Consider the following 46,906-nt stretch of genomic DNA (forward strand, 5'->3'; position numbering starts at 1 on the left):
CTGGGTTAACGCAGCGGAACAGGCGGGTCGCGACCAAGTCCGTCTTGTGCGGTCCGAGCAAGTAGGCCAAGTGCAAGCACGCCGTCATCCTCGCGGCTGGGACTCCCGGGCCATGCCATCGGCCGGCCGTTCGCCCAGCACAGGGGCGACCGCTTCCGCATACGTGTCGGAGATGTGGCTCTTGTCGCGGTAGACGACCGTGTTTCCGACCAGGAGGGCAGTTGCCTTGGCGGCGCACAGCCAGAGGGTGGGGTCGATCAGTGTGGCGCCGGACGACTTCGCCAGGCGAAGTGCACCGTGGAGCGGCCTTTGCACATCGGCGCGGTCCTCGCCGGAGCGGACCGCGGCCTGCTGGACGTCTGCACCGCCTACGCCCTGCCGATCGGCGAGGCCTTCCAGCTGCGCGACGACCTGCTCGGCGTCTTCGCGGACCCGGCGAAGACCGGCAAGTCGACACTGGACGACTTGGGGAGGGCACGGCCACCGCGCTGATGGCCCACGCGCTCAGCGATGCCGACCCCGAGCAGGCTCGGGTGCTGACCTCGGAAGCCGTTGTCTTTCCGGGCGTGATCGTTGAGTTTCCGCTGATCAGGCATGGTGTTGGTGTTGCCGAGGGAGGGTTCGGACGTTCAGTTCGTTCTCGGTGATGGGGAGGTAGCCGGTGGCGTCGGTGATGGGCTTGCTGGAGGAACGGGAGACCGCTGCCCGGGCGGCCGTGGAGGAGCTCCAGGCGGAAGCGGACCGGATCCTGACCGACCTCGGTGTGTCGGAGGCGGTGTCGGAGCGCCGGGTGATCGCTCGGGTGGAGCTGGCCGAGGCCCTGGCCGCTGGTGACGATGCGGCGGATCCGCCCCGCTTGGAGGTGCAGGTTCCGGCACCGCCGACGCACGTGGACAGGGTGCCGGGGCCGGTTCATGCCACGAGCGTCGGCTGCGCCTGCCGCGGGGAGCTGAGCGGTCTGCTCACGGCGGTGGTGCGGGCCAGGCGGCGGGCCATGAGCATGCTCGCCGAGATAGAGATGAACGCCTCGCTGGAAGCGGGCAGCGCCTCGAAGTCGCGCACCAGGCGGCGCGAGCGCATCAGCCACCCCAGACTGCGCTCCACCACCCAACGTCTCGGCAGCACCACGAACCCGGTCATGTCGTCACTGCGCTTGACGATCTGCAGGATGGGCTGGAGTTTTTCCTTCACTCAGGTCACGATGCGGCCGGTGTAGCCGCCGTCGGCCCACACCAGAGTGATCTTCCTGAACCGTGTCCGCAGCACGGGCAGCATGGCGCGGGCGGCCTCGCGGTCGGTGACATTCGCGGCGGTCACCCAGACCATCAGCAGCAGGCCGAGGCTGTCCGTGATGACGTGCCGGCGCCTTCCGTTGATCTTCTTCCCGCCGTCGTAGCCCCGTGACACGGCGGGCACCGAGGCTGCTGCCTTCACCGACTGCGAGTCGATGATTCCCGCGCTCGGCTCACGGTCGCGGCCCTCCGCGGTGCGAACTCTCCCGCGAAGCCGGTCGTGCAGTTCCCCGGCCAGGCCCTGCTTCCGCCACCTGCGGAAGAAGGCGTAGACACGGTCCCACGCCGGAAAATCGACGGGCATCGCACGCCACTTGATGCCGTTGTCGTCATCCGCGGCTGCTGGGGCAGCGACATCAGGCACCTGTACCGGGCGGTCCAGGTCATGGCCCGCTACGGGCGGATCTTCCCGTGGGCCGACCTCATCACCAGGGAGTACGGCCTCGACGAGGCGCAGGCCGCGCTGGAGGACGTCGCCGCCCAGCGTGTGGTGAAGGCGCTCATCGTGCCGTGAGCCCGTGGCAGGCGATCACCTGGGCCGGGCAGAGGCCGATCACTCTATGAGCAGTGAGTGAGCAGCATTTGACGCGTATCCACCGCAACAATCGAAAGGATCGGGAAAGCACCTAGAAATTGAATACGAGTTGACAAGCACCGGGAATGACAACGCCATTGGCCCCATGCCGCCCACCGTCCCGCCCGTGATGCCGCTGACCCAGATGCTGGCCGGGTTTCAGATCTCCCAAGCCCTGTACGTCATCGCGAAGCTGGACGTGGCGACCAGGCTCGCCGACGGTCCCAGGGACCTGGCGAGCCTGGCGAGTGAGACCGGTGCGCACGAGGAGGCCCTGGGCCGTCTCATCCGTACGCTGGCTCCGTTCGGGCTGTTCCAGGACGCCGGTGCGGGCAGGGTCGCGGTGACGCCGCTCGGCGCGTTCCTCTCCGCCACGCACCCCATGTCGCTGCGGCCGGCGGCCCTTTTCTGGATGGAGACGCACTACCTTCCGTTCGGGGGACTCCTCGACACGGTCAGAACGGGAATGCCCGCCGCCGAGACGTACTACGGGAAGCCCTTCTTCGACTGGGTGGTCGAGGAACCGGAACGCGTCGCCCTGACGAACAGCGCGATGGCCGGTGTGGTGGCCAGCGTGCGGGCCGGCATGTTCGACGACTACGTCCTGCCGGGCGGCGGTACCGTCGCGGACCTCGGCGGCGCCGACGGCACTGTCATCGCGGAACTGCTCAGCCGGAACCCGGACCAGGCCGGGATCGTCTTCGACCTGCCGGAGGTCGTGTCGGCGGCGCACGGCGTGCTCGCGGCGCGAGGCCTGACCGACCGCGTCGAGGTCCTCGGTGGCAGCTTCTTCGAGGAGGTACCGGCCGCGGACGTCTATGTGCTGGCCTACGTCCTCCACGACTGGAACGACGAGGAGAGCGGACGCATCCTCGCGGCCATCAGGAAGGCGGCTCGGCCCGGCGCCCGGCTGCTGGTGATCGAGGCCATCGTGCCGGAGGGCGACGAGCCGCACCTGGCGAAGGTGGTCGACCTGACGATGCTGGGCATGCTCAGCGGCAGGGAACGTACGGAAGCGGAGTACGAACGGCTGCTGGGTGGCGCCGGGTTCACGCTCGACCGCGTGGTGGCGACCCCTTCGCCCCTGTCCATTCTGGAGACGACTCTGCTCTGATCCGCCCCGCTCATCGAGGTCGGTATCTCTGCAGAGGCACAAGCGCGATTGCTTGTGCCTCTGGTGCGTGAGCGCGCCGTGGGCGTCGTAGGGGGAGTGCGCTTCCTGGGTGTGGGACAGCCAGGGAATCCCGGCGCGAGCGGCTTATGGTCGCCGAAACAGCGTCCACGCAACGGGAGTTGCGCCATGTCGACTGTTCTGTCCCTCGACGACTACCGCCTTCTGGGCCGCTCCGGGCTGCGCGTCTCGCCCTGGGCACCATGACCTTCGGTGAGGGAATGGGGCTGGGGGCTCCGGGCCCGACGAAGCAGCGAAGTTCTTCGACCTCTGCCTCGACCGCGGCGGCAAGTTCGTGGACACGTCGGTCAATTACACGGACGGTGCGTCGGAGAGAGCCGGGCAACCCCGACTCCGGCGGCAACCACCGGCTCAACATGATCCGGTCGGTGGAGACCACCGGTCGCCCTTCGTCGCCCTCCAGATCGAGTACAGCCTCATCCAGCGCACCGTCGAGCACGAGTTGATTTGGCCGGCCGCGAGCAAGGGGATGGGTGTGGTGCCGTGGTCGGCGCTGGGCGGCGGTGTGCTGACCGGCAAGTACAGGAGGGAAGACCTGGTCGGCGGCGATGGCGGGCGACCGCCTCCGGTTCCCGCAAGGGGGGATCGAAGCCTCCGGAAACCTGACGGAACACTTGCTCGCCGTCGCCGATGTGGTGGCCGAGATGGCCGCCGAGCTGGGCGCCGAGCTGGGCGCCGAGCCCGCTCAGGTGGCGCTCGCCCGGACGCTCACCAACCCCGCGGTCGCCTCGCCCGTCATCGGCGCCCGTACGCTCGCCCAGGCCGAGCGGAACCTCATCTGCTGGGTCGGGTCCGGGGCGTGCCCGTCGGGCGGATGCTCCAGGCGATGAACTCCCTGGTGTACCTGGACCGGGGCCTCGGTCACCTTGCCGACACCCTCGTGTGGGACCCCGACAGGGCGGTGCGGGCCATGCCCTGTGCGCCCGTCGACGAGGGCCGTGTCATGGAGCTGGTGCGGGAGACGGAGGGCGCCGAGTCCGCTGCCATCGCCCGCTTCTGGCTGGACCGGCAGCCCGAAGCGTTCACTGTCTATCGCTCGATCCGCTCCGACGACATCACCGCTTTCTCGGCATTCCTGCGTCTCAGCGGGCCGGAGGGGGAGGACGTCGATCCGGTGGTGGCCGCCGCCTGGGCTCATGCGCGCGCCGACAGCCCACTGCGAGCGGGCGAGCACATGGCCATTTCACGGTTCATGGTGGACCCGCAGGCGTACCAGCGGCCCTCGCCCTCTCTGAACCTGGTCACGTGGCGCGTGACGGCGGAAATCATCCGGGCCGACCGGCTGGCGTGGTTGTTCGTCGTGATGCGGGACGACGGATTCTGGAACGCTCACCTCGAGCCCAACATGATGGCGACGGATGCCGGACCCGTGGTCGGCGACCACGGCTACCGCCTGTTCGCCCAGGACTGGCGTACCCGGTCCGCCATGGCGTGGGTGGCGGAGCGGCACGAAGCCATGCAGGAGGGCGCGGTCGCCGTCACCTCCGCGGTCGCGCCACCGCAGGAGCGGAGGGACCAAGTCGTGCTGTCCCGAGCGGAGTTCGACACCGCCGTACGGGACGCGCTGCGTGTGCTGTGGTGGCCGGCCGAGCTGGCGGCCAACCCCCTGAGCCGCAGCCGCCTGGTCGTGGAGCACGGCCGGAGTCTCCACGCTGTTCTGCTGCTGGCCATCGACACCCTGCGGGAGGAACGCGGCGGCGAGACACGTCACCGGGTCCTCACGACCACGTACAGCAAGGCCGCCCCCACGCAGGAGGCGGCGGCCCGGCGCCTCGGGATGTCCTTCAGCACCTACCGCCGCCAGCTGACGGCCGGGGTGCGGCACGTCAAGGACGTGTTGTGGAGCATGAACTGAGCGGAGCACCGATCCGCCCCGCCCCGGGTCGTGCGTAGGCGGAAGTGGGCGCGAGTGAGCACTTGTTGAGCACTTCTTGGCGTGTTGCCGGGACATTCACCGTTGTCAGACTCCGTGCGCGGTGGGCAGCTCTGCATGGTGGGCGGCCCCGTCAACTTCCCATGACACGAAGGAATACGTGTGTCCCTGCACATTCCCCCTGTACAGGTTCCGCCGGACGGTGGTGAGCCTGTCTTCCTCGTCGGCGACACGTACACCACCCTGCTGAAGGCGGCGCAGACCGACGGCGAACTCTCCCTCGTGGAGGCGATCATGCCCGCCGACGCCGGGCCGCCTCCGCACACACACCACGGGGAGTCGGAGACGTTCATCGTCATGGACGGACAACTCGTCATCACCGCCAGGGACGAGGAGTACGAGGTCGGAGCGGGCGGCGTGGTCTACGTGCCCAAGGGCGTCCGGCACTCTTTCAGGAACCTGAGCCGGACCAAGCCCGCGCGCATCTACTTCCTGTACGCCCCGGGCGGCATGGACGCGATGTTCACCGAGATAGGCACTCCGGGTGTACGCGGACAGGCGGGCCCTCCGCTCGACGAGGTCGATGTGAAGGCCATGGCCGCTGTCGCCGACAAGTACGGATTCACCTTCGACTGACGCGGACGCGGTGATTCGTGGGCCGGTACCCCTCGGCGCCGGAGAGGCGGCGCCGAGGGGTACCGGTGTGTCATCGGACGGCTCAGCCGGTCACCGGCTGCAGTTTGGCGCGGAAGTGCCGCAGAATCGGGGACTGCTCCACGATCCGGTAGCCGTGCGCGGAGTCCGCTTCCTTGGCGATCCGTTCCAGGGTGCGGCCGACATGGTCGTAGTGACTGCGCGTGTAGACCCGGCGGGGGAGCGCCAGCCGGACCAGTTCGTACGGCGCGCTCTTGATGGGGTTGCCGTCCTCGTCCTCCTCACCGAGATAGAGGGAGCCGAGCTCGGCCGACCGTATGCCGCCCTCCAGATAGAGCCGGCAGGCGAGGGCGTGGCCCGGGTAGTGGTGGGCCGGTATGTGGGGGAACAGGCGTCCGGCGTTGAGGTACAGGGCGTGCAGCCCCGGGGGTTCGAGGATGTCGACGCCCGCCGCGCGGACGCGGTCGGCGAGATGGGAGGCGACGTCGGCCCGCTCGGCGAGGTACGCGGGCTCGGTCACCTCCAGCAGGCCGGTGGCCATCATGTCGAGGTCGCGTCCCGCGAGACCGCCGTAGGTGGCGAAGCCCTCGGTGGCGATGAGGAGCCGTTCGCACTTCTCGGCGAGTTCCGGGTCGTTGAGCCCGATGAACCCGCCGATGTGGACGATGCCGTCCTTCTTGGCGCTCATGACGCAGCCGTCGGCCAGGCGGAACGCCTCTTCGGCGACCTGGCGCGGGGTGTGGCCGCTGTAGGCGGCTTCGTGGCGGGTCACCAGCCAGGCGTTCTCGGCGAACCTGGCGGCGTCCAGGATCATCGGGACACCGTGGCTGCGGCAGAGTTCGGAGGTCTGCCGCAGGTTCTCCATGGAGACGGGCTGGCCGCCGCCGCCGTTGTTGGTGATCGTCATGACCACCACACGGACGCGGGAGCCGTCCGGTCCTTCGAGGGTGCGCCGCAGCGCGTCCAGGTCGATGTTCCCCTTGAAGGGCAGCTTGCTGTCCAGGTCCCGGGCCTCGGCACAGGGAAGGTCATGTGCCTGACATCCGGAGAGTTCCACGTTCGCCCGGGTGGTGTCGAAGTGGGTGTTGGCCAGGACGATGCCGCCGGGTTCGAGGAGCGTCGTGAACAGGATGCGTTCCGCTGCCCTGCCCTGATGGGCCGGCAGGATGTGCGCGTAGCCGGTCAGCTCCGTCACCGTCTCGTGGAAACGGTAGAAGGAGCGCGAGCCGGCGTAGGACTCGTCGCCCTCCATGCCCGCGGCGAGCTGCGCGGCGGAGATGGCGCCGGTGCCCGAATCGCTCAGCAGATCGATGGTCACCTCCTCGGCGCGCAGGTCGAAGAGGTTGTAGTGCACCCGTCGCAGCGCTGCTTCACGCTGCTCCCGAGTGGTGAGGGCGATGGGCTCGACGACTTTGATGCGGTAGGGCTCCACGCTGATCCTTGCTCCTGACGTTCTGTGTGCTTAGTTCATGGCTGTTGCGTCGACGACTGGTTCGGGCTGTCCGGTGGCGGACACCCCCTGCGGCGACAGCGGGACGGCCGGCAGCCGGACCTCGTAGGCCTCCGACGAGATGTACGCGGTCACCCGGGGCGAGCGGCCCTGTTCGTGGGCCAGTGCCAGGTACGCGATGAGCCCCACGCCGTCCTCCGGCCGGCGCGAGGTGACGGCGGCGAACGACCGGTCGAGGACGGCGGCGTCCAGGCCGTGGCCGCCGAGGACGGCTCTCGCCCGCCCGAGCGCCTCGCCGTCGTCCCGGGCGTAGTCCCTGACCGGGACGTGCAGGGTGAAGCCGGTGGGTCCGCCGGTCGTCCGGGTGAAGGAGTGACAGGAGAGGACGGGCCGCCGGTCGAACCTCGCCGCCGGCGGGGCCCCGAGGTCTCCCGTCCCGTCGTCGAATCCGCCCACCGTGCGGAGGAACTCCTCCAACGTCTCGCCGTCCGGGCCGGATTCCATCCGGCACAGACCGCCCGCGGCTGTCGCGGGCAGCCCGTGATGAGTGGCGTAGATCTTCACCCGGGGTGCTTCCCAGTCGCCCAGGTCGAGCGCGAGGAACGGGTATCCGTCGGCCGGCGGCAGGGTGTCGAAGGCGTGCCGGTGGCCGAGCCGGTCCAGCGCCTCCCGTACCGTCTCGGCGGCACGCGCGGGGCCGGACGCCGACGGATTCAAGTACACCTTGGCCTTGGGAACGCCGCCGGGGAGTAACTCCAGCGCGATCCACAACGCCAGCGGACCCTCGGGCTCGGAAGGGAAGAACAGGTCCTCCAGAGCGTCGAGCCGATCCATGGCGAAGCCCCAGCGCCGCGCCATCGACCGGACCACGCCCAGCCCGGCACGGCCGTTCTCCCGCAGACCGCCGGCACCGCACCCCGGGTCCAGCAGCACCCGCGTCGTCGGCGGGGCGCCCGGCCTGAAGGAGAGCGAGTACTCCACCGGCGTGGAGTCGTCGGACAGGAAACTTCGATAGGGGGGCGGCAGGTCCAGCGGCCGTTCGGCCACCGCTCCCAGTGAGTCGGTCAGTACGTCCGCGTACGTCTCGGCGTCCGTTCGTGCGAGGCCGGACACCTGGCACAGCCGCAGTAATTGGCCCGTCACGAGCCCGCCGAGCGTCTGATCCGTCCGGGTACTCCCGGCGCCGGTCCCGAAGAGGCTCACCACTGCTCCCGCCGCCGCTCGGAACGCGGGTGCGGGTCCCCGCTCAGGAGCCCTGCCCCGTGGGCGCCGCCGACGCGAGGGGACACAGAAAGATACCCGCCGGCCTGGGCGGGTATCTCGTGGTGCGGCGACCGGTGGCGGGTCACGCCTCCGTGGGCCTCTGTGTTCCGTAACGCGGTGTGCCGTCGGTGGCGGAGGGGTAGGGCCGGATGTCGAACAGAAGCGGCGTCGGTGGATATGTGGTCCACGACACCTCCCTTTGTCTACTGGTCACCACGAATGCCGCCGCGTTACTACCCCTTTGGTTGAAAGCTCATGCAGCGATTCGTATTACCGGGTGTCGTGTACGTCACCCCTTCAACCAGGACAGGAAGGAGCCCCACACCCCCGCCCGCTCCGACTTCCGTCCCGCCGCGGCCTGGTCGCCGGGTGCGGAGCCCTCCGTCGCGCGCGGCGGGTTCGGCCGCTGCACGACCTGCGGGGTGAAGCGGCAGGGCAGCGCGGCCAGCGCGCGGTGGAACGGGCCGGGACGCCAGGTCAGGCTGTCCTCCGGCACCGCGAGTTCGATGTCGTGCAGCCGGTTGAGCAGGTTCTCGATGGCCACCATCGTGACCAGCCGGGCGAGTTCCTTGGACGGGCAGGCGTGCGGACCGGCGCTCCAGGACAAGTGGGCTCGCCTGCCGCCCGTCTGGTGCGCCGCGAGCGCCGGGTCGGTGTTGGCCGCCGTCATGCTGACCAGGACCAGATCACCGGCCCTGAGCTTCGTCCCGCCGAAGTCCATGTCGGCCGCGGGGTAGTGCGGCGCGAAGTTGGCCATGGGCGGGTTCTCCCACAGCGTGTCGTCGATGGCCTCCTCGATCAGGCCGCCTTCGGCGTACCGGTCGTGGATGAACAGCCGGTGCAGCGTGTTGCCGATGAGGTTGCGCAGCGGTTCGGCGCCCGCGCCCAGGAGCAGGATCAGCTGGTGGACCATTTCCTCGTCGGTCAGCCGCGCCTCGTGCCCCATCAGGTACGAGGCGACGTCGTCGCCCGGCGTGGCCCGCTTGAGCGCCACCAGTTCGAACACGGCCTGGCCCAGCACCGCGTTCGCCTTCTCGGCGTTGACACCCTCGAAGACTCCGGAGATGCCGAAGACGACCCGGTCACCGATGTCCGCCGGGCAGCCGAAGAGCTCGTTGAACACCAGCAGCGGCAGCTGCTTGACGTAGTCGTTCATCAGGTCGACCGAGCCGCGGGAGGCCACCTGGGCTATCAGGTAGTCGGAGGCCCGCTTGGTCATGTCGCTCAGCCGACGGGAATCCACCCGGGCCAGGCTGTCGGTGACCGCCTGGCGCAGCCGGGCGTGCTCGGCGCCGTCGGTGAACATGCAGTTGGGCCGGTACCCCAGCATCGGCACGACCGGGCTGTCCGGGCCGATCTTTCCCTCGGCGACGTCCCGCCAACGGCGGGCGTCCTTACGGAAGTTGCCGGGGTCCTGGAGCAGCTGTAGTGCCGTCGCGTGGTCCGTGACGAGGGTCGCGTCCACGCCGGGCGCTATCTCGACCGGTGCGGTCGGCCCGTAGTGACGCATGTGCGCGTAGTACGCCTGCGGATCGGCCGCGTACTCCGGCCCGTACAACGGGACCCGCAGTCCGCTGTCATGGGCAGGACAGCCGGGCGGCGGTGCGGGGAAGGTGGATTCTGGGGTCATGTCTGCGCTGCTCCTAACGGGCGCGGTCCATCAAGTAGCGGACGAGAGTGATCAGTGCTTCGGCCGACGACCGCTCGTCACGCGCGTCGCAGGTGACGATGGGGGTGTCGTCGAGCAGATCCAGCGCTTCGCGCAGCGCCCTCTTGTCACGGGACGACGTACCGTCGAAGTGGTTGATGGCGATCGCGTAGTCGAGTCCGTACTGCTCGATCAGGTCGATCACGGCGAACGAGTCCGCCAGCCGCTCGGGGTCGACCAGCACCAGCGCCCCGAGGGCGCCACGTGCCATGTCCTCCCACATCTGTACGAAGCGCTGCTGGCCGGGCGTACCGAAGAGATACAGCACGACGCGTTCGCTGACGGTCAGCCGCCCGAAGTCCATGGCGACCGTGGTGGTGGTCTTGCCCTGGACGCCCTTGAGGTCGTCGACCACCTCCCCCGCCTGGGTCATCGTCTCCTCGGTGGTGAGCGGAGAGATCTCGGAGATCGACCCGATGAACGTGGTCTTGCCCACCGCGAAGTGCCCGACGACCAGGATCTTCACGGCGGTCTGCGTCTCTCCGCCAGGAACGTACGCCCGCTCATCCAAACTTGGACTGGAGACCATGGAGCACCTCCTCAAGAAGCTGCAGGTTGGCGACGGGCGCACGCGCCACCGGCGGGCGGGAGACGAGATAGCCGGCCTCGGAGAGGGCGGCCAGCAGGATCTTCACCACCCCGATCGGCAGCTGGGTGTGCCCGGCGATCTCGGCGACGGAGAGATAGCCGCCGACGCACATCCGCAGCAGGTTCTGTTCCTCGGGGGAGAGGCGGGCAGGCCGCTGCTGCTCGTCGGCCGTCGCCGTGACCAGCGTGATCAGGGAGAACTGGCTCTCGCGGGGGAGGCTGCGGCCGTTGGTGATGACATACGGCCGTACTAATTCGGTGGCTTCGAGGTCCTGCTTGTCGGCATCGTTCATGGCCCTACCACGCTGCTTTCCCGAGGCGGAGTTGTCATGACCTTGCCTAGCTGGCCGACAAGCTGCTGCATCCGGAAGGTGATGTCGGCCATATCGACGTCGCAGGAGGCCGACACCGCGAGATAGGCACCCGCACCGGCCGAGATCAGGAAGATCCAGCCGCCGTCGAACTCGACCAGCGTCTGCTGCCACCGCAGCTCCGAGGTGGAACAGAAGAACGCCAGCGACCGGCTCAACGACTGCATGCCGCTCATCGCGGCGGCGGCCTTGTCCGCGTCGTCCTTGCCCACGTCCTTCGAACGGGCCCTCAGCAGCCCGTCGGAGGAGACCAGGACCGCGTGGCGAGCACCGGGGATCTCCAAGGCGCTGTCAAGCATCCATGAAAGATCGTTGTTCATTGGACCTCGTGCCCTTCGCTGCTTGCGTCACGGGTACTGCTCGGCCGCTCCGCCGCCTCCGGATGCGTCGCGCGGCCCGCGTCCGTGCCCTGCTTGAAGGCGGCCATGAGCGCTGCCGTCTCCTCGCTGCGCCGCTTCGGGGTCCCCGAGGCGGCGGACGGGCCCGTCGAGACCAGGGCCATCGGCCGCTTGCGGCGCCGCTTGGGCAGACCGTCATCGGTCGTGGCCACGGGCAGCGAGGGCTCGGGCTCGTTCTCGTACGCCGAGGGGCCCGCGTCGACCTGCGCCGGCACGTCCCTCGGCGGCGCCGGGTCCACGGACGCCGTCGGCTGCTTGGGCTCCGGCATGCTGGTGAGCAGTTCGTCGGGCAGCAGCACGACCGCCCGCACACCTCCGTACGGGGAGGTGGAGTCCACGGACACCGTGAAGCCGAACCGCTCGCAGAGCACACCGATCACCGCGAAGCCGAACTGCGGCGGGTTGCCCAGCCCCGAGACGCCCGTGGCCCGCTCGCTCGTCAGGAGCTTCTCGGCCCTCGCCTTCTCCTCCTCGTTCATACCGACACCGGCGTCGTCGACGACGATGCAGACGCCCTTGGGCACGGTACGGACGTTGATCTCGACCACGGTGTCCGGGCTGGAGTAGCTGGTCGCGTTGTCGAGCAGCTCGGCCAGTGCCAGCGCCACCGGTTCGACGGCCCGGCTGGTGACACCGAAGTCGACCTTCGACAGGATCTGCGCCCGCTGGAAGTGGCGGATCCTGCCCTGGGCGCTGCGGACCACGTCGTACACCGAGGCCACGTCGCGGTGCCGGCCGAGCCAGCCCTCGCACAGCACGGCGATGGACTGGGCACGCCGGCCGAACTGCGCGTTCATGTGGTCGATCTCCAGAAGGTCCTGGAGCATGACCGAGTCACCGTACTTGCGCTGCAGCCCGGAGATGATGCGCTGCTGCTCGGCGGCGAGCCCCTGCAGTGTCCGCATGGCGGACTTCAGGGCCGTCCGCGTCTCTCCCTCGGCTTCCCGCTGGGCCGTGTGGACGGACTCCGAGTATTGGCTCTCCAACTCACCGTAGTGATTTCTGAGCCCTGCGATCTCCTGTCGTAATTTCCGCGCCGTCCCTCGCTGACGAACAGTGAGAGCGACGGCGACAAGGGTTACGACAAGGAGTGCCCAGAGCGCCGGATTTTGTATGTATTGCGTCATGAGACCCTCTTCAGGCGGCCGAAAGCCAGCTACTGAATTCCCGTCAATGCACACAGACCGAAGGCCAGCCATTTCGGGGTTGCCGCTCAGGCTTCCCCCAATGGCGAAGGATGCTCCTTTTGCACCCATCCGTCCGTTCGGTAAGTGCGGTGATCGTATCATCGCTCCGGCTGATGACGGGTCGTCAACCTGGGGGTCTCTTGCGAAGGTTGAATAGGGTGGAAGCCCCTGGCCGCGCCTATATAGGAGTGAGGAACCGGTGCGTGCCGATATCCGCCCCGCGCCCTGGTCGGCGGCGGGTCGCAGTGTTTGTGGATGGTCCATGGTGGTTCCGTCCGGCCTGCGCCGAAGGCGGCCGCGAGAATGGCGGGAAGGTCCGCCTCGGGGGCCGCGGCGCGCATCTGTGTCAGGACATGAGTAAAACCGTCGTCATTGATGACGCCACGTACTTCTGGCGCAATTGGTGAATGGAGTCGACGAGTTCGGGTCGCGGTCGCATCCGGTCGCATCCGGTCGCGGGAGGTGTGGATCTCCTCCGCGACCTGGTCCATGAACCAGTGCATGACCTCGTAGGGGACGTCCAGGTGCCGCCCATGAGGGTTGAAGCACACCGTGGGCTCCCGTGCCGGGGCCTCGTCGGGTCGCCGGTCGTAGATCCGGCGGGTGTTGGCGATTCGACCTATCGCGCGGTGGGCCTTCGGGGCGCCATGATGGGCGTTGCGCGGAATCCAGGGGGGAGATCGCTATGGGGGAGAGCCACGGACCGGACCCGGCACCAGGGTCGGGGAACTCGGTTGACTGGCCGAGGGGTGCCGGCCGAGGGGTGCCGGCCGAGGGGTGGTGGTGTCGGCGGTGCGCGGCCGTGCGGAGCCGAAGTGCGTGACCCCGGAGGTCACCACGGGCGCGAGCACGGGTGGCGGGGTGGTTCCTAGGCGTGCCGCCGGATCGGTCGCGGCGGACTCGCTGACGCTCCCGGCGCGGGCGCTCACTGGGCGCCGGGTGCCGAGGTGTGCGCCGGAGTGCGGCCGTCGGTCCCGCACCACTTTGCTCAGCTGAAGCCTGAAGCCTGAAGCCTGAAGCCTGAAGTCGCCCTGAGGGCGAGACGGCAAACCCGACGCGGTGTGTCGACGATCCGCCGCGTCAGAACCGGAGGTTGTCATGTCACTTACAGAACGCGGTCCCGTCAGCAGACGCCGGTTCCTGGCCCGATGGGGAGCCGGGACCGTGGTGCTCGTGGCGGGCTTCGACCTGGTCGCCCGGCAGTGGGTGACCGAGGCCGCCGCCGCGGACAGTACGTCGTTCGCGGCGGCGCCGTCGCTCGACGGCACCCTCACGTTCGACGCCGAGTCCCTCGCGGCGAACGCGCACGACCAGGGCAACATCGTGTTCCGGACGCCATGCGCGGTGCTTCGGCCGGGTTCCGTCCGGGACATCCGGAAGATGGTCGCCTTCTGCTCCGACCACGGCATCGAGGTCGCACCGGCCGGTGCGCACCACGCCATGTTCGGTCAACCGCTCGTGAGCGGTGGCCTGGTCATCGAGACGCGGTCCCTGAACACGGTCCACTCGATCGGCACGGACGGCGCCGACGTCGATGCCGGCGTGCTGTGGAAGGACTTGATCGAGGCCGCCTACGAGCAGGGCCTCACACCGGCGTCGATCACCAGCTACACCAGTACGACGGTCGGCGGGACCCTGTCCATGGGCGGCATCGGGATGATGTCGTCCTATCAGGTCGGCGCCCAGGTCGATCACGCCCAGCGGCTCCAGGTGGTCACGGGCGAAGGCCACCAGAAGTGGTGCTCCGACACGCAGAACAGCGACCTGTTCGAGGCGGCGCTCGCCGGACTCGGCCAGTGCGGTGTGATCACACGAGCGACCCTGGACCTGGTGCCGGCCAAGCAGTCGGCCCGTACGTACCGGATCGGGTACGCGGACATCCCGACCTTCTTCCAGGACATCCGAGTCCTCGCGAACCGGGGCGAGTTCGACTCGCTCGGCAGCATTCCCCAGCCGGGCACGGCACAGCCCCTGACCCTTTGGGCCACCGTCTTCCACAATACGGGCGAGGTCCCCGACGCGTCCCACCTGTTGCGTGGCCTCAGCCCCGTAGCGGACACGGCCGCCTTCGAGGACTACGGCTACCTCGACTACATCTCCCTGGTCACCGACATGTACGACGCCTTCGCGGCGAACCTGGACTGGGACGCGAAGGTCAAGCCCTGGTCGGACCTGTTCCTGCCGGACGGTGCCGTCGAGGAGTATGTCGAGGCGATGTTCGCCTCGTTGACGCCCGAGGACCTGGGCCCGACCGGTTTCGGGCTGATCTTCCCGATGCTGCGTTCGAGCTACGGCCGACCGCTGCTGCGTCTCCCGAGCGGGGCGAGCGGCCCCTGGGTCTGGCTCGTGAGCGTGCTGACCGATTCGGCGCGGTCCGGCCCCGACCCCGACTTCGCGTCACGGATGATGGACCGCAACTACCGCTTCTACCAGGACGCGGCTGCCGTCGGCGGTGTGCGCTATCCGCACGGTGCCTGCGCGTTCACGGAGGCCGACTGGCAGGCGCACTACGGCTCGATGTGGACGCGGTTCGTCTCGTGGAAGAACGAGTACGACCCGAACGGCATCCTGACTCCCGGCCCGGGCATCTTCTGAACGGCCCGCACCTGTACTTCTCTTGCCGTTCCCGGATACTCGGTCCGTGGAATTCGCCGTCTTCGCGACCCTGCCCGGGCTCGTCACACTGCTGACCGTCCTGGCCTTATGGACCAGGTGGTGCTGCGCGCCGGTCGTGCGGGCCTGTTGCCGTGGCGGGGCGGTGTCCGGCAGGGCCAGATCTCGTCGACCGGCTTCGAGCAGCTCCACGCCAGCTTTTCGCCGGGCAAGCAGAGCGAGCTGAAGGAGCGCCAGTCGGCCCTGATCATGCGGGATGACGAGGAGGACGGGGCGCCGCCGAACCGTACGTCGGTGAACCTGGAGCGAGGGGGCGCGGTCATCCGGATGCCGTCGGCCGAGGGGTAGCCGGTGCGCGTTGGGTGGCGGGTGGCGGGTGGTGGCGTTGGCACACCGCCGACACCAACTGCCCGGTCCGGGGCTGCCGTTCGTCTAGGTGGCGGATCGGGCCGCTGAGGAGTAGCCGGCCGTGGCGATGCGGACGAAGGAGTGGACCAGGGGGTCGGCGTCGGCGGTGTTCCAGGCGACGACGAGGCGGCTGGGCGGCATGTCGGTCAAGGGGACGCAGACCAGGCCCTCGGGGAGGGCGTCAACCAGCGGAGCAAGCCCGATCGTGCCGTTCCACAGGACCGCCTGTACGCATTCGTGGACGGTGCGCACCACCGGGCCTTCCCGCGGACCGGCGGCCGGCGCGGGGGAGGTCCAGTAGGCGCGCCAGGGCGGGTCGGTCCCGTCGGGCAGCCGGAACCAGCGGCGTGTGGCGAGGTCGCGCGGGTGGAGGGTGTCGCGGTCGGCCAGGGGATCGTCGGTGCGCAGGACCACGCCGACCGGGTCGGCCCGCAGTACCCGGCTGCTGATGCCGGTGTCGTCGAACGGGGCGCGGGTGAGGGCGACATCGACCAGTCCGGCCCGTAGGCCTGTGGTCGGGTCGGTCAGGTCGGCCTCGCGGATGCGGACGTGGACGTCGGGATGGCGTGTGCGGAAGGTGGCGACGAGCCGCGTACCCGACTGTTCGGCGAGGGTGCCGAGGACGAGGGTCGCGGTGCGGGCCGCGGCGGCGACCCGTGTCCGGGCCTGCTCGGCCTGGCGCAACAGGGCGCGTGCCTCGTCGTAGAGGGCGCGCCCCGCCGCCGTGAGCGTGACCCCTCTGGAGGAGCGGTGCAGCAGCACGGCACCGAGGTCGTTCTCCAGCTGCTTCACGGCGCGGCTCAGCGGGGGTTGCGTCATGTGCAGCCGGACAGCGGCGCGGCCGAAGTGTCGTTCCTCGGCGACGGCCACGAAGTAGCGCAGCGATCGTAAGTCCATGACCAGCGACGATACCTGCCCGGTATCGGCCGTGCGGAACGGGACTTGGACGCCTGCGGGGTCGTTGCACTGGACTGGGACGACACCGACCCGGTCGTCGGCCGTACGAACGACCGGACCGGCGGGACCGGCGGGGCCGACCGGACCGACCGGGCCCACGGGACCGACGGGACTGACCGGACCCACGGGACTGACCGGACCCACGGGACCGACGGGACCGACGGGACTGACCGGACCGACCGGACCGACGGGACCGACGGGACCGACGGGACCGACCGGACCCACGGGACCGACCGGACCCACGGGACCCACGGGACCCACGGAACCCACGGGACCGACGGGACAGACCGGACCGACCAGAGCGACCAGTTCGAGGAGCCGCCACCATGCCCGAACGCACCTTGCCCGACCCCGATGTCCGGACCGGGGGAGCGACGGAGCTCGCCCACGACCTGGTGGTGATTCCCGACCCTGGCGTGCAACTCGTGCCCAATATCGGGGTCGTCGGCGGCACGCACTCCGTGCTCGTGGTCGAGACGGGTCTGGGACCGAGCAACGCCGAGAACGTGCTCGCGTTCGCGGCCGAGTACGCCAGGGGCCGCAGCCTCTACCTGACCACGACGCACTTCCACCCCGAACACGCCTTCGGTGCACAGGTCTTCGCCGACGAGGCGACCTACCTCGTCAACAGCGCCCAGGCGGCGGACCTGGCCACCAAGGGCACCGCCTATCTCGACATGTTCCGTGGCCTGGGTGAACCGATCGCCCGTCGGCTGGAGGGGGTCGAACCGGTCGCCCCCGACATGGTGTACGAGGACGCCTTCGATCTCGACCTGGGCGGCCGGGTGGTGCGGCTGCGGGCCACCGGCCGGGCGCACAGCAGGGGGGATCAGGTGGTCACCGTCCCCGACGCCGGGGTGATGTTCACCGGAGATCTCGTCGAGGCCGGGCAGTTCGCGATCTTTCCGTGGTTCCCGCCGTACGACACCGATGTGTCCGGCATCCGCTGGATCGAGGTGATGAAGCGCCTGTCGGCGGAGCGGCCCCGGGTGGTCGTGCCCGGCCATGGCGAGGTCGGCGGCGCGCGGCTGCTGTCCGACGTCCGCGACTATCTGGAACTTTTGCGCGACGAGACCTGGCGGCGCCGGGACTCGGCGATGGGCGAGCAGGCGATCGTCGAGGAGGTGCGGTCGCTGATGCTCGCGCGGCACCCGGAGTGGGCCGGCCAGGAGTGGATCGAGCGCGGCGTCGGCTGCCTGTGCGCGGAACATGTCGCGGGGGATTCGCATTCCCCTGCCTGATCCCACGGCGCACGGTGGTGATCAAGGGGTGTGTGGGCTCTTCACGGTGGACCGGACGGATCGTCGGTCGCTTTGATGGGGGTGGCGCGGTGGCCCGTGCCGTCCCGGGTCGGCCATCACGGGGTCGACCACATTCGAGACCGCCGGAGATGAGCTGCCATGGTGACCGACCGGTACGGCAACCGTCTGTACGAGTGCACCGCAGAGGGGGCGGGGCACCTCGACCGGGCCGTGGAGGGGCTGTTGTTCTTCCGGCCCGAGTTCCCCGCCGCGGTCGCGGACGCCGTGGCGGCGTCTCCGGGCGCCCCGTTGGCCCAGGCGTTCGCGGCCTATCTGGGGGTGCTGGGGACCGAGTCGCGCGACGCGGGCGAGGCGCGCCGCCTCTTCGTGGAGTTCAGCGCCGGGCTGGACCATGCGGCGCTGCCCCGGCGGGAGCGGATGCACATGGCCGCGGCCGAGGCCTGGCTCGGGGGTGAACTGGGGCGGGCCGGGCAGATCCTGGAGGAACTCGTCGTGGAGAGTCCCCGGGACCCACTGGCCCTGGCGGTGGGCCATCAGCTCGACTTCTTCACCGGCGACGCGACGCGGCTGCGCGACCGGATCGGCGGTGCCCTGCCGGCCTGGGCGGCGGACGATCCCCATCGCGGGCCGCTGATGGGCATGTACGCGTTCGGCCTGGAGGAGTCGGGGCACTACGGCCGGGCCCAGGAGGTGGCGGGGGCCGCCGTCGAGCGGAACCCCCATGACATCTGGGCCATCCACGCGGTCGTCCACACCCATGAGATGCAGGGCCGGTTCGCCGAGGGCATCGACTTCCTCGACGCACGTGTGGACGACTGGGCGAGCGGCAGCCTGCTGACCGTGCACAGCTGGTGGCATTACGCCCTCTACGCCCTGGAGGCGGGGGACACGAGGACGGCCATCCGGATCTACGACGCCGTACTGCACCACAAGGAGTCGACCGGGTTCGTGATGGAACTCCTCGACGCCGCCTCGCTGCTCTGGCGGTTCCTCCTGGCGGACCTGGACCAGGACGCCCGCTGGCAGACCCTCGCCGACGCGTGGGCCGCGCGCGAGGACCCGCCGTTCTACGCCTTCAACGACGTCCACGCCGTCATGGCCTTCGCGGGCGCGGGGCGGCTGGAGACGGCGGACGAGTTCGTCGCCGACCGGCGGCGCCGGCTGCTGGCCCAGGACGGCGGGCGCCTCCGCACCAACCGGGTGATGACCGCAGAGATCGGCCTGCCCGTGTGCGAGGCGCTGGTGGCGTACGCCCGTGGCGACTATCCGGCGGTGGTGGAACTGCTCTGGCCGATCCGCCGGCGAGTGCACACCTTCGGCGGCAGCCACGCCCAGCGGGACGCCATCCAGCGGACCCTCCTCGAAGCGACCCTGCGCGCCCGCCGCGACGACCTGGCCCGTCTGCTGCTCGGCGAACGCACCGGCCTGAGCCCCCACAGCCCGTACAACTGGCTGAGCCAGGCCCGGCTCGCCGACGCCCTCGGCGAAGCCGGCCGCGCCGCGCTCGCCCGCGACCGGGCGGGCGAACTTGCGGCGCCCGCGGCGCAGAGGCTGAGCCGGAACCCGCACGACAGGTATCTCGAACCGAGGCCCTGAGCGCGGCCGGGTGCCGTCGAAGTCGCATGGCGGGAGAGCGTGATGAGCTAATGCCCGCCGGGCCCGCACTAGTATTCGACGGGATGGTCGCCGGGTTTCAGTCGCAGATCGCCCGCCGTCAGCTGGCATCGCCCGGAAAGGACCGCACCCTGTGGCCACGCCGCACTCCGGGACGCCGACGGGCGTGGGCCTGGTCCTGGCCAGCGGCGCTGCCCACGGGGCCGCGCACGCCGGGGTGTTGCGCGCGATCGAGGAGGCCGGGATCGAGGTGTCGGTGGTGACCGGCACCAGCGCGGGCGCGCTGATCGGCGGGGTCTGGGCGGCCGGGATCAGCGAGGAGCGGATCACCGAGCGGCTCCTGGCGGTCCAGTGGGCGGACTTCGGGTCCACCGCGATCAGTCCGCGCCTCGGGCTGCTGGACACCACACCCTTCGCGCGCAACTTCGAGGAGTTGGTCGGCGACCTGCTGATCGAGGAGCTACCGACCACGTTCGGCGCGGTGGTCACCGAGTTGGGCTCCGCCACGCCCCGGCTGGTCAGCTCGGGCCCGCTGGCGGCCGCCGTACGGGCCAGCAGCGCCGTACCCGGGCTGTTCCCGCCCGTGAGGGTGGACGGCGTGCTGTGCGTCGACGGCGCCGTGGTCTCCCCCTCGCCGGTGTGGGCCGCACACCGGCTGGGGGCTCAGCGGATCATCGCCGTGGGCTTCGGCGAGACCTCCCGGTGGCGCCGCTGGTTCGAGTCCCGCCCCGGCCACCCCGCCCGCGGCCTCCGGGCTGACCTGACCATCACCATCGACCCGGGCGGCAACTCCGCCTGGTCGGCCGTCGGCGTCCCCGACCTGATCGACCGGGGATACCGCACGACCCGCGACGCCCTCAAGGAGCTGTGAGGCGCGTGGCACCCGGCCCCGGAACGCCGGTCACTTCAGGCCGATGTGCGCGCCCGGGGCGGCAGGTCGGACCCGTGGAACATCCCCAGGATCGCCGGTCACACCAGGAGGAACGGCACGGTGAAGATGGACAGCCGGGCGATGAGCGTGCCGAGGCGGGCGTCCGGTTCGTAGCGGCGGAGCAGGGCCAGGAGCAGGAAGACGTACGGGTTCGCATCGATGGTGACGACGGCGTCGTCCACCGGTGCCGCACCGGTCCCGTCGATCAGCCGGGCGCGGTGGATCCGCAGGGCGGTACGGGTGTTCCCCGCCGGACCCGTAGTACCCGTAGCACCCGGAGTACCTGTAGTGGTCGCATACGTCATGGGCGCGGTGCTCCTCGCGGTCGGGAACAGCCGAAGTGGCTGTGGAGAGCGGCTGCCACCGTCGAGCAGCTCGACGAACTCGACCGGGGCGTGGTGCACGCCTTGCAGATCAGTCCCCGGGCGCCCTGGACGCTGGTCGGCGAGGTGCTCGCGGTCAACCCGGTGACCGCGGCGCGGCGTTGGCAACGGCCGGCGGAGGCGGGCCCGGCGTGGGTGACCGCCTGTCCGCGGCTGGCCGACTCGCGGATCGTGGTGACGGCGGTGGTCGAGGTGGACACCGAGCCGGGCCGCGCCGAGGACGTGGCAGGGGCCCTCGCGGCGGACCCGGCGGTGCCGAACATCAAACTCACGGCGGGCGGCCGGGACCTCGTGGTCGCCGTGCAGGCCCGCGGCCTGCACGAACTCACCGACCGCACCATGACGTTGTTCCGTCGGACCCCGTACGTGCGGGCGACCTGTACACATGTGTCCACCGGTATTCCACCGAGGGCAGCCGATGGCGGCTGCGCAGCCTCGACGAGGTCCAGAGCTCCCGGATCGAGGCGGCGCTGCCCGCGGCCGCGCTGCCCGCCGCCACCGCCGGGGCCCGCTGGGACGACCTGGACACCCGGCTGCTGGAACTGCTGAGCACCGACGGCCGTATGCCGCTCCGCGACCTGGCGGCGGCGACCGGCACGAGTCTCACCACCGTGCGGCGGCGAACGCAGTCGCTGCTCGCCTCGCGGCTGAGCCTGCGCTGCGATCTCGCCCGGCCGCTGTCGGGCCGGCCGCTGTCCGCCGTGTACTTCGCCTCCGTACCGGGCCAGTACGTGGAGGAGACCAGCCGGGTGCTGGCCGGCGTACGCGAAGTGCGGTCCTGCGCCATCACGGCCGGACCGCACAACCTCGTCATCGACGTGTGGCTGCGCGCTCTGCGCGACGTGCACGCCTTCGAGGCCCACCTGCCACGGAAGTTGCCGCACCTCACCGTCGACGACCGCTCGGTGGTGCTGCGCACGGTCAAGCACATGGGGCGCCTGCTCGACCACGCGGGCCGCGGTGTCGGCGTCGTACCGCTGAGCCATCCGCGCGGCGCGGGCGCCCCCGTCATGCCCCCTCAGAGCGCGGGGTCCAGCCAGGAGAGCCCGTCGTCGGAGGGCACCAGGCCGCCGGGCCGCAGCGGGGACTCGTCCTCCAACGGCCCGCCGTACACGCCCCGTTCCTGCATGACCGACGCCTCGTGGAACGTCTGACGGAAGGCGGCGGACTCGTAGAGCGGGTTGCGCCGCCCGTCGGAGTCCGGGAGCCGGCCCACGACCGCGTCGAGGTCCGTGGCGGCGGCCGTCAGACGCGCGCCCGGCTGCCCGGGCTCGGCGAGCGACGCGTCCCCCGACGCCAGCCCGCCCACCAGCTCCACGAACGCCTCCAGCTCCGTCGCACCGACGTGGGTGACCTTGCGGGCCTTCCAGAAGTACGACCGCTCGTCCTGGTGCATGTCGTAGAACGAGACCAGGAACTCGTAGAACAGGCCGTACTCGTGCCGGTAGCGCGCCTCGAACTCCGCGAAGCAGCGGCCCTCTTCGAGGATTCCGTCGAGCGAACTGTTGATCGCCCGCGCCGCGAGCAGCGCCCCGTACGTGGCCAGGTGCACGCCGGAGGACAGCACCGGATCGACGAAACAGGCCGCGTCACCGGCCAGCACCATGCCCGGCCGCCACAGTCCGATCTTCCAGTACGACCAGTCCTTGCGGACCCGGACCTGGTCGTACGGTGCCTCGGTGGCCTGCGGGACACCGTCGAGGAGGTCCCGCACCTCGTGGCACGAGTCGATCAGCCGCCGCCAGGCCGCCACCGGATCGCCCTGGGCCGAGGCGGTGTTCTCCCGGCTCACCACCGCGCCCACGCTCGTCAGGTCGTCCCGCAGCGGGATGTACCAGATCCAGCCCTCCTCGAAGGCGGCGCAGAAGATGTTGCCGTCGTTCGGCCTGGGCAGCCGCTTGCCGCCGGCGAAGTACCCGAACACCGCGATGTTCCGGAAGAAGTCCGAGTACGTCCGCTTCCCGCCGACGTGGCCGTGGATCCGGCTGGTGTCGCCGGACGCGTCCACCACGTACCGGGCCAGGGCCTCGCGGCTCTCGCCGCCGGGGCCGGTCCAGCGCACGCCCCGTACCCGCTCCTCGTCGGCGACCACGTCCGAGACCCGGCAGCCCTCCCGTACGTCCACGCCGAGCCGGCGGGCGTTGTCCAGGAGGATCGCGTCGAACTTGGACCGCTCGACCTGATAGGCGAACGAGGTCGGGTCGGACAGACGCGGCGACAGCGCGAAGGAGAACTGCCACGGCTCCCGGTTGCGGCCCCAGCGGAACGTGCCGCCGCGCTTGAGCTTGAACCCCGCCCGGGCGACCTCGTCCTCGACGCCCAGGATGCGGCACAGCCCGTGGACGGTGGAGGGCAGCAGCGATTCGCCGATCTGGTAGCGGGGGAACGTCTGCTGGTCCAGGAGCAGGACCCGGTGGCCGCGCAGCGCCACGGCGGACGCGACGGTCGAACCGGCGGGGCCGCCGCCCACGACGATCACGTCGAACTCTTCGGTGGCTGTCCGGTCAGGTAGGGGGTGGCTGGCAGTCACTGGTCTCCTACCGAGGTCGAAGTCGAGGAGGAGGCCTGGTGGTTGAGGGAGCCGAGCCAGGCCTGGATCGCCGTCACGGTGGCCGGGGCGTGTTCGCGGTTGAGCGAGAAGTGGTCGCCGGGCACGTCGACGACGTCGTGGGGCAGCGGCCAGGACGTCCGCCAGTCGTCGCCGTCCGCGCCCGCCGACATCTCCGGCGTCGGCCGGGTGGCCCGGACCAGCAGCGTCGGGGTGCGGACGGGTTCCGGCCGCCAGTCGAGGAACATCCGGGTGTACGCGCCCATCGCCGCGAGGGCGCTGTCGTCGTCGCCGGTCGAAGGGCCCCCGGTCAGGCGGGGGAGCAGGGCCGCGGGCAGGGCCGGCAGCCAGTCCGTGGAACCGTTGTCCCGGTCGACGAGATACGTGTCCAGCAGCACCTGGCCCACGGGAGCGGACCCCATGGCTTCCAGCTGCCGGGTCACGACATGGGTGACCGCGCCGCCGGTGGACGAGCCGACGAGTACGAAGGGCCGGTCTCCCACCTCGCGCAGCACCGTCTCGGCATGGACACGCGCCAGCGTCTCCCGGTCCTCCGGCACGGCCGCCCCCGCGTCGATTCCGGGATGCCGCAGCTCCAGGACGTCCCGGTCGCCCTCGAAACACGCGTGGAACCGTGCGGCGCCACCGCCCGGCCCGGGGAACGTCGGGTGATACCCGTTGACGAAGACCACGACCGGGCCCGCACCCGAACCCTCCGCCCGCCGCAGGGGAGGCAGCGCGTGCCGCCGGGCGCCCGACGCGTGGAACGTCGGCACGGCCCACGACGCGGTCACCAGCATGTGCATCGCGGCGAGAACCTGACCGGCCTCGCAGACCCGCCGGTAGAGGGAGGAGAGGGACTGCACGGGGCGCTCGTCCGGCGGTGCCCCCTGCGTCCCGCCTGTCCTCTCCGTCCCGTCCACCGTCGGCTGCGGCAGGTCGTCCAGCAGACCGAGTACGTGGCGGGCCAGGTCCTCCGCCGTGGGGTGGTCGAACACGACGGCGGCGGAGAGCCTGATCCGCAGCGCCAGGCTCAGCCGGTTGCGGACCTGGATCGCCATCAGGGAGTCGAAACCCAGTTCGTCGAAGGACTTGCCGACAGGCAACGCGTCGGCGGCCGGATAGCCGAGCACCAGGGCCACATCGGCGAGCATCAACTCCGCCAGAGCGCCCCCTCGTCGGGCGACAGGCAGCTCGGCCAGCAGCTTCCGCCAGGCTCCGGGCTCCAGGACCCCCGGTGAGCCGGGTCCGTCGGCCGCCTCGATCTCCGCCTCGACGGCCGGCCGACGGGCGCGCGGCGCCTCGTGCCCTCGCAGGAGCGGCGGCAGGGGTCCTGGCGCGGAGCGCAGCGCCGCCCGGTCCAGCAGGACCGGCGCCAGTACGGGTCCGCCGTCGCGTACCGCCGCGTCGAAGAGCGCGAGTCCCTGTTCGACGGAGAGCGGCCGGAGTACGTCCCCACCGGCCTTCGGATGCCGCGCCGGCTTCAGGAGTCGCGGGTCCGCCGCCGCCATGCCGGCGCCGTGCTCCCAGGGGCCCCAAGCCAAGGAGAGCGCGGGCAGACCCAGCGCGATGCGGTGGCGGGCGAGGGCGTCGAGGAAGGAGTTCGCCGCCGCGTAGTTGCCCTGGCCGGCCCGCCCGAGCAGACCCGACACCGACGAGAACAACACGAACGCCGACAGCCCCAGGTCCCTCGTCAGCTCGTGCAGATGCCAGGCCGCGTCCGCCTTCGGCCGCAGCACCGCCGCCATCCGCCCGGGCGTCAGCGCGGCCAGCGCACCGTCGTCCAGCACCCCGGCCGCGTGGACGACAGCGCTGAGCGCGGGCTGACTCGCCTTGACCACCTCGGCGAGTGCCGTCCGGTCGCCCGTGTCGCACGCGACGATCCTGACCTCCGTCCCCAACTCCTCGAGCGCGGCACGCAGTTCCTCGGCGCCAGGTGCGTCCAGGCCTCGGCGTGAGGTGAGCAGGAGATGCCGTACGCCGTGGGTGGTGACCAGGTGCCGGGCGAGTTCGGCGCCCAGCGCGCCGGTGCCGCCGGTGATCAGGACGGTGCCGGTCGGGCCGAAGGCGCCGGAGTCGCCGGAGGAGGGGCGGAGGTCGGTCGTGCCTCCGGACGACGATTCGACGGTCGCCGCCCCGGCCAGTCGTGGCACTCTCAACTGCCCGTCAAGAAAAGCGAGTTGGGGCTGGCCGGTGGCCACCGCCGCCGGCAGCAGCCGTAGGGACTCGGCCCCGCCGTCCACATCGACCAGGACGACCCGACCGGGCAGCTCTGACTGGGCCGTACGCGCCAGCCCCCACACCGCCGCACCGGCGAGATCGGGCTTCGGCGCGGTCGCGTTCCGCGTCACGATCACCAGCCGGGAGCCCGCCGTGCGCGGATCGTCCTGCCAGTCCTGGAGGGTCCGCAGCACCCGGTCGGTCAACTGCCGTACGGCGACCGGCGTGTCGTCGGCCGCCGCCGGGCCCACGGCGGTGAGGACGACGGCGGCCGGTTCGGCGGCGTCCGCTCCGACGACCTCGGGGATCGCCTCGCGGAGGTTCAACTCGTCCGGTCCCACGAGGGCCCAGTGCGGCAGCCCGCGCTCGGTGTCCGTGTCCCGCGCTTCGCCGGGCGGCGGATCGACGGGGGCCCACTCGGGGCGGAACAGGGCCCGCCGCGCCACCTCGTGGGCCGATTCGACTGCCCGAGTGGGGAGTTCGCGGGTGGTGAGCGAGTCGATCCGGGCCACCGGGCGGCCCGCCGGGTCGGCGAGGGCCAGCGCGACCGTGTCCGTTCCGGCCGGGGACACCCGTACCCGTAGCGCCGACGGGCCCGACGCATGCAGGCGCACCCCGTTCCAGGCGAACGGCACCCGGATCGCGCCGGATCCGGCATCCGAACCCGACCACATCCCCGTGAGCAGCGGCGCGTGCAGCGCCGCGTCCAGCAGCGCCGGATGGACCCCGAACCGGTCGGTGCCCTCCAACTCGCACTCGGGCAAGCGGACTTCGGCGAACAGCTCGTCGCCGAGCCGCCATGCCGCCCGTACGCCCCGGAAGGCCGGGCCATAGGCGAGGCCGTGGTCCGTGAGCCTGTCGTAGGCGTCGGTGAGGTCGACCTCGGTCGCGCCGGGCGGCGGCCACTCCTCCAGCCCGGTCTCCGATATCTCCGACGGCTCCGGCGTCTGTGACGGCTCGGGCGTCTCCGATGTCTCCGACGGCTCTGCGGGTGAGGCCATGCCGACCACGCCCGTCGCATGGCGGGCCCATTCGGGTTCCGTGTCGCCGTCGGCCGGTGCCTCGGGCCGGGAGTAGATGTCGACCGTCCGGCTGCCGGAGTCGTCGGCCCGGCCCACCACGACCTGGACGCGCGCGCCGGTGGCGGCGGGCAGGGCGAGCGGCGCCGCCAGCACGAGTTCGTCGAGGGTGTCGCAGCCGACCTCGTCACCCGCCAGCACGGCCATCTCCACGAACACCGTCGCGGGGACGAGGACGGTCCCGGCGATCACATGGTCGGTGAGCCAGGGGTGGGTCGTGGGGGACAGGTGGCCGGAGAGCACGGTTCGCCCCGTGTCCGGGACCGAGAAGGCCGGACCCAGCAGGGGATGGCCGTGGGAAGCCGCCGCCGCCCGGCCGGCTGTGCGGGGCGGGTTGAGCCAGTACCGCTGCCGCTGGAAGGCGTACGTCGGCAGGTCCACCCGCCGGGCCCCGGTGTCTGCGAGAGCGGCGGGCCAGTCGACGCGCGCCCCACGGACGTGGAGACGGGCGACGGCGGCCAGCAGGGTATCCGGTTCGCGTTCGCCGGTCCGGGTGGCGGCTGCGAAGAGGGGGCCGGCGCCGCCGTCGGACGGGCCGGGCAGACAGTTTTCGGCCGCCGCGATGAGCGTCGGATGCGGGCCGAGTTCCAGGAACGCCGTCACCCCGTTGTCCCCGAGCCACCGCACGGCGTCGGCGAACCGCACCGGCAGCCGGGCGTGCCTCACCCAGTACCCCGGGGAGCACAACTCGTCCGCGTCGGCGGGGCGGCCCGTGACCGCCGAGACCACCGGAGTGCGCGGCGGCCGGAACGTCAGCCCTTCGGCGACCCGGCGGAACTCGTCGAGCATCGGCTCCACCAGCGGCGAGTGGAAGGCATGCCCGACCCGCAGCCGTACGGTCCGCCGGCCACGCGCCGCGAACCCGGCGGCGACGGCGAGCACCGCGTCCCGTACGCCGGAGATCACCACGCTCCGGGGCCCGTTCACGGAGGCGATCGCCACCTGCGCGGCGCCTTCGCCCTCCCCGAAGCCGGCCAGCGCGGCGAGTACTTCCTCCTCCGTCGCGTGCAGGGCCACCATCGCGCCGCCCTCGGGCAGTGCGTGCATCAGCCGGCCGCGCGCCGCGACGAGCGTCGCCGCGTCGGTCAGGTCCAGGACGCCGGCGACATGGGCCGCCGTCAGCTCACCGACGGAGTGCCCGGCCAGGAAGTCGGCACGCACTCCCCACGACTCCAGCAGTCGGAACAGCGCCACCTCGAAGGCGAAGAGACCGGCCTGGGTGAAGTCCGTACGGTCGAGGAGAGCGGCCTCCGGCGAACCAGGCTCGGCGGAGAGCACCACGCCCAGCGGTCGTTCGAGCCGGCCGTCCAGTACCCGGCAGACCTCGTCGTAGGCCGTACGGAAGACAGCGAAAGCCGTCCTCAACTCGGTCCCCATGCGGGCCCGTTGGGCGCCCTGGCCGGTGAACAGGAAGGCCGTACCAAGGCCCGGGTCCGCGATCGCCCGTTCCGTGCCGGTGCCGTCCGTGCCCTCGGCGAGCGCCTCCAACGCGCCGCGCATCCGCGCCCGGTCGCCGGTCGGCAGCATGGCCCGATGGGTCAGCGCCTGCCTCGATACGGCGAGGGAGAAACCGACGTCGGCCGACGACAGTTCGGGCCGCGCCGCCAACTGGGTCGCGAGTCGCCGGGCTTGGCCGCGCAGGGCGCCCTCGTCGGCCCCGGAGAGCAGCCAGGGCACGCCGGTTGCCGGACCGGCCGCACCGGCCGCACCGGCATCCTCGGTGACAGCTCCGGAGGAGAGCGGCGGGGCCTCCTCCAAGACCCCCGGCGGAGCCTCCTCCAAGATCACATGCGCGTTGGTCCCCCCGATCCCGAACGCCGACACCCCGGCCCGACGCGGCCTGCCCTCCGCCGGCGGCCACGGCCGGGCGGTGTTCAGCAGTTCCACCCGGCCGGAGGCCCAGTCGACGTGCGGCGAAGGGGCCTCGGCGTACAGGGTCCGAGGCAGTTCCCCGTGCCGCATCGCCGTCACCATCTTGATGACACCGGCGACACCGGCGGCGGCCTGCGTGTGCCCGAGGTTGGACTTGACCGAGCCGAGCCACACCGGGGGCCGGTCCTCGGCGCGGCCCTGCCCGTACGTGGCCAACAGGGCCCGCGCCTCCACGGGGTCGCCCAGAGTCGTGCCCGTGCCGTGCGCCTCGACCGCGTCCACGTCGTCCGGGCGTAAACCGGAATTGGTCAACGCCCGCTCGATCAGCAGCTGTTGGGCCTGTCCGTTGGGGGCGGTGAGGCCGTTGGACGCGCCGTCGGAGTTGACGGCGGAGCCGCGCAGGACGGCCAGCACCGGGTGGCCGTTGCGGCGGGCGTCGGAGAGGCGCTCCAGCAGCACCAGGCCGGCGCCCTCGGCCCAGGCGGTGCCGTCGGCGGAGGCCGAGAACGACTTGCACCGGCCGTCGGGGGAGAGACCGCGCTGTCGGCTGAACGCCGTGAAGGGCTTGGGGGTCGCCATCACCGTGACTCCACCGGCGAGGGCCAGGGAGCACTCGCCGGACCGCAGGGCCGCCGCGGCCCAGTGCAATGCCACCAGGGAGGAGGAACAGGCGGTGTCGACCGTGATCGACGGCCCGCGCAGCCCGTACACGTACGAGATCCGGCCGGCCGCCACACTGCTGGACGACCCCAGCCCCAGATGGGCCTCCAGTTCGTGGTGACTGAAACGGGTGGAGTAGTCGGCGTGCATCATGCCGACGAAGACACCCGTCTCGCTCTCGCGCAGCGCGGCCGGATCGATGCCGGCCCGCTCCCAGACCTCCCACGAGGTCTCCAGCAGCAGCCGCTGCTGCGGGTCCGTCGCCAGCGCCTCACGCGGCGAGATCCCGAACAGCCCGGCGTCGAACTCCCCGGCCCGGTGCAGGAATCCACCACGGCGGGTGTACGAGGTGCCGAACCGGTCCGGGTCGGGATCGTAGAGCGCGGCCAGGTCCCAGCCGCGGTCGTCGGGGAAGTCCGAGGTGGCGTCCCCGCCCTCCGACACCAGCCGCCACAGGTCTTCGGGGGAGTACACGTCTCCGGGGTAACGGCCGCCCATGGCGACGATCACCACCGGATCGTCCGCCGGTGTCGGCACCGGCACCGCCGCCTGTGTCGCGGCGGCGTCCGTCAGCGTGCCGAAGAGGGTGGTGTGAAGGGACCGGGCGAGGTCCGCCGGAGTCGGATGGTCGAACACCAGCGTCGACGGGAGCCGCAGGCCGGTCGCCGCGCCGAGCCGCTCGATCAGTGTGACCGCCCCCGCCGACGTCAGCCCGAGACCGGTGAACGGGCCCTCCGCGTCCAGCCGTTCGTACGGTCCGCCGCCGCACACCTCGGCCGTCTCCGCGAGCACCGCCTCCCGTAGCGCCCGCTCCCGCCCCGCCGGCGGCAGGTCCAGCAGCCGCCGGCGCAGGACGGCGTCGGCCGGCGGGACAGCCGAAGGCCACCCCGCAACCGGCCGCGCCACATCCGTGACGACCGCGTGCCGGGCGATCTTCCCGGACGCGGTACGCGGCACCGCGGCGATCTCATGGATCTCGGCCGGCAGCTTGTACTCGGCCAGCCGGGCGCGGCACGCGGCCAGTACCCGCTGCGGGTCGAACCCCTCAGGACCCGGTACGACGAAGGCCACCGGGACCTCGCCGAGGACGTCGTGCGCCACGCCCACCACCACCGCGTCAGCCACGCCGGGGCTGTGCAGCAGGGCCTGTTCGATCTCGGTGGGGTGGATGTTCTCGCCGCCCCGGTTGATCAGTTCGCTGACCCGCCCGGTGAGCACCAGATGGCCGTGTTCGGCGCGGCTCCCCAGGTCACCGGTGCGGTACCAGCCGTCCGACAGCGCCGCCCCGGTCGCCTCGGGCAGGTTGTGGTAGCCGCTCATCAGGCCCGGGCCGCGTACCCAGATCTCGCCCTCGACGCCGTCCGCGACATCGTTGCCAGTACCCGGATCGACGACCCGTACGGCCACGCCCGGTACCGGCGCCCCGCAGGAACCGTCGACTCGCGGCCCGTCCGGCCGGTTCACCGCGATCATCCCGCAGGTCTCGGTGCTGCCGTACGCGTCGAGCAGGGGTGCGCCGAGCGCCTTCTCCACGGTCCGGCGCAGCGCGGGGGAACTCGGCGCGCCGGCCACGACGCAGGTCCGCGGACCCGCCGGCAGGGGGGTGTCCTCGGCCGACGCCACCAGCTGGTGGTAGGTCGCGGGTACCCCGGCCAGCATGGTGAAGGGGCCGTCGAGGGCCTCGTGCGGGGTGCGCAGCTCCCGCCACAGGCCGTCGGGCGGAAGGAGTTCGGTGGTGATGCGGGCGCTCGCGCCGACCGTGGTGACGCCCAGAATCGCGAGGGAGTGCCCGAAGCTGTGGAACAGCGGCAGGGGCCACAGCAGCCGGTCCTCGGCGGAGAGCCCGAAGATCGGGGCGTAGCAGGCGGCCACCGACCACAGGGCGGCCCGCTGGGTGGACAGCACGCCCTTGGGACGATGGGTGGTGCCGGAGGTGTAGAGCATCCAGGCCGGCTCGTCGAGCCCGAGATCGTCCCGGGGCTCCAGGGGGCCCGGTGTCGCCTCGTCCGCCACAGCGGTTTCGAGGAGGACCGTGCCGTCGGGGGCGTCCGCCGGGACCGGCCCCGTACCGGTCAGCACGACACGCGGCCGGGGCTGTCCGGTGTCCGGGTGCAGGCGGTGCAGGCGGGTGAGCCGCGCGGGATCGGTGATGAGGACCGAGGCGCCGCTGTCCTGGAGGAAGTGGTCCAGTTCGGCGTCGGAGGAGCGGGGGTTGAGGGGGACGCCGACGGCCCCGGCCCGCACGGTGGCGAGGACGCTCTCCACCATCTCCACGCCGTTGCCGAGGCAGATCGCGACCCGGTCGCCGCGCTCCAGACCCGTCCGGGCGAGATACGCGGCCAGCCGGCCGGTGCGCCGCTCCAACTCGGCGTAGGTCACGGCCCGCAGGTCGCAGGCGAAGGCCACCCGTGCCGGTGACCTCTCCGCGTGCGCCTTCAGCGACTCCGGCAGTGGTCGTATCAGCTCGTCCCCGAACCCGTCCCCGAACTCGTCCCCGAACATGTGCCGCCTCCCCGGCCCGTACGGGCCCGCGTCCACGCCGTCGATCTCCTTGCGGAGCAAACGCGTTGACCCTATGGGGCGACGACCGAATGTTCGAACATGCCGAGGACCGGCGTTTCGGACGGTGGCCTACACCGGCACGGCCTACACCGGCACGGCCTACACCGGCACGGCCTAGGACAGGCAGCCGACGTGGGCGAGCGCCTGCTTCAGCAGGACTCCCTGACCGCCCGGCATCTCGCTCTGCACCGACTCCGACGCCGCCTCCTGCGGGCTGAGCCACACCAGGTCGAGCGCGTCCTGCCGGGGACGGCAGTCGCCGGACACCGGGACGATGTAGGCGAGGGACACCGCGTGCTGCCGAGGGTCGTGGAACGGCGTTATGCCCTGGGTCGGGAAGTACTCGGCGACGGTGAAGGGCTGGAGCGACGACGGGACGCGGGGCAGCGCCACCGGGCCGAGGTCCTTCTCCAGATGACGCAGAAGGGCGTCGCGTACCCGCTCGTGGTGCATCACGCGGCCGGCGACCAGCGTGCGGCTGACCGTTCCCTCCGAGCCGATGCGCAGCAGCAGGCCGATACTGGTGACTTCGCCGCTGTCGTCGACGCGCACGGGCACGGCCTCGACATACAGGATCGGCATCCGGGCGCGTGCCGATTCGAGGTCGTCGGACGTCAGCCAGCCCGGCGTGGTTTCGGTCATGTCAGACATTGGCCGATCATACTTTCTACCTCACGCGGAGCGCGCGTCGCTCCGATCACACATTGCCCCGCTCGCTCCGCTCCCATGCACCCCGCCGACGATCAGTCGTGGGCGGCCCACATCCCGCGCACATGACCGAGATGGCGCGTCATCACCGCGCGTACGGCGTCCGCGTCGCGGTCGAGCAGCGCGTCCAGGAGTTCCAGGTGCTCCTGGGCGGAGGAGAGCAGCCGGCCCCCCTCGACGAGCGCGGTCAGACCGTAGAGGCGGGAGCGTTTGCGCAGGTCACCGACCACCTCGACGAGGTGCGCGTTGCCCGCGAGGGCGAGCAGACCGAGGTGGAAGCGGGTGTCGGCCTCGACGTACGCGATGAGGTCCCCGGCGGCCGCTGCGGCGACGATCTCCCGGGCGGCGGGCCGCAGCGCCTCCAGGGAGACCGGGTCGGCGGTCCGGGCCAGGTCGACGGTGGTCGGGATCTCGATGAGCGAGCGGATGTGGGTGTACTCGTCGAGCTGACTCTCGGTGACGACGGTGACCCGGAAGCCCTTGTTGGGCACGGTGTCGACCAGGCCTTCTTTGGCCAGATCCAGCATGGCCTCGCGCACCGGCGTGGCCGAGACGCCGAAGCGGGCGGCGAGCGCGGGCGCGGAGTACACCTCGCCCGGCCGCAGCTCACCGGCGATCAGCGCGGCCCGTAGCGCGTCGGCGACCCGCTCGCGGTAGCTGCCCTTCTTGCCGCCGAGCACGGGCAGGGCGGGTGCGGACGGTGCCATGGGTCTCTCCTGAATCGCGGAGGCCTGGATCGCGGAATCGCGGAGGCCTGTCGCCAAGTCGTGATCGCCGAGTAGTGATCGCGAAGTCCTGATCGTGGGAAGCCTGATCGTGGAGTCCTGATCGTGGAGTCCTAGAGGACGAATCCGGACGGGAACGGGTCGGAAGGGTCGAGCAGATACTGGGCCGTGCCGGTGATCCAGGCACGGCCGGTGAAACTGGGCAGCACGGCCGGCCTCCCGGCCACCTGGGTCTCGCCGAGCAGCCGTCCCGTGAACCGGGTGCCGATGAAGGACTCGTTCACGAACTCGGTGTGCAGGGGCAGTTCGCCCCGCGCGTGCAGTTGCGCCATGCGTGCGCTGGTGCCCGTCCCGCAGGGTGAGCGGTCGAACCAGCCGGGGTGGATGGCCATCGCGTGCCGCGACTGCCGGGCGGTGGCGCCCGGGGCGTACAGGTGGACGTGGTGGACACCGTGGATCGAGGGGTCCTCGGGGTGGACGGGCTCCTCGTCGGCGTTGACGGCGTCCATCAGAGCGAGGCCGGCCTTGAGGATGTCGTCCTTGCGGTCGCGGTCGAAGGGCAGCCCGAACTGCTCCAGCGGCAGGATGGCGTAGAAGTTGCCGCCGTACGCCAGGTCGTATGTCACTGTCCGCCCGTCGGCGAGGGTGGCCTTGCGGTCGAGGCCGACGGAGAACGACGGCACGTTCTGCAAGGTGACCGCCTTCGCCGCGCCGTCCTCCACCGCGACCTCGGCCACGACGAGGCCCGCCGGGGTGTCGAGGCGGATGGTGGTGACCGGTTCGACGACCTCGACCATGCCGGTCTCGACGAGCACGGTCGCGACGCCGATCGTGCCGTGGCCGCACATGGGCAGATAGCCGGAGACCTCGATGTAGACGACGCCGTAGTCGCAGTCGGGACGGGTGGGCGGCTGCAGGATCGCGCCGCTCATCGCCGCGTGGCCGCGCGGCTCGTTCATCAGCAACTGCTTGACGTCGTCCCGGTGTTCACGGAACCACAGCCGCCGTTCGTTCATGGTCGCGCCCGGGATCGTGCCGATCCCGCCGGTGATCACCCGGGTGGGCATGCCCTCGGTGTGCGAGTCGACGGCGTGCAGGACGAGTTTGCTGCGCATGACCGGTCTCCCTCCTCCATGGGCTACGCGAGCCCCGCGGCGACGGCCTTCTCGGTGGCCGCGCGGATCACGGCCTCCTGCTCCGGCAGCAGCTCCACACGCGGCGGACGGCAGCGTCCCCCGTGCCGGCCCACGATGTCCATGGACAACTTGATGGCCTGCACGAACTCGACCTTGGAGTCCCAGCGCAGCAGCGGGTGCAACTGCTCGTACAGCCCCTTGGCTGTCGCGAGGTCGCCGTCCACGGCCGCGTGGTACAGCTCCACCGTCGCGGCGGGCAAGGCGTTCGGATAGCCGGCCACCCAGCCCTTCGCGCCCGCCAGAGCCAGCTCCAGCAGCACGTCGTCCGCCCCGATCAACAGGTCGAGTTCCGGGGCGAGTTCGGCCAGCTGATAGGCCCGCCGGACATCCCCGGAGAACTCCTTCACGGCCCGGATGCAACCCTCGCCGTGCAGCTTGGCCAGCAGTTCGGGGACGAGGTCCACCTTGGTGTCGATCGGGTTGTTGTACGCCACGATCGGGACGCCCGCCTTCGCGACCTCCGCGTAGTGCGCGAGCACGGAACGCTCGTCGGCGCGGTACGCGTTCGGCGGCAGCAGCATCACCGACGCGCAGCCCGCGTCGCGCGCCTGCTCGGCCCAGCGGCGGGACTCGGCGGACCCGTACGCGGCGACCCCCGGCATCACCCGCGCACCGCCGATCGCCGCGACGGCCGTCTCCACGACCTTGGCGCGCTCCTCGGGCGTCAGCACCTGGTACTCGCCGAGCGAGCCGTTCGGCACGACACCGTCACAGCCGTTCTCGACCAGCCAGGCGCAGTGCTCGGCGTACTTGTCGTGGTCCACGGACAGATCGTCGCGGAGGGGGAGGGCGGTGGCGACGAGCACGCCGCGCCAGGGGCGGTTGTCGGTGGGGGTCATGGTGGGCTCCCTCTCGATGGGGTGACATTGGGGGTGACATTGGGGTGTGACATAGCACTGAACGGGGGCGCTGATGGACGAGGTCAGAGGGCAAGGGGCAGGAGGCAGGGGAACGGCTACGGGATGTCATCGGCGTCCTCGTTCTCTCGGGGCTTCCCGGGCTTCCCGGCCGTCTCTCCCGCCCGAGCCAGTACGCCCAGCGGCACCGGCCGGGCGAAGGGCCGCCGGGACACGGCCTCCGCGCACCCGGCGATCCCCGCGACCGCCGGCCCGCACATGCGGCCCTGGCACCAGCCCATCCCGGCACGGGTGAGCAGCTTCACCGTCCGGACGTCCCCGGCGCCCAGCTCCGCGACGGCCACGCGGACGGCCCCGGCGGTCACCTCCTCGCACCGGCAGACGACCGTGTCGTCGGTGACCTGATCCACCCAGTGCGCAGGCGGTACGTACACGGTGTCGAGCACGCCGAGGAACTCCCGGAGTTCTCCCCGGGACTTGGCGGCCGCCGCCCACTCGTCCGGCACCGGCTCCCGGCCCTGGAGCCGGGCGCCCGCCGACCGGCCGGCGATGTGCCCCTCGGCGAGGGAGAGGGCCGCGCCGCCGATCCCGGTGATCTCGCCGGCCGCCCAGGCCCCTGGCACATCGGTGCGCTGCTCGTCGTCGACCCACACGCGCGTCCCGTCGGGCTCGACGCGGCAGCCGAGCGCCTCGGCGAGGTCGGTGTGCGGGAGCATGCCGTGCCCGACGGCGAGCGTGTCGCAGCGGATACGCCGCTCGCTGCCGGGCCGGACCCGGCCCCCGGCGTCGAGCTCGGCGACGGTCACGGCCTCCAGCCGGTCGGTGCCGTGCGCCTCGACGACCGTGTGACGTACGAGGGTCCGCACCCGGCGCCGCAGCAACTCCACCGCGTATCCGGCCCCTTCGGCGAGCTTGTCCGCCCGGCCCGCCAGCGCCCCGGCCCGCCGTACCAAGGCCTTCGGGTCCGCGGACTCCACCAGCGCGGCCACCGTGACCCCCGCCGCCGCGAGCCCGGTCGCCACCGGCAGCAGCAGCGGACCGGTCCCGGCGACGACCGCCGTACGGCCGGACACCACGAGCCCGCCCTTCAGCATGGCCTGCGCGCCCCCGGCGGTGACCACACCCGGCAGCGTCCAGCCGGGAAAGGGCAACACCTTCTCGTAGCCGCCGGTCGCGAGCAGGACGGCGTCCGCCCGCACCTCGACAGGGTCCTCCTGCGCGGGGCCGCGCAGCGCGTGCACGGTGAAGCGCCGGGAGCCCAGGGAGCTCAGGGGCCCCTCGGGCCGCTGCTCCACACACCAGACGTGATGGTCCGGGCGGTGCGTGACGAGTCCGGCGGCGATGTGCCGGTCGAGGCCCTCCCGCAGCCGCCGCCAGGTCCGCCACTGGTGGTGCAGCGCCTGCGGGCGCCGTGCGCCGAGGCCGGCCGCGGGCTGCCGGTAGAACTGGCCGCCGGGTGCCTCCGCCGAGTCGATCACCATGACCCGTACGCCCTGTCCGGCCGCCGCCAGGGCGGCGGCGAGCCCGGCCGGGCCCGCGCCGACGACCGCGAGACGGGGCCGCCCGTCGTCAGAGCTCATGGCCCGTCCCCTCCTGCGTACGGATCGCGTCCCCCGGCCGGAGCGGAACCAGACAAGCGCGTTGGTTCGGGCGGTCGTTGACGGTGACGAGACAGTCGAAGCAGACGCCGATACCGCAGAAGATCCCACGCGGACGGCTCTCGCCCCGCGTGGTGCGCCAGGACGTCACCCCGGCGGCCCAGAGCGCGGCACCGACCGTCTGACCGGGCAGCGCCGCCAGCTCACGGCCGTCAAGGGTCACGGCGAAGGCCGGGCCCGGTGCCGCGTCCGCCAACTCCAGTGGATTCACGGGGTCTCCCTGCTGAACTCATTGGCACCGGCCCCGTCGAAACGGTCCGGGCGGAACGGCGCGAGGTCCAGATCGGGCGTCCTGCCCCCGAGCACCTGGGCGATCAACTGCCCGGTGCCCGTGGCGAGTCCGATGCCGGCGCCCTCGTGACCACAGGCGTGGAACAGCCCCGGCACCCGGGGGTCCGGCCCGATCGCGGGCAGATGGTCGGGCATGTACGGCCGGAAGCCGACGTACGTCCGCATCGCCCGCACCCGCTCCAGGAACGGGAACAGCCGGGTCGCGCCGGCCGCCAGCGCCCGTACGACGGGCAGCGAGAACGACCGGTCGAAGCCGACCCGTTCCCGGCTCGCGCCGATCAGCACCGGCCCGGCGGCCGTGCCCTCGACGACCGGGGAGGTCTGGAGCGCCGCCGAGTCACTGGCGACGTCGGCCACATAGTCGGCGGCGTACACCTTGTGCCGCACCAGGGGCGGCAGCGGTTCGGTGACGAGGACGAAGCCGCGCCGGGGGAGGACGGGCAGGGTGACGCCGGCGAGCGCGGCCAGCTCACCGCCCCAGGTCCCGGCGGCGTTCACGACCGCCGGGGTGTGGATGTCGCCCCGGTCGGTGCGAACTCCGCGTACGGCGCCGTCCGGCGTGCGCAGCACCTCGCTCACGGTCCGACCGGTGAGCAGCCGGGCGCCGGAGGCCCGTACGAGATGGGCGGCGGCCAGGGTGGGCATGACCTGGGCGTCCTGCGGGTAGTGCACGCCGCCGGCTAGACCGGGGGTCAAGTAGGGTTCCAGATCGGGTAGTTGGTGTGCGGCGACGGCCACGGCCTCGACCCCTGCGGTGCGCTGCTCCGCCGCGAAGCGCTCCAGTGCGGCGAGACCTTCCGGTGCGGAGGCGACTACGACCCCGCCCTTCGGCTCGTACTCGATCGCCGCTCCCAGGCCGGGCTCGGCGGCCAGGTCGACCCACAAGTGGTTGGACAGCAGGGCGAGTTCGAGCTCCGGGCCCGGTTCCTTGTCGGAGACCAGGAGGTTGCCCTCACCGGCGCCGGTCGTGCCGCCGGCCACCGGGCCACGGTCCATCACGACGACGCTGAGACCCGCCCGGGCCGCGTACAGGGCGCAGGCCGCGCCCACCATTCCCGCTCCGACAACCACGACGTCGCAGGTCAGTCGCTCGGTCACCTCAGTACTATGTCACATGGCGCTGTGGCGGGAAATACCGCGACTGTGGGGTGGGGCAGGGGGCGGGGTGCGGGCTACCCTGCCTCATCAACCCCTCCCAGTGCCCCTCTCAGTACTCCTCACTCCTCTGCGTTCCTCCCTCCGAGCCTCTCCAAGGACCGCGCGATGTCACAGGACCAAGCCTGCTGCACTCCGGGCCGGGAGCCAGTGGCCGTGCCGCTCGCCGTGCCGCTCGCCGGGCCACCCGGTGTGCTGCCGGGCGGATCCCCGGCGCCAGGGGTTCACGGTGACGAGCGGCTGCTGGAGCTGCCCGGCGGGGCGTTCCTGATGGGCACCGAGGACGAGATCGGATACCCGAGTGACGGCGAAGGACCCGTCCGTGAGGTCGAGTTGAGCCCGTTCCGTATCGCCGCGACGACCGTCACCAACGAGCGGTTCGCGGCCTTCGTCGACGCGACCGGGCATGTGACCGAGGCCGAGCACTTCGACTTCTCCTTCGTCTTCGAGGGGTTCCTCCCCGCCGGCCTGCATGCCGTCTGCCCGCGCGTCCCCGGCACCCCGTGGTGGCGCGGCGTCCGGGGCGCCACCTGGCGGCGGCCCGAGGGCCCCGGCTCCTCCGCCGACGCGATCCCCGACCACCCGGTGGTACATGTCTCCTGGAACGACGCGCGGGCCTACTGCGCCTGGTCGGGCACCCGGCTGCCCACCGAGGCCGAGTGGGAGTACGCGGCCCGTGGCGGCCTGGAACAGCGGCGCTACCCGTGGGGCGACGAACTGGCCCCTGACGGCCGCCACACCTGCAACATCTGGCGCGGCGGCTTCCCGAGCCACAACACCGCCGCCGACGGCCACCGTTCGACGGCCCCGGTCGACGCCTTCGAGCCCAACGGCTTCGGCCTGTACAACACGGTGGGCAATGTGTGGGAGTGGTGCGCCGACCGGTTCAGCCCCGACTTCCACGTCACCGGGCCGCGCACCGACCCGACGGGCCCGCCCGACGGCCCCTCGCGGGTGATGCGGGGAGGCTCCCACATGTGCCACGCCTCCTACTGCGACCGCTACCGCGTGGCCGCCCGCTCCTCCAACACCCCCGACAGCTCCGCGGGGAACATCGGCTTCCGGGTCGCGGCGGCGTTCAGGACGGTGTCGTAGACCGCTGGAGCGCCCTCACCCGGCGGTCGAACTCGCGGTTGAGCAGCGGCATGAGCACGCTGCCGAACCGGGCCAGCGCCCGGGTTCCCGTGTCCGGGCAGATCGTGAAACGCCGCCGCTCGATGCCCTTCACGATCGCCGCCGCGACCTTCTCCGCCGTGAGCGGCTTGATCGTGCCGCCGATCACCCGGGTCTCCCGCGGCTTCCACCGGTTCTCCTCGGCGAGCTGCGGGGTGTCCACGTCCGGCGGGAAGACCACGCCGACGTGCACCCCGCGTGGGGCGAGTTCGGCCCGCACCGACTCCATCAGCCCGCGTACGGCGAACTTGGCCGGCCCGTAGGCGCTGTAGCCGAAGATGCCGAGCAGTCCGGCGGCGGACGACACCGCGACGACGCTGCCGTGCCCGCGCTCCACCATGCCGGGGGCGACGGCACATACGGCGTGGAGCGTGCCGAAGTAGTCGACCTCGATCATCTGCCGGAAGACGTCGTCGGACAGTTCGAGGAAGTGTCCCGGGCGGGCGAGCCCCGCCGAGGCGATCAGGATGTCGCAGGGCCGCGCCTGTTCGGCTTCCAGCTCGGCGATGGCACGGGTGAGGGCCGCACGGTCGGCCACGTCGGCGGCCCGCGCGGCGACCGGTACTCCCTTCGCGGCGGCCGACACCTCCCGCGCCGCTTCCTCCAGGCGCTCCGCGCCCCGCGCGATCAGGGAGAGCTTCGCGCCGCGTGCCGCCAGGAGCCGGGCCGTGGCCAGACCGATGCCGCTCGACCCGCCGGTCACGACGACATGGGCCGAACCGATATCCATGGGGCGGGTGTTCCGCAGTCTCATGGCGGGGAGCGTAGCGGCCACGAGAGGGGACGAGGCCCCCGGCGTCAGAGTCGGAGTCGTAGGCCGAGTCAGAGCCCGATTCAGAGCCCGAGTCAGAGCCCGAGTCCCTGGACCATCTCGTCGACGACGACCCCGGCACCGGGGCAGGGGGCGCCGGTCCGCCCGCGCAGGCGCAGGCGGAGGCGCAGACGGCGCGTCGCGGGTCGGGAGGGTGATCCGGTCGGTGGGCGCGGCCACCGGGATCTGCCGGAGCCACTGCTGGACGACCCGCACCGGGACGCCGTTGCGGCGCGCGGCGTCGTCGGCCGTGAGCCTGCCGGAAAGGATGTCCGCGAGGATGGGCGGATCCTCTCGGCCGGGGAAATCTCCGAGCCTGACAAGCCACCGAAGCCCCCACAGCGCCCCCCCACAGCGCCCCCCTCGCACCGCCCCTCTCCGCAACTCGAACGCCCCACCCCGCATGCCCCCACCCCCTCCCGCCCCGAAACTGACCCCATGCCAGTACCCGCCGCCCCCGACCCCGACCCCCGCACCAAGCCCGGCCGCATCGAGGACTACGCCCTCATCGGCGACCTCCTCACCGCCGCCCTCGTCGGCAAGGACGGCAGCATCGACTGGCTCTGCCTCCCCCGCTTCGACTCACCCGCCTGCTTCGCCGCCCTCCTCGGCGACGAGGACAACGGCCGCTGGCGCATCGCCCCGGCGGACGAGAACGGCCCGTACGCCCGCCGCCGCTACCGGGACGACACACTGATCCTGGAGACCGAGTGGGAGACGTCCGGCGGCCAGGTACTGGTCACCGACTTCATGCCCCGCCGCGAGGGTGCCCCCAGCGTCGTACGCATCGTCGAGGGCCTCTCCGGCACCGTCGACATGCGCATGGACCTGCGGCTGCGCTTCGACTACGGCGGGGTCCTGCCCTGGATGCGGAGCGGCGACGGGCAGCTGACGGGCATCGCGGGACCCGAGTCGGTGTGGTTGCGCACCCCCGTGCGGCCCACCGCCGACGGCGACTCCCACACCGCCGTCTTCCGGGTCACCGCGGGCGAACGCATCCCGTCCGTGCTGACCTGGAACCCCTCCCACCTGCCCGCCCCTGAAGAGGTGGACGCGTTCGAGGCGCTGCGCACCACGGAGGCGTACTGGCGGGGCTGGACGGACGGGCTGACGTACGACGGGCCGTACCGCGAGGCCGTCGCCCGCTCCCTGATCACCCTCAAGGCCCTCACGTACGAGCCGACCGGTGGCATCGTCGCCGCGCCGACCACGTCCCTGCCGGAGGAGATCGGCGGCGTACGGAACTGGGACTACCGCTTCTGCTGGCTGCGCGACGCCGGAATGACGCTGGAGGCGCTGCTGCGCAGCGGCTTCACCGCCGAGGCGGACGCCTGGCGGGGCTGGCTGGAGCGGGCGGTGGCGGGGCGGCCCGAGGACGTGCAGATCATGTACGGCATCGCGGGGGAGCGGCGGCTCACCGAGTGGGAGGCCGACTGGCTGCCGGGGTACGAGGGTTCGCGCCCGGTGCGGATCGGCAACGCGGCCGCCGCCCAACGGCAGCTCGACGTCCCCGGCGAGGTGATGGACGCCATCCATCTGGCCATCGGCTGCGGACTGCGCCCGCGCGAACACCTGATCTCCCTGCAGACGGTCTTCCTCGAACACCTGGAGCAGGCCTGGACCGAGCCCGACCAGGGCCTGTGGGAGATGCGCGGCGCCCCCCGCCACTACACCCACTCCAAAGTCATGTGCTGGGTCGCCTTCGACCGGGCGGTCCGCCTGGCCGAGGAGCACGAGCGCCCCGGACCGGTGGAGAAGTGGCGCGCGGTCCGTGACCGCATCCACCGCGAGGTCTGCGACAAGGCCTTCGACCCGGAACGCGGCACCTTCACCCAGTCGTACGGCTCCCGCGAACTCGACGCCGCGCTGCTGCAGATCCCGCAGACCGGGTTCCTGCCGCCGGACGACCCGCGCGTGATCGGCACCATCGAGGCCGTACAGCGCGAACTCCTCACCGACGGGCTCGTGGCCCGCTACTCGGCGGGCGGCGCCGACTCCCCGGACGGCCTCACCGGCGGCGAGGGCGCCTTCCTCGCCTGCTCCTTCTGGCTCGCGGACGCCCTGCGGATGATCGGCCGCGAGGGCGAGGCCCGCGCCCTGTACGAACGGCTGCTGGCACTGCGCAACGATGTCGGCCTGCTCGCCGAGGAGTACGACCCCCGCGCCGGCCGCCAACTCGGCAACTTCCCCCAGGCGTTCACTCACGTGCCGCTCATCCGGGTCGCCTACGAACTCGACCGGCACGCCCTCCACGCCCGCCGCGGCCACCCGAAGGCACCGCCCGGCGCGAAAGAGGGCTGAGCCGTGCTGCCCACTTCTTGGACACCGCTTCCATTACTCGGACACCCTCTTGACGCGGGGCGCAGGCGGCTCGACACTCCAGGTGGGGTATTTCCTAGTGAACAGGTATGGAATGATGGGGCGCCTGGAGCCGTGGTGACTCGTGTGCCGCGCGCACGCCGGCAGCCCCTCCTTCTGACCTCCCGCCGTCACATCGATCTGCTGCGCATCTGCAGCGCGAGAAACCCCCTGAGTTGAGCCGTAGAGTCGCTGAGCCGCTGAGCTGTCGGCGTTTCGCGCCGCAGCGCCCGCACGCCGGTGTCGCCCAACCGCGTACGCGAGAGCCGCGAACCACGCGCCAGAAACCCCGGGGAGTCACATGTCCGCGATGCCCGTCCACGCTCTGAACGCCGTTCCGTCGCCGCGCCCCCTGCCCGGCTTCCGGGGCAGGATCGGCTGCGACGCCCGCAGCGGCCGTGAGTCGGACATGATTCCGTGGACGAGCAGGGCGGTCCGATCGCCGGAGCCCCATTCACGGACGTTCAGCTGCACTTGCTACCCCTCCGAAGAACCGGGCGACTTCGGCGTGTGCGGGCGGGTCACCAGGGTCAGGTCGTGCCGATGTCGAGGAACTGCCGGACCTCCCTCTCCGCGAGCAGGCGCCCACGACCTCAGCGGTCCTACTCCGTAGGTTAGTTGGCCCGTAGCCCGGACCCGGAGTCCCTCCAGCCGGTCCTCGGTCGGTCCTCGGTCAGTCCTCGGTCAGTCCTCGCGCGGCCAGTTCTCGGCCTCGAACATCCAGTGCTGCTTCTCCAGTTCGTAGGTGACGGAGATCAGTAGATCCTGCGTCACCTTGTCCGCATCCTCCGTGGCGTCGATACGTCCGCGCAGCCGCCCGATCGCCGTCTCCAGCGCCTCCGCCAGGAGCCGCACGACCTCGTCGTCCCGCAGCCAGCCGTCCTTCGGCCCTTGCAGGGCGAACCGTGTCGCCACGGTCTCGGGCCGGCCGTCCGGGGCGATGCCGAGCGCCGCCGCGCGTTCGGCGACCTGGTCGGCGTACGACCGGGCCGTGGACACCACCTCGTCGAGCTGGAGGTGGATCGAACGGAACCTCGGTCCCACGATGTTCCAGTGGGCCTGTTTCCCGATCAGTGAGAGTCCCAGCAGATCCACCAGGGTCTCCTGAAGGGCGTCCCCGGTGACCCGGAGCGCGGGCTCGGGCAGTGTGCTCCTCACCGTCGTCATGACGTACTGCTCCTCATCGCTTCGTCGTCGCTTCGTGATCGCTCAGCGGCGCGAGACCGCTTCGCGCCGGGCCGCGTCGGCGGTCCCGGCCCGGCGGAGCAGCGCGATGCGCTCGTCCTCGCCCATGCCGCCCCACACGCCGACCGTCTGCCCGTTGCCGAGCGCCCAGTTCAGGCACTCGCGTCGTACCGGACAGCGGGCGCACACGCGCTTGGCGGCGGCGATGTCGTCGAGCGCCGGTCCTGTGGTGCCCACGGGGAAGAACAGTTCGGGGTCCTCTCCCACGCAGGCCGCTCTCCGCAACCACTCCATGCGGGGCCGGGTGCCCAGGGCGGATGGGTGGAAACGCGGCATCACGGAGCCGGTGGAACGGATCCCTCCGAAGGCTCGCCGCGCGCGGTGGACCCGGCGTGCCGGACCCCCGCGCGGGCCGGCCGTGGTCTCAGCGAGCCAGTACGCCGTCCACGAACTCCTTGACGTCCGCGAGGACTTCGCCCTTGTTCGTCTCGTTGAACACCTCGTGCCGGGCGTCCGAATAGATGCGCTCGGCCCACTCGGCGCCCCGGAGTTCCTCGACCCCGGTACGGCTGCCGGGCAGCGGCACGATCCGGTCGTCGTCACCGTGCAGCCACAGCAAGGGGAGCGAGCCGATGGTCCCGCTCTTCGAGATCGTCGCCAGGGAGCGGTCGAAGGCCTCCAGCGTCGGGCGTTTGAACGGGCCGTGCCACACCAGCGGATCGTTCGAGTATGTCGTGCCGACCAGGGGGTCGCGCGAGAGCCGCTTCGGGTCGAGCGGCGCCTCGGGCACCTCGGGCTGCGCCAGCAGCGGGCCCAGCAACTCCCAGCTACCGATCACCGGCCCGGACAGCACCACCGCGCACAGCCCGGGACCGTACCGCTGGGCGTACCGCGCGGCTATGAGACCGCCCATGGAATGGCCGATCAACACCACCGGCAGCCCCGGGTACGCGGCCCGGGCCAGCTCCTCCACCGCGTGGGCATCGGTGACCACGTCCTCGAAGTCCTCTATCAGCACCCGCTCGCCCGCCGACCTGCCGTGCCCCATGTGGTCGGGGCCGAACACCGCCGCCCCGTGACTCACCAGGGTGTCGGCCACATGTTCGTACCGGCCGATGTGTTCGCCGTAGCCGTGGATGAGGAGCACCACGTACCGCGCCTCCTCACGCGGCCACTCCCGTGCGGTGACACCGCCCCGGGTGCCGGCGAAGCTGTGCTCACGAGAGTCGGCCATGACTCCTCCAACTGCCTCGGCGAAGGTAACCCGGGGGATCTTGCCAGCCGTCCGGACGATGGTCCATGGGCCCTCCGGAGCGAAAGCCCGAATAGGACAGCGGCGCGGGAGCCGGAGCCCGAACCGGGCAGATCCGGGACCTCCGGAGGCCGAACCGGGCAACGGTCGTACGTACATGCGTACGTACGACCGTTCGGAGCCAGGACTGGGCGGCGGCAGAGCGGTGGCAGAGCCGCGGCAGGGTCAACTGGCGAGACGGTCCTGTCGCGGGCCGATAGGTGCGCATAGCATCGGACCCCGCATGAACACGATGACTCTCTGGCACCTGTCCGTGGCCGAGTTCGCGGTCCTCGCCGTCGCCGCCCTGCTCGTCGGCTTCTCGAAGACCGCCGTGAGCGGTGCCAACACGGTCAGCCTCGCGATCTTCGCGGCGGTCCTGCCCGCCCGCGCCTCGACCGGTGTCCTCCTGCCGATCCTCATCTTCGGGGACATCCTCGCCGTGCTGACCTACCGCCGGCACGCCCACTGGCCCACCCTGTGGCGGCTCTTCCCGGCCGTCGGCGCCGGCGTCGTCCTCGGCACGCTGTTCCTGGTGTGGGCCGACGACCAGATCGTCCGTACGTCGATCGGCGCGATCCTGCTGCTGATGACGGCCGTCACCGTCTGGCGCCGCCGCACGGTCGACAAGGACGACGAACCCGACGCGATCACCACCCGCGCCGGCAGGGCCAAGGCCCGCTCCTACGGCGTCCTCGGCGGCTTCACCACCATGGTCGCCAACGCCGGCGGCCCGGTGATGTCCATGTACCTGCTCTCGGCGGGCTTCCGGAAACTCGGCTTCCTCGGCACCTCGGCCTTTTTCTTCCTCATCGTCAACGTCTCCAAGGTCCCCTTCAGCGTGGGCCTCGGCCTCATCGACGGCCACTCTCTCCTGCTGGACGCGACCCTGGTGCTCTTCGTCGTACCGGGTGCCTTCCTCGGCAAGTGGGCGGTGAACCGCATCAACCAGCGGCTCTTCGAGCAACTGGTGATCGGAGCGACGGTCGTGGGCGGCCTGCACCTGCTGCTCCGCTGACGGGCCCGCCCGCCGGCCCCCGTACGCTCGACGCCATGCCCCCGCACATCCTCGTCCTCGGCGGTACCACCGAGGCGCGCGAACTCGCCGCAGCCCTCACCGTCCTGGCCGGTGTGCGCGTGACCACGTCCCTCGCCGGGCGGGTGGCCGGGCCGGGGGCGCTCGAAGGGGACGTACGGATCGGCGGGTTCGGCGGCGTGGAAGGGCTGGCGGCCTGGCTGCGCGAGCACCATGTCGACGCGGTCGTGGACGCCACGCACCCCTTCGCCACGGGCATCACGGCGAACGCCGCACAGGCGGCGAAGGCCACCGGTATCCCGGCCGTCGTCCTGCGCCGACCGGGCTGGGCCCCTGTCCCCGGCGACGGCGACCGTTGGCACGACACGGCATCCCTCGCCGAAGCCGCCACGCTGCTGCCGTCCCTGGGCAACCGGATCTTCCTGACGACCGGCCGCCTGGGCCTCGCCGCCTTCGCGCACCTCTCCGGACTCCACTTCCTCGTACGGTCGGTGGAGCCCCCCGAGCCGCCGCTGCCCCCGCACACCCACGTCCTGCTCGCGCGCGGTCCGTTCACCGTCGACGGTGAGACGGCCTTGCTGCGCGAGCACCGTGTCGACGTCCTCGTCACCAAGGACAGCGGGGGAGAGGCGACGGCAGCGAAGCTCGTGGCCGCCCGGCAACTAGGCCTGCCGGTCGTCGTCGTACGACGCCCCCCGCTTCCGGAGGGCGTCACGACGGTGCCGGACGTTCCGGGGGCGCTGGCACACCTGGGCCGGGACCTGAGCCTGGACCTCGACCGAGACCGAGACCGAGACCTAGAC

41 protein-coding genes and 2 pseudogenes are annotated in these 46,906 nt (G+C 71.5%); 18 read left to right on the top strand and 25 right to left on the bottom strand.

Annotated features, from left to right (window positions below; genetic code table 11):
* Positions 1 to 84: 84 nt before the first annotated feature.
* Positions 85 to 315, bottom strand: a complete 231-nt coding sequence (locus tag I8N67_RS43145; protein WP_307835419.1) for an SGNH hydrolase domain-containing protein — start codon at positions 313 to 315, stop codon at positions 85 to 87.
* Here I8N67_RS43145 and I8N67_RS43150 point away from each other — a divergent pair.
* Together I8N67_RS43150 and I8N67_RS44715 are read left to right on the top strand one after the other, a co-directional pair.
* A complete protein-coding gene (locus tag I8N67_RS43150) occupies positions 310 to 492 on the top strand; it encodes a polyprenyl synthetase family protein (RefSeq protein WP_372443835.1) in 183 nt (60 codons plus the stop codon). The two genes, I8N67_RS43145 and I8N67_RS43150, sit on opposite strands and share 6 nt — an antisense overlap.
* A gap of 169 nt (positions 493 to 661) precedes the next feature.
* On the top strand, positions 662 to 1,216 hold the full coding sequence (locus I8N67_RS44715) for a hypothetical protein (RefSeq protein WP_372443836.1): 555 nt from the start codon (positions 662 to 664) through the stop codon (positions 1,214 to 1,216).
* Here I8N67_RS44715 and I8N67_RS43160 read toward each other — a convergent pair.
* Positions 1,192 to 1,656, bottom strand: coding sequence for a transposase (locus I8N67_RS43160; protein WP_307835420.1), 465 nt, complete (start codon positions 1,654 to 1,656; stop codon positions 1,192 to 1,194). The two genes, I8N67_RS44715 and I8N67_RS43160, sit on opposite strands and share 25 nt — an antisense overlap.
* A 21-nt stretch (positions 1,657 to 1,677) precedes the next feature.
* Here I8N67_RS43160 and I8N67_RS44010 point away from each other — a divergent pair, with 21 nt between their 5' ends.
* The 6 genes and pseudogenes from I8N67_RS44010 (at position 1,678) to I8N67_RS31045 (ending at position 5,567) form a co-directional block, all read left to right on the top strand.
* On the top strand, positions 1,678 to 1,806 hold the full coding sequence (locus I8N67_RS44010) for a hypothetical protein (RefSeq protein WP_267912852.1): 129 nt from the start codon (positions 1,678 to 1,680) through the stop codon (positions 1,804 to 1,806).
* Between the two features lie 166 nt (positions 1,807 to 1,972).
* Positions 1,973 to 2,980, top strand: a complete 1,008-nt coding sequence (locus tag I8N67_RS31035) for a methyltransferase (protein ID WP_200307563.1) — start codon at positions 1,973 to 1,975, stop codon at positions 2,978 to 2,980.
* Between the two features lie 352 nt (positions 2,981 to 3,332).
* A pseudogene (locus I8N67_RS44720) lies at positions 3,333 to 3,542 on the top strand (hypothetical protein); the annotation flags it as partial.
* Positions 3,543 to 3,672: 130 nt separating this feature from the next.
* Positions 3,673 to 3,888, top strand: a complete 216-nt coding sequence (locus I8N67_RS43165) for an aldo/keto reductase (RefSeq protein ID WP_234046584.1) — start codon at positions 3,673 to 3,675, stop codon at positions 3,886 to 3,888.
* Complete coding sequence (locus I8N67_RS31040; protein ID WP_234046585.1) at positions 3,885 to 4,913, top strand: hypothetical protein; 1,029 nt, start codon at positions 3,885 to 3,887, stop codon at positions 4,911 to 4,913. The genes I8N67_RS43165 and I8N67_RS31040 overlap by 4 nt, the downstream gene beginning before the upstream one ends.
* Before the next feature lie 180 nt (positions 4,914 to 5,093).
* Positions 5,094 to 5,567, top strand: coding sequence for a cupin domain-containing protein (locus I8N67_RS31045; RefSeq protein WP_200307565.1), 474 nt, complete (start codon positions 5,094 to 5,096; stop codon positions 5,565 to 5,567).
* Positions 5,568 to 5,649: 82 nt separating this feature from the next.
* On the opposite strand, the gene I8N67_RS43170 is transcribed toward I8N67_RS31045, so the two are convergent.
* The 7 genes from I8N67_RS43170 to I8N67_RS31075 all read right to left on the bottom strand — a co-directional run bounded on the left by I8N67_RS43170 (position 5,650) and on the right by I8N67_RS31075 (position 12,490).
* Entirely contained in the window at positions 5,650 to 7,017 is a 1,368-nt protein-coding gene (locus I8N67_RS43170; RefSeq protein ID WP_307835421.1) for a tryptophanase, read from the bottom strand.
* A gap of 30 nt (positions 7,018 to 7,047) precedes the next feature.
* Complete coding sequence (locus tag I8N67_RS43175) at positions 7,048 to 8,238, bottom strand: tryptophan dimethylallyltransferase family protein (protein ID WP_307835422.1); 1,191 nt, start codon at positions 8,236 to 8,238, stop codon at positions 7,048 to 7,050.
* 349 nt (positions 8,239 to 8,587) lie between these two features.
* Positions 8,588 to 9,928 carry a cytochrome P450 gene (locus I8N67_RS31055; RefSeq protein ID WP_200307566.1) on the bottom strand — a complete coding sequence of 447 codons (1,341 nt, stop codon included), beginning with the start codon at positions 9,926 to 9,928 and terminating at the stop codon, positions 8,588 to 8,590.
* Between the two features lie 13 nt (positions 9,929 to 9,941).
* On the bottom strand, positions 9,942 to 10,535 hold the full coding sequence (locus I8N67_RS31060; RefSeq protein WP_200307567.1) for a GTP-binding protein: 594 nt from the start codon (positions 10,533 to 10,535) through the stop codon (positions 9,942 to 9,944).
* Positions 10,510 to 10,887, bottom strand: a complete 378-nt coding sequence (locus I8N67_RS31065; RefSeq protein ID WP_200307568.1) for a DUF742 domain-containing protein — start codon at positions 10,885 to 10,887, stop codon at positions 10,510 to 10,512. Before I8N67_RS31065 ends, I8N67_RS31060 begins: the two co-directional genes overlap by 26 nt.
* Entirely contained in the window at positions 10,884 to 11,285 is a 402-nt protein-coding gene (locus I8N67_RS31070; RefSeq protein ID WP_200307569.1) for a roadblock/LC7 domain-containing protein, read from the bottom strand. Before I8N67_RS31070 ends, I8N67_RS31065 begins: the two co-directional genes overlap by 4 nt.
* On the bottom strand, positions 11,282 to 12,490 hold the full coding sequence (locus I8N67_RS31075) for a sensor histidine kinase (protein WP_200307570.1): 1,209 nt from the start codon (positions 12,488 to 12,490) through the stop codon (positions 11,282 to 11,284). Before I8N67_RS31075 ends, I8N67_RS31070 begins: the two co-directional genes overlap by 4 nt.
* Positions 12,491 to 13,714: 1,224 nt before the next feature.
* On the opposite strand from I8N67_RS31075, the gene I8N67_RS31080 reads away from it, so the two are divergent.
* Together I8N67_RS31080 and I8N67_RS31085 are read left to right on the top strand one after the other, a co-directional pair.
* Positions 13,715 to 15,145: an FAD-binding protein gene (locus I8N67_RS31080; RefSeq protein WP_307835423.1), complete on the top strand. Its 1,431-nt coding sequence runs from the start codon at positions 13,715 to 13,717 to the stop codon at positions 15,143 to 15,145.
* Between the two features lie 46 nt (positions 15,146 to 15,191).
* A pseudogene (locus I8N67_RS31085) lies at positions 15,192 to 15,511 on the top strand (DUF6191 domain-containing protein).
* A gap of 84 nt (positions 15,512 to 15,595) precedes the next feature.
* Here I8N67_RS31085 and I8N67_RS31090 read toward each other — a convergent pair.
* A complete protein-coding gene (locus I8N67_RS31090) occupies positions 15,596 to 16,468 on the bottom strand; it encodes a LysR family transcriptional regulator (protein ID WP_200307572.1) in 873 nt (290 codons plus the stop codon).
* Positions 16,469 to 16,854: 386 nt separating this feature from the next.
* On the opposite strand from I8N67_RS31090, the gene I8N67_RS31100 reads away from it, so the two are divergent.
* The 3 genes from I8N67_RS31100 to I8N67_RS31110 all read left to right on the top strand — a co-directional run bounded on the left by I8N67_RS31100 (position 16,855) and on the right by I8N67_RS31110 (position 20,275).
* A complete protein-coding gene (locus I8N67_RS31100; protein ID WP_200307573.1) occupies positions 16,855 to 17,769 on the top strand; it encodes an MBL fold metallo-hydrolase in 915 nt (304 codons plus the stop codon).
* A gap of 159 nt (positions 17,770 to 17,928) precedes the next feature.
* The gene (locus I8N67_RS31105) at positions 17,929 to 19,386 is read left to right on the top strand and encodes a tetratricopeptide repeat protein (protein ID WP_200307574.1); all 1,458 of its coding nucleotides are present in this window, start codon (positions 17,929 to 17,931) and stop codon (positions 19,384 to 19,386) included.
* A gap of 151 nt (positions 19,387 to 19,537) precedes the next feature.
* A complete protein-coding gene (locus I8N67_RS31110) occupies positions 19,538 to 20,275 on the top strand; it encodes a patatin-like phospholipase family protein (RefSeq protein ID WP_200307575.1) in 738 nt (245 codons plus the stop codon).
* 98 nt (positions 20,276 to 20,373) lie between these two features.
* Here the strand turns inward: I8N67_RS31110 and I8N67_RS43180 are convergent, their stop codons facing one another.
* Positions 20,374 to 20,640 carry a hypothetical protein gene (locus I8N67_RS43180; protein WP_234046586.1) on the bottom strand — a complete coding sequence of 89 codons (267 nt, stop codon included), beginning with the start codon at positions 20,638 to 20,640 and terminating at the stop codon, positions 20,374 to 20,376.
* Between the two features lie 102 nt (positions 20,641 to 20,742).
* Here I8N67_RS43180 and I8N67_RS43185 point away from each other — a divergent pair, with 102 nt between their 5' ends.
* The gene (locus tag I8N67_RS43185) at positions 20,743 to 21,267 is read left to right on the top strand and encodes an Lrp/AsnC ligand binding domain-containing protein (protein ID WP_234046587.1); all 525 of its coding nucleotides are present in this window, start codon (positions 20,743 to 20,745) and stop codon (positions 21,265 to 21,267) included.
* 469 nt (positions 21,268 to 21,736) lie between these two features.
* Here the strand turns inward: I8N67_RS43185 and I8N67_RS31125 are convergent, their stop codons facing one another.
* The 9 genes from I8N67_RS31125 to I8N67_RS31165 form a co-directional block, all read right to left on the bottom strand.
* The gene (locus I8N67_RS31125) at positions 21,737 to 23,248 is read right to left on the bottom strand and encodes a tryptophan 7-halogenase (protein WP_307835424.1); all 1,512 of its coding nucleotides are present in this window, start codon (positions 23,246 to 23,248) and stop codon (positions 21,737 to 21,739) included.
* Positions 23,245 to 31,599 (bottom strand): type I polyketide synthase, encoded by an 8,355-nt coding sequence (locus tag I8N67_RS31130; RefSeq protein ID WP_200307591.1) that lies wholly within the window; start codon positions 31,597 to 31,599, stop codon positions 23,245 to 23,247. Before I8N67_RS31130 ends, I8N67_RS31125 begins: the two co-directional genes overlap by 4 nt.
* 174 nt (positions 31,600 to 31,773) lie before the next feature.
* Positions 31,774 to 32,301, bottom strand: coding sequence for an NUDIX hydrolase family protein (locus I8N67_RS31135; protein WP_200307592.1), 528 nt, complete (start codon positions 32,299 to 32,301; stop codon positions 31,774 to 31,776).
* 101 nt (positions 32,302 to 32,402) lie between these two features.
* A complete protein-coding gene (locus tag I8N67_RS31140; protein ID WP_200307576.1) occupies positions 32,403 to 33,074 on the bottom strand; it encodes a GntR family transcriptional regulator in 672 nt (223 codons plus the stop codon).
* A 131-nt stretch (positions 33,075 to 33,205) separates the two neighbouring features.
* Positions 33,206 to 34,207 carry a proline racemase family protein gene (locus I8N67_RS31145; protein WP_200307577.1) on the bottom strand — a complete coding sequence of 334 codons (1,002 nt, stop codon included), beginning with the start codon at positions 34,205 to 34,207 and terminating at the stop codon, positions 33,206 to 33,208.
* 23 nt (positions 34,208 to 34,230) lie between these two features.
* Complete coding sequence (locus I8N67_RS31150) at positions 34,231 to 35,127, bottom strand: dihydrodipicolinate synthase family protein (protein ID WP_200307578.1); 897 nt, start codon at positions 35,125 to 35,127, stop codon at positions 34,231 to 34,233.
* Positions 35,128 to 35,243: 116 nt separating this feature from the next.
* Entirely contained in the window at positions 35,244 to 36,725 is a 1,482-nt protein-coding gene (locus tag I8N67_RS31155; RefSeq protein WP_200307579.1) for an FAD/NAD(P)-dependent oxidoreductase, read from the bottom strand.
* Positions 36,715 to 37,014 carry a (2Fe-2S)-binding protein gene (locus I8N67_RS31160; RefSeq protein WP_200307580.1) on the bottom strand — a complete coding sequence of 100 codons (300 nt, stop codon included), beginning with the start codon at positions 37,012 to 37,014 and terminating at the stop codon, positions 36,715 to 36,717. Before I8N67_RS31160 ends, I8N67_RS31155 begins: the two co-directional genes overlap by 11 nt.
* Positions 37,011 to 38,192 (bottom strand): NAD(P)/FAD-dependent oxidoreductase, encoded by a 1,182-nt coding sequence (locus tag I8N67_RS31165; RefSeq protein WP_200307581.1) that lies wholly within the window; start codon positions 38,190 to 38,192, stop codon positions 37,011 to 37,013. Before I8N67_RS31165 ends, I8N67_RS31160 begins: the two co-directional genes overlap by 4 nt.
* 165 nt (positions 38,193 to 38,357) lie before the next feature.
* Here I8N67_RS31165 and I8N67_RS31170 point away from each other — a divergent pair, with 165 nt between their 5' ends.
* Complete coding sequence (locus tag I8N67_RS31170; RefSeq protein WP_200307582.1) at positions 38,358 to 39,344, top strand: formylglycine-generating enzyme family protein; 987 nt, start codon at positions 38,358 to 38,360, stop codon at positions 39,342 to 39,344.
* Here the strand turns inward: I8N67_RS31170 and I8N67_RS31175 are convergent.
* Complete coding sequence (locus I8N67_RS31175; protein WP_200307583.1) at positions 39,328 to 40,176, bottom strand: SDR family oxidoreductase; 849 nt, start codon at positions 40,174 to 40,176, stop codon at positions 39,328 to 39,330. The two genes, I8N67_RS31170 and I8N67_RS31175, sit on opposite strands and share 17 nt — an antisense overlap.
* A 495-nt stretch (positions 40,177 to 40,671) precedes the next feature.
* Here I8N67_RS31175 and I8N67_RS31180 point away from each other — a divergent pair, with 495 nt between their 5' ends.
* Positions 40,672 to 42,534 carry a glycoside hydrolase family 15 protein gene (locus I8N67_RS31180; protein WP_200307584.1) on the top strand — a complete coding sequence of 621 codons (1,863 nt, stop codon included), beginning with the start codon at positions 40,672 to 40,674 and terminating at the stop codon, positions 42,532 to 42,534.
* A gap of 354 nt (positions 42,535 to 42,888) precedes the next feature.
* Here the strand turns inward: I8N67_RS31180 and I8N67_RS43195 are convergent, their stop codons facing one another.
* From I8N67_RS43195 to I8N67_RS31200, 4 genes are all read right to left on the bottom strand, one after another.
* On the bottom strand, positions 42,889 to 43,065 hold the full coding sequence (locus I8N67_RS43195) for a hypothetical protein (protein WP_234046588.1): 177 nt from the start codon (positions 43,063 to 43,065) through the stop codon (positions 42,889 to 42,891).
* Positions 43,066 to 43,275: 210 nt separating this feature from the next.
* Positions 43,276 to 43,758, bottom strand: a complete 483-nt coding sequence (locus I8N67_RS31190) for a Dps family protein (protein WP_200307585.1) — start codon at positions 43,756 to 43,758, stop codon at positions 43,276 to 43,278.
* 42 nt (positions 43,759 to 43,800) lie between these two features.
* A complete protein-coding gene (locus I8N67_RS31195; RefSeq protein ID WP_200307586.1) occupies positions 43,801 to 44,070 on the bottom strand; it encodes a WhiB family transcriptional regulator in 270 nt (89 codons plus the stop codon).
* 130 nt (positions 44,071 to 44,200) lie between these two features.
* Positions 44,201 to 45,010, bottom strand: a complete 810-nt coding sequence (locus I8N67_RS31200) for an alpha/beta hydrolase (RefSeq protein WP_200307587.1) — start codon at positions 45,008 to 45,010, stop codon at positions 44,201 to 44,203.
* A 301-nt stretch (positions 45,011 to 45,311) separates the two neighbouring features.
* Between I8N67_RS31200 and I8N67_RS31205 the strand changes: the two genes are divergently transcribed.
* Together I8N67_RS31205 and I8N67_RS31210 are read left to right on the top strand one after the other, a co-directional pair.
* Positions 45,312 to 46,085, top strand: a complete 774-nt coding sequence (locus I8N67_RS31205) for a sulfite exporter TauE/SafE family protein (RefSeq protein WP_200307588.1) — start codon at positions 45,312 to 45,314, stop codon at positions 46,083 to 46,085.
* A 35-nt stretch (positions 46,086 to 46,120) separates the two neighbouring features.
* Positions 46,121 to 46,906: cobalt-precorrin-6A reductase (locus I8N67_RS31210; RefSeq protein WP_200307589.1), on the top strand; the 786-nt coding region annotated here is incomplete at its 3' end.

The organism is Streptomyces adelaidensis (assembly GCF_016598475.1).
Taxonomy (GTDB): domain Bacteria; phylum Actinomycetota; class Actinomycetes; order Streptomycetales; family Streptomycetaceae; genus Streptomyces; species Streptomyces adelaidensis.

Bases quoted from the DNA above. Each gene is read 5' to 3' on its own strand.
- I8N67_RS44010 (WP_267912852.1), top strand. From the start codon at position 1,678: ATGGCCCGCTACGGGCGGATCTTCCCGTGGGCCGACCTCATCACCAGG.
- I8N67_RS31035 (WP_200307563.1), top strand. From the start codon at position 1,973: ATGCCGCCCACCGTCCCGCCCGTGATGCCGCTGACCCAGATGCTGGCC.
- I8N67_RS31040 (WP_234046585.1), top strand. From the start codon at position 3,885: ATGAACTCCCTGGTGTACCTGGACCGGGGCCTCGGTCACCTTGCCGAC.
- I8N67_RS31055 (WP_200307566.1), bottom strand. From the start codon at position 9,928: ATGACCCCAGAATCCACCTTCCCCGCACCGCCGCCCGGCTGTCCTGCC.
- I8N67_RS31060 (WP_200307567.1), bottom strand. From the start codon at position 10,535: ATGGTCTCCAGTCCAAGTTTGGATGAGCGGGCGTACGTTCCTGGCGGA.
- I8N67_RS31065 (WP_200307568.1), bottom strand. From the start codon at position 10,887: ATGAACGATGCCGACAAGCAGGACCTCGAAGCCACCGAATTAGTACGG.
- I8N67_RS31070 (WP_200307569.1), bottom strand. From the start codon at position 11,285: ATGAACAACGATCTTTCATGGATGCTTGACAGCGCCTTGGAGATCCCC.
- I8N67_RS31075 (WP_200307570.1), bottom strand. From the start codon at position 12,490: ATGACGCAATACATACAAAATCCGGCGCTCTGGGCACTCCTTGTCGTA.
- I8N67_RS31090 (WP_200307572.1), bottom strand. From the start codon at position 16,468: ATGGACTTACGATCGCTGCGCTACTTCGTGGCCGTCGCCGAGGAACGA.
- I8N67_RS31100 (WP_200307573.1), top strand. From the start codon at position 16,855: ATGCCCGAACGCACCTTGCCCGACCCCGATGTCCGGACCGGGGGAGCG.
- I8N67_RS31105 (WP_200307574.1), top strand. From the start codon at position 17,929: ATGGTGACCGACCGGTACGGCAACCGTCTGTACGAGTGCACCGCAGAG.
- I8N67_RS43180 (WP_234046586.1), bottom strand. From the start codon at position 20,640: ATGACGTATGCGACCACTACAGGTACTCCGGGTGCTACGGGTACTACG.
- I8N67_RS31130 (WP_200307591.1), bottom strand. From the start codon at position 31,599: ATGTTCGGGGACGAGTTCGGGGACGGGTTCGGGGACGAGCTGATACGA.
- I8N67_RS31135 (WP_200307592.1), bottom strand. From the start codon at position 32,301: ATGACCGAAACCACGCCGGGCTGGCTGACGTCCGACGACCTCGAATCG.
- I8N67_RS31140 (WP_200307576.1), bottom strand. From the start codon at position 33,074: ATGGCACCGTCCGCACCCGCCCTGCCCGTGCTCGGCGGCAAGAAGGGC.
- I8N67_RS31145 (WP_200307577.1), bottom strand. From the start codon at position 34,207: ATGCGCAGCAAACTCGTCCTGCACGCCGTCGACTCGCACACCGAGGGC.
- I8N67_RS31150 (WP_200307578.1), bottom strand. From the start codon at position 35,127: ATGACCCCCACCGACAACCGCCCCTGGCGCGGCGTGCTCGTCGCCACC.
- I8N67_RS31155 (WP_200307579.1), bottom strand. From the start codon at position 36,725: ATGAGCTCTGACGACGGGCGGCCCCGTCTCGCGGTCGTCGGCGCGGGC.
- I8N67_RS31170 (WP_200307582.1), top strand. From the start codon at position 38,358: ATGTCACAGGACCAAGCCTGCTGCACTCCGGGCCGGGAGCCAGTGGCC.
- I8N67_RS31175 (WP_200307583.1), bottom strand. From the start codon at position 40,176: ATGAGACTGCGGAACACCCGCCCCATGGATATCGGTTCGGCCCATGTC.
- I8N67_RS31180 (WP_200307584.1), top strand. From the start codon at position 40,672: ATGCCAGTACCCGCCGCCCCCGACCCCGACCCCCGCACCAAGCCCGGC.
- I8N67_RS31190 (WP_200307585.1), bottom strand. From the start codon at position 43,758: ATGACGACGGTGAGGAGCACACTGCCCGAGCCCGCGCTCCGGGTCACC.
- I8N67_RS31195 (WP_200307586.1), bottom strand. From the start codon at position 44,070: ATGGAGTGGTTGCGGAGAGCGGCCTGCGTGGGAGAGGACCCCGAACTG.
- I8N67_RS31200 (WP_200307587.1), bottom strand. From the start codon at position 45,010: ATGGCCGACTCTCGTGAGCACAGCTTCGCCGGCACCCGGGGCGGTGTC.
- I8N67_RS31205 (WP_200307588.1), top strand. From the start codon at position 45,312: ATGAACACGATGACTCTCTGGCACCTGTCCGTGGCCGAGTTCGCGGTC.